The organism is Stenotrophomonas sp. YJH_SMC_65 (assembly GCF_059369475.1).
Genome location: NZ_JCAFSR010000014.1, coordinates 1 through 54,575 on the forward strand (window position 1 = coordinate 1; position 54,575 = coordinate 54,575).

Annotated in this window: 61 protein-coding genes (1 of these 61 running past the window's edge); 49 read left to right on the forward strand and 12 right to left on the reverse strand. The window is 65.9% G+C overall.

From position 1 onward, the window contains the following. The 29 genes from AC5P7A_RS19700 to AC5P7A_RS19840 all read left to right on the forward strand — a co-directional run. Nucleotides 1-141: EF-Tu C-terminal domain-related protein (locus tag AC5P7A_RS19700; protein ID WP_487247787.1), on the forward strand; the 141-nt coding region annotated here is incomplete at its 5' end. Between the two features lie 332 nt (nt 142-473). Next, nucleotides 474-785 (forward strand): 30S ribosomal protein S10, encoded by a 312-nt coding sequence (gene rpsJ / locus AC5P7A_RS19705; protein ID WP_005408208.1) that lies wholly within the window; start codon nt 474-476, stop codon nt 783-785. A gap of 11 nt (nt 786-796) precedes the next feature. Next, nucleotides 797-1,447 (forward strand): 50S ribosomal protein L3, encoded by a 651-nt coding sequence (rplC, locus tag AC5P7A_RS19710; RefSeq protein ID WP_004145336.1) that lies wholly within the window; start codon nt 797-799, stop codon nt 1,445-1,447. Between the two features lie 12 nt (nt 1,448-1,459). Next, a complete protein-coding gene (gene rplD / locus AC5P7A_RS19715; RefSeq protein WP_004145337.1) occupies nt 1,460-2,065 on the forward strand; it encodes a 50S ribosomal protein L4 in 606 nt (201 codons plus the stop codon). Then, entirely contained in the window at nt 2,062-2,361 is a 300-nt protein-coding gene (gene rplW, locus AC5P7A_RS19720) for a 50S ribosomal protein L23 (protein WP_004145338.1), read from the forward strand. Before rplD ends, rplW begins: the two co-directional genes overlap by 4 nt. Before the next feature lie 10 nt (nt 2,362-2,371). After that, nucleotides 2,372-3,199, forward strand: a complete 828-nt coding sequence (gene rplB / locus AC5P7A_RS19725) for a 50S ribosomal protein L2 (RefSeq protein WP_004145339.1) — start codon at nt 2,372-2,374, stop codon at nt 3,197-3,199. A 6-nt stretch (nt 3,200-3,205) separates the two neighbouring features. Further along, complete coding sequence (rpsS, locus tag AC5P7A_RS19730) at nt 3,206-3,475, forward strand: 30S ribosomal protein S19 (protein WP_005415413.1); 270 nt, start codon at nt 3,206-3,208, stop codon at nt 3,473-3,475. A gap of 12 nt (nt 3,476-3,487) precedes the next feature. Then, nucleotides 3,488-3,823 carry a 50S ribosomal protein L22 gene (gene rplV / locus AC5P7A_RS19735; RefSeq protein WP_004145348.1) on the forward strand — a complete coding sequence of 112 codons (336 nt, stop codon included), beginning with the start codon at nt 3,488-3,490 and terminating at the stop codon, nt 3,821-3,823. Nucleotides 3,824-3,841: 18 nt separating this feature from the next. Next, complete coding sequence (gene rpsC / locus AC5P7A_RS19740; RefSeq protein WP_004145350.1) at nt 3,842-4,576, forward strand: 30S ribosomal protein S3; 735 nt, start codon at nt 3,842-3,844, stop codon at nt 4,574-4,576. A gap of 5 nt (nt 4,577-4,581) precedes the next feature. Next, nucleotides 4,582-4,995: a 50S ribosomal protein L16 gene (gene rplP / locus AC5P7A_RS19745; protein ID WP_004154486.1), complete on the forward strand. Its 414-nt coding sequence runs from the start codon at nt 4,582-4,584 to the stop codon at nt 4,993-4,995. Next, nucleotides 4,995-5,180, forward strand: coding sequence for a 50S ribosomal protein L29 (gene rpmC, locus AC5P7A_RS19750; RefSeq protein WP_004154487.1), 186 nt, complete (start codon nt 4,995-4,997; stop codon nt 5,178-5,180). Before rplP ends, rpmC begins: the two co-directional genes overlap by 1 nt. Before the next feature lie 11 nt (nt 5,181-5,191). Continuing rightward, on the forward strand, nt 5,192-5,461 hold the full coding sequence (rpsQ, locus tag AC5P7A_RS19755; RefSeq protein ID WP_004154489.1) for a 30S ribosomal protein S17: 270 nt from the start codon (nt 5,192-5,194) through the stop codon (nt 5,459-5,461). Between the two features lie 12 nt (nt 5,462-5,473). Further along, nucleotides 5,474-5,842 (forward strand): 50S ribosomal protein L14, encoded by a 369-nt coding sequence (gene rplN, locus AC5P7A_RS19760; RefSeq protein ID WP_010483978.1) that lies wholly within the window; start codon nt 5,474-5,476, stop codon nt 5,840-5,842. A gap of 16 nt (nt 5,843-5,858) precedes the next feature. Continuing rightward, entirely contained in the window at nt 5,859-6,176 is a 318-nt protein-coding gene (rplX, locus tag AC5P7A_RS19765) for a 50S ribosomal protein L24 (RefSeq protein WP_004154490.1), read from the forward strand. 11 nt (nt 6,177-6,187) lie between these two features. Continuing rightward, nucleotides 6,188-6,730, forward strand: coding sequence for a 50S ribosomal protein L5 (gene rplE / locus AC5P7A_RS19770; protein WP_005415416.1), 543 nt, complete (start codon nt 6,188-6,190; stop codon nt 6,728-6,730). 18 nt (nt 6,731-6,748) lie between these two features. Continuing rightward, nucleotides 6,749-7,054, forward strand: coding sequence for a 30S ribosomal protein S14 (rpsN, locus tag AC5P7A_RS19775; RefSeq protein ID WP_005408209.1), 306 nt, complete (start codon nt 6,749-6,751; stop codon nt 7,052-7,054). Between the two features lie 257 nt (nt 7,055-7,311). Further along, the gene (gene rpsH, locus AC5P7A_RS19780) at nt 7,312-7,710 is read left to right on the forward strand and encodes a 30S ribosomal protein S8 (RefSeq protein WP_005408210.1); all 399 of its coding nucleotides are present in this window, start codon (nt 7,312-7,314) and stop codon (nt 7,708-7,710) included. An 18-nt stretch (nt 7,711-7,728) separates the two neighbouring features. Further along, a complete protein-coding gene (gene rplF, locus AC5P7A_RS19785; protein ID WP_014646052.1) occupies nt 7,729-8,253 on the forward strand; it encodes a 50S ribosomal protein L6 in 525 nt (174 codons plus the stop codon). Between the two features lie 80 nt (nt 8,254-8,333). Further along, entirely contained in the window at nt 8,334-8,693 is a 360-nt protein-coding gene (gene rplR / locus AC5P7A_RS19790; protein ID WP_169411773.1) for a 50S ribosomal protein L18, read from the forward strand. 161 nt (nt 8,694-8,854) lie between these two features. Continuing rightward, complete coding sequence (gene rpsE, locus AC5P7A_RS19795) at nt 8,855-9,397, forward strand: 30S ribosomal protein S5 (protein WP_005408213.1); 543 nt, start codon at nt 8,855-8,857, stop codon at nt 9,395-9,397. Then, complete coding sequence (gene rpmD, locus AC5P7A_RS19800; protein WP_005408214.1) at nt 9,390-9,581, forward strand: 50S ribosomal protein L30; 192 nt, start codon at nt 9,390-9,392, stop codon at nt 9,579-9,581. Before rpsE ends, rpmD begins: the two co-directional genes overlap by 8 nt. Before the next feature lie 6 nt (nt 9,582-9,587). Continuing rightward, a complete protein-coding gene (gene rplO / locus AC5P7A_RS19805; RefSeq protein WP_004154498.1) occupies nt 9,588-10,031 on the forward strand; it encodes a 50S ribosomal protein L15 in 444 nt (147 codons plus the stop codon). 7 nt (nt 10,032-10,038) lie between these two features. Then, on the forward strand, nt 10,039-11,406 hold the full coding sequence (gene secY / locus AC5P7A_RS19810) for a preprotein translocase subunit SecY (RefSeq protein WP_005415420.1): 1,368 nt from the start codon (nt 10,039-10,041) through the stop codon (nt 11,404-11,406). Nucleotides 11,407-11,753: 347 nt separating this feature from the next. Beyond that, complete coding sequence (gene rpsM / locus AC5P7A_RS19815) at nt 11,754-12,110, forward strand: 30S ribosomal protein S13 (protein WP_004154500.1); 357 nt, start codon at nt 11,754-11,756, stop codon at nt 12,108-12,110. A gap of 11 nt (nt 12,111-12,121) precedes the next feature. Continuing rightward, nucleotides 12,122-12,511 (forward strand): 30S ribosomal protein S11, encoded by a 390-nt coding sequence (rpsK, locus tag AC5P7A_RS19820; protein WP_004145443.1) that lies wholly within the window; start codon nt 12,122-12,124, stop codon nt 12,509-12,511. A gap of 15 nt (nt 12,512-12,526) precedes the next feature. Then, nucleotides 12,527-13,156: a 30S ribosomal protein S4 gene (gene rpsD / locus AC5P7A_RS19825; RefSeq protein ID WP_004145446.1), complete on the forward strand. Its 630-nt coding sequence runs from the start codon at nt 12,527-12,529 to the stop codon at nt 13,154-13,156. Between the two features lie 55 nt (nt 13,157-13,211). Beyond that, the gene (locus tag AC5P7A_RS19830) at nt 13,212-14,210 is read left to right on the forward strand and encodes a DNA-directed RNA polymerase subunit alpha (RefSeq protein WP_005408216.1); all 999 of its coding nucleotides are present in this window, start codon (nt 13,212-13,214) and stop codon (nt 14,208-14,210) included. Between the two features lie 190 nt (nt 14,211-14,400). Then, nucleotides 14,401-14,784 carry a 50S ribosomal protein L17 gene (rplQ, locus tag AC5P7A_RS19835; RefSeq protein WP_005408217.1) on the forward strand — a complete coding sequence of 128 codons (384 nt, stop codon included), beginning with the start codon at nt 14,401-14,403 and terminating at the stop codon, nt 14,782-14,784. 242 nt (nt 14,785-15,026) lie between these two features. Next, nucleotides 15,027-15,533, forward strand: a complete 507-nt coding sequence (locus tag AC5P7A_RS19840) for a disulfide bond formation protein B (RefSeq protein WP_005415421.1) — start codon at nt 15,027-15,029, stop codon at nt 15,531-15,533. Between the two features lie 104 nt (nt 15,534-15,637). Here AC5P7A_RS19840 and AC5P7A_RS19845 read toward each other — a convergent pair whose 3' ends face one another. Beyond that, entirely contained in the window at nt 15,638-17,761 is a 2,124-nt protein-coding gene (locus AC5P7A_RS19845; RefSeq protein ID WP_495220532.1) for a TonB-dependent receptor, read from the reverse strand. 216 nt (nt 17,762-17,977) lie between these two features. Here AC5P7A_RS19845 and AC5P7A_RS19850 point away from each other — a divergent pair, with 216 nt between their 5' ends. Together AC5P7A_RS19850 and AC5P7A_RS19855 are read left to right on the forward strand one after the other, a co-directional pair. Next, nucleotides 17,978-19,369: a class II 3-deoxy-7-phosphoheptulonate synthase gene (locus AC5P7A_RS19850; RefSeq protein ID WP_495220533.1), complete on the forward strand. Its 1,392-nt coding sequence runs from the start codon at nt 17,978-17,980 to the stop codon at nt 19,367-19,369. A gap of 360 nt (nt 19,370-19,729) precedes the next feature. Further along, on the forward strand, nt 19,730-20,917 hold the full coding sequence (locus AC5P7A_RS19855) for a mechanosensitive ion channel family protein (protein ID WP_169411760.1): 1,188 nt from the start codon (nt 19,730-19,732) through the stop codon (nt 20,915-20,917). Between the two features lie 72 nt (nt 20,918-20,989). On the opposite strand, the gene AC5P7A_RS19860 is transcribed toward AC5P7A_RS19855, so the two are convergent. From AC5P7A_RS19860 to typA, 3 genes are read right to left on the reverse strand one after another with little or no spacing between them, the layout of a single operon-like run. Then, nucleotides 20,990-22,612: an amidase gene (locus AC5P7A_RS19860; RefSeq protein ID WP_032955869.1), complete on the reverse strand. Its 1,623-nt coding sequence runs from the start codon at nt 22,610-22,612 to the stop codon at nt 20,990-20,992. A gap of 41 nt (nt 22,613-22,653) precedes the next feature. Then, entirely contained in the window at nt 22,654-23,121 is a 468-nt protein-coding gene (locus AC5P7A_RS19865) for a DUF2127 domain-containing protein (protein ID WP_032955872.1), read from the reverse strand. 10 nt (nt 23,122-23,131) lie between these two features. Further along, complete coding sequence (gene typA / locus AC5P7A_RS19870) at nt 23,132-24,979, reverse strand: translational GTPase TypA (RefSeq protein WP_046429077.1); 1,848 nt, start codon at nt 24,977-24,979, stop codon at nt 23,132-23,134. A 273-nt stretch (nt 24,980-25,252) separates the two neighbouring features. Here typA and AC5P7A_RS19875 point away from each other — a divergent pair, with 273 nt between their 5' ends. The 6 genes from AC5P7A_RS19875 to AC5P7A_RS19900 all read left to right on the forward strand — a co-directional run bounded on the left by AC5P7A_RS19875 (nt 25,253) and on the right by AC5P7A_RS19900 (nt 32,035). Then, a complete protein-coding gene (locus tag AC5P7A_RS19875; protein WP_005408225.1) occupies nt 25,253-25,744 on the forward strand; it encodes a peptidylprolyl isomerase in 492 nt (163 codons plus the stop codon). Between the two features lie 118 nt (nt 25,745-25,862). After that, a complete protein-coding gene (locus tag AC5P7A_RS19880) occupies nt 25,863-26,849 on the forward strand; it encodes a malate dehydrogenase (RefSeq protein ID WP_004153634.1) in 987 nt (328 codons plus the stop codon). Nucleotides 26,850-27,007: 158 nt separating this feature from the next. Continuing rightward, complete coding sequence (locus AC5P7A_RS19885; RefSeq protein WP_032955877.1) at nt 27,008-27,622, forward strand: RluA family pseudouridine synthase; 615 nt, start codon at nt 27,008-27,010, stop codon at nt 27,620-27,622. A 710-nt stretch (nt 27,623-28,332) separates the two neighbouring features. Continuing rightward, complete coding sequence (gene prpE / locus AC5P7A_RS19890; protein WP_014646065.1) at nt 28,333-30,213, forward strand: propionate--CoA ligase; 1,881 nt, start codon at nt 28,333-28,335, stop codon at nt 30,211-30,213. A 216-nt stretch (nt 30,214-30,429) separates the two neighbouring features. After that, nucleotides 30,430-30,933, forward strand: coding sequence for a hypothetical protein (locus AC5P7A_RS19895; RefSeq protein WP_046429081.1), 504 nt, complete (start codon nt 30,430-30,432; stop codon nt 30,931-30,933). A gap of 46 nt (nt 30,934-30,979) precedes the next feature. Further along, a complete protein-coding gene (locus AC5P7A_RS19900; RefSeq protein ID WP_049406569.1) occupies nt 30,980-32,035 on the forward strand; it encodes a suppressor of fused domain protein in 1,056 nt (351 codons plus the stop codon). 119 nt (nt 32,036-32,154) lie between these two features. Here the strand turns inward: AC5P7A_RS19900 and AC5P7A_RS19905 are convergent, their stop codons facing one another. From AC5P7A_RS19905 to AC5P7A_RS19925, 5 genes are all read right to left on the reverse strand, one after another. Beyond that, nucleotides 32,155-32,766 (reverse strand): glutathione S-transferase N-terminal domain-containing protein, encoded by a 612-nt coding sequence (locus AC5P7A_RS19905; protein ID WP_495220534.1) that lies wholly within the window; start codon nt 32,764-32,766, stop codon nt 32,155-32,157. 84 nt (nt 32,767-32,850) lie between these two features. Then, nucleotides 32,851-33,309, reverse strand: a complete 459-nt coding sequence (locus tag AC5P7A_RS19910; protein ID WP_004154513.1) for a cell wall hydrolase — start codon at nt 33,307-33,309, stop codon at nt 32,851-32,853. Nucleotides 33,310-33,606: 297 nt separating this feature from the next. Beyond that, a complete protein-coding gene (locus AC5P7A_RS19915) occupies nt 33,607-35,637 on the reverse strand; it encodes an FAD-dependent oxidoreductase (protein ID WP_495220535.1) in 2,031 nt (676 codons plus the stop codon). A gap of 136 nt (nt 35,638-35,773) precedes the next feature. After that, nucleotides 35,774-36,403: a membrane protein YczE gene (gene yczE, locus AC5P7A_RS19920; protein ID WP_014646070.1), complete on the reverse strand. Its 630-nt coding sequence runs from the start codon at nt 36,401-36,403 to the stop codon at nt 35,774-35,776. 195 nt (nt 36,404-36,598) lie between these two features. Next, nucleotides 36,599-37,618: a zinc-binding alcohol dehydrogenase family protein gene (locus AC5P7A_RS19925; RefSeq protein ID WP_495220536.1), complete on the reverse strand. Its 1,020-nt coding sequence runs from the start codon at nt 37,616-37,618 to the stop codon at nt 36,599-36,601. 357 nt (nt 37,619-37,975) lie between these two features. On the opposite strand from AC5P7A_RS19925, the gene AC5P7A_RS19930 reads away from it, so the two are divergent. From AC5P7A_RS19930 to AC5P7A_RS19945, 4 genes are all read left to right on the forward strand, one after another. Then, complete coding sequence (locus tag AC5P7A_RS19930; RefSeq protein WP_014646072.1) at nt 37,976-39,067, forward strand: OmpA family protein; 1,092 nt, start codon at nt 37,976-37,978, stop codon at nt 39,065-39,067. A 218-nt stretch (nt 39,068-39,285) separates the two neighbouring features. Then, a complete protein-coding gene (locus AC5P7A_RS19935) occupies nt 39,286-39,792 on the forward strand; it encodes a hypothetical protein (protein WP_014646073.1) in 507 nt (168 codons plus the stop codon). A gap of 20 nt (nt 39,793-39,812) precedes the next feature. Further along, nucleotides 39,813-40,619 (forward strand): pseudouridine synthase, encoded by an 807-nt coding sequence (locus tag AC5P7A_RS19940; RefSeq protein ID WP_495220537.1) that lies wholly within the window; start codon nt 39,813-39,815, stop codon nt 40,617-40,619. 85 nt (nt 40,620-40,704) lie between these two features. Further along, complete coding sequence (locus AC5P7A_RS19945; protein ID WP_005415439.1) at nt 40,705-41,040, forward strand: hypothetical protein; 336 nt, start codon at nt 40,705-40,707, stop codon at nt 41,038-41,040. A 197-nt stretch (nt 41,041-41,237) separates the two neighbouring features. Here AC5P7A_RS19945 and kbl read toward each other — a convergent pair whose 3' ends face one another. After that, nucleotides 41,238-42,446, reverse strand: coding sequence for a glycine C-acetyltransferase (kbl, locus tag AC5P7A_RS19950; protein WP_041863091.1), 1,209 nt, complete (start codon nt 42,444-42,446; stop codon nt 41,238-41,240). 200 nt (nt 42,447-42,646) lie between these two features. Between kbl and AC5P7A_RS19955 the strand changes: the two genes are divergently transcribed. Then, entirely contained in the window at nt 42,647-43,342 is a 696-nt protein-coding gene (locus AC5P7A_RS19955) for a TorF family putative porin (RefSeq protein ID WP_014646076.1), read from the forward strand. A gap of 185 nt (nt 43,343-43,527) precedes the next feature. Here the strand turns inward: AC5P7A_RS19955 and tdh are convergent, their stop codons facing one another. Continuing rightward, nucleotides 43,528-44,550 (reverse strand): L-threonine 3-dehydrogenase, encoded by a 1,023-nt coding sequence (gene tdh / locus AC5P7A_RS19960; protein WP_032955954.1) that lies wholly within the window; start codon nt 44,548-44,550, stop codon nt 43,528-43,530. A 478-nt stretch (nt 44,551-45,028) separates the two neighbouring features. On the opposite strand from tdh, the gene AC5P7A_RS19965 reads away from it, so the two are divergent. The 7 genes from AC5P7A_RS19965 to AC5P7A_RS19995 all read left to right on the forward strand — a co-directional run bounded on the left by AC5P7A_RS19965 (nt 45,029) and on the right by AC5P7A_RS19995 (nt 53,617). Continuing rightward, nucleotides 45,029-47,194 (forward strand): S46 family peptidase, encoded by a 2,166-nt coding sequence (locus tag AC5P7A_RS19965; protein WP_046429104.1) that lies wholly within the window; start codon nt 45,029-45,031, stop codon nt 47,192-47,194. Nucleotides 47,195-47,393: 199 nt separating this feature from the next. Beyond that, nucleotides 47,394-48,038 carry a histidine phosphatase family protein gene (locus tag AC5P7A_RS19970; protein ID WP_014646078.1) on the forward strand — a complete coding sequence of 215 codons (645 nt, stop codon included), beginning with the start codon at nt 47,394-47,396 and terminating at the stop codon, nt 48,036-48,038. A 41-nt stretch (nt 48,039-48,079) separates the two neighbouring features. Further along, nucleotides 48,080-49,351 (forward strand): bifunctional tetrahydrofolate synthase/dihydrofolate synthase, encoded by a 1,272-nt coding sequence (folC, locus tag AC5P7A_RS19975; RefSeq protein WP_329768251.1) that lies wholly within the window; start codon nt 48,080-48,082, stop codon nt 49,349-49,351. A gap of 80 nt (nt 49,352-49,431) precedes the next feature. Continuing rightward, nucleotides 49,432-50,460, forward strand: coding sequence for an SPOR domain-containing protein (locus tag AC5P7A_RS19980; protein WP_478409421.1), 1,029 nt, complete (start codon nt 49,432-49,434; stop codon nt 50,458-50,460). 46 nt (nt 50,461-50,506) lie between these two features. After that, nucleotides 50,507-51,286 (forward strand): CvpA family protein, encoded by a 780-nt coding sequence (locus AC5P7A_RS19985; protein ID WP_014036126.1) that lies wholly within the window; start codon nt 50,507-50,509, stop codon nt 51,284-51,286. Nucleotides 51,287-51,316: 30 nt separating this feature from the next. Continuing rightward, nucleotides 51,317-52,783 (forward strand): amidophosphoribosyltransferase, encoded by a 1,467-nt coding sequence (gene purF, locus AC5P7A_RS19990; protein ID WP_005408246.1) that lies wholly within the window; start codon nt 51,317-51,319, stop codon nt 52,781-52,783. 9 nt (nt 52,784-52,792) lie between these two features. Further along, nucleotides 52,793-53,617 carry a ferritin-like domain-containing protein gene (locus AC5P7A_RS19995; protein WP_126411770.1) on the forward strand — a complete coding sequence of 275 codons (825 nt, stop codon included), beginning with the start codon at nt 52,793-52,795 and terminating at the stop codon, nt 53,615-53,617. Nucleotides 53,618-53,684: 67 nt separating this feature from the next. Here the strand turns inward: AC5P7A_RS19995 and AC5P7A_RS20000 are convergent, their stop codons facing one another. After that, nucleotides 53,685-54,575 carry the 3' portion of a T6SS phospholipase effector Tle1-like catalytic domain-containing protein gene (locus AC5P7A_RS20000; RefSeq protein ID WP_495220539.1) on the reverse strand. 567 nt of this gene lie beyond the right edge of the window, so the window shows 891 of its 1,458 coding nt (coding positions 568-1,458); its start codon lies beyond the right edge, outside the window; its stop codon occupies nt 53,685-53,687.

Genomic DNA, 54,575 nt, shown 5'->3' on the forward strand with positions numbered 1-54,575 from the left:
GAAATGGTGATGCCGGGTGACAACGTCAAGATGGTCGTCACCCTGATCAACCCGGTGGCAATGGACGAAGGCCTGCGCTTCGCCATCCGCGAAGGCGGCCGTACCGTCGGCGCCGGCGTGGTCTCGAAGATCATCGAGTAATCTGGTAGTATCTGCGCCCCGATGTTGCCTGGGTAGGGCATCGGGGCGTATCAAATGGGAAAGCAGGCACAGGATGTGCCTTGTGTTCCCCGGACCAGGAAGGGTCAATGCCATTCAGGCGGCGTCAACAGGCGACTGTTGACAGCTGCCTTGCGTGCCATTATGCTTCTACGTCTGGGCAGGCCGGGAAACTGGTCTGCCTACGTTTTTGAGGTCCATGGAGTGACCTTGTCGGCCTGCAGGACTGCGGGCCGTCCGTATTCAGGAATTTCATGGGGCAAAGCAACCCAGAGGCTTTGTCTGTCGCTCTTTTAACGAAGGAACCTACCGCCATGGCGGACCAAAAGATCCGGATCCGGCTGAAAGCGTTCGATCATCGTCTGATCGACCGTTCGGCCAGCGAGATCGTTGAAACGGCAAAGCGGACCGGCGCGCAAGTGCGTGGCCCGATCCCGCTGCCGACCAAGATCGAGCGTTACACCGTTCTCGTCTCCCCGCACGTCGACAAGGACGCGCGTGACCAGTACGAGACCCGCACGCACAAGCGCGTGCTCGATATCGTTGACCCGAATGACAAGACCGTGGACGCGCTGATGAAGCTCGAACTGGCTGCCGGCGTCGACGTTCAGATCAAGCTGACCTGAGGACTACGACCATGACGAAGAAGTATTCGTTGGGCTTCGTGGGCCGCAAGGCCGGCATGAGCCGCGTGTTCACCGAAGATGGCCGTTCCATCCCGGTGACCCTGATCGAAGCAACCCCGAACCGCATCGCGCAGATCAAGACCGTCGAAACCGACGGCTACAGCGCCGTGCAGGTGACCGTCGGCGCGCGTCGCGCTGCCCTGGTCAACAAGCCGGAAGCCGGCCACTTCGCCAAGGCGAAGGTGGAAGCGGGTCGTGGCCTGTGGGAATTCCGCGTTGAAGACGCGCAGCTCGGCGATTTCGCCGTTGGCGGCGAAGTCAAGGCGGACATCTTCGAAGTCGGCCAGATCGTCGACGTCCAGGGTGTCACCAAGGGTAAGGGCTTCCAGGGCACCATCAAGCGCCACAACTTCCGTATGGGCGATGCAACCCACGGTAACTCGCTGTCGCATCGCGCGCCGGGTTCGCTGGGTCAGCGCCAGACCCCGGGTCGCGTTTTCCCGGGCAAGAAGATGTCGGGCCACATGGGCGCGGTGCAGCAGAGCACCCAGAACCTGGAAGTGGTCAAGGTCGACGTCGAGCGCGGTCTGATCGCCGTTCGCGGCGCCGTTCCGGGCGCGGCGGGTGGCGATGTGATCGTCCGTCCGGCGAGCAAGGCATAAGGAGAGATGACGATGGAACTCGTTATCACGGGTAGCAACAACAAGGTCTCGGTCTCCGACGCCGTGTTCGGTCGCGATTTCAGCGAAGATCTGGTCCACCAGGTCGTCGTTGCCTACCGCAACGCCGGTCGCGCCGGCACCAAGGCACAGAAGACTCGCTCCGAAGTGGCTGGTACCACCAAGAAGTCGAAGAAGCAGAAGGGCGGCGGCGCGCGTCATGGCGCACTGACGGCTCCGATCTTCGTCGGCGGCGGTGTCACCTTCGCGGCCAAGCCGCGCAGCTTCGAGCAGAAGGTCAATCGTAAGCAGTACCGTGCCGCCATGTGCGCGATCCTGTCCGAGCTGAACCGTCAGGGCCGTCTGACCATCGTGGAGTCCTTCGATGTCGAAGTGACCAACACGAAGGGTCTGATCGCCAAGCTGGCCGGCCTGGAAGTGGGCAAGCGCCCGCTGATCGTCACCGAAGAAGCGTCCGAGCACCTGTACCTGTCCGCCCGCAATCTGCCGTACGTGCAGGTGCGTGACGTCCAGGGTCTGGATCCGGTCTCGCTGGTGGGTGCCGACACGGTCGTCATCACCGCTGACGCGGTCAAGAAGGTCGAGGAGTGGCTGGCATGAACAGCAACGAAAAAATCTTCAGCGTGCTGCGTGCCCCGCGTGTCTCCGAAAAGACCGCGCGCCTGCAGGAACTCTCCAACCAGTATGTCTTCGAAGTTTCGAACGAAGCCACCAAGGCCGATGTAAAGGCCGCGGTTGAGCAGCTGTTCGACGTCAAGGTCGAAGCCGTCAACGTGGTCAACGTCAAGGGCAAGAACAAGTCCTTCCGTAACCGTGCTGGCCGCCGCGGCGATTGGCGCAAGGCGTACGTTCGCCTGGCCGACGGCCAGTCGATCGATGTAACGGCCAAGGCCTGAGGTACATCCCATGCCATTGATGAAATTCAAGCCCACTTCCCCCGGCCGCCGTTCGGCCGTGCGCGTGGTTACGCCCGACCTGCACAAGGGTGCTCCGCACGCCGCACTGGTCGAGTCGCAGAGCCGCTCGGGTGGCCGCAACCACCACGGCCGCATCACCGTGCGTCACGTCGGTGGTGGTGCCAAGCAGCACTACCGCATCATCGACTTCAAGCGCAACAAGCTGGGCATCCCGGCGCGCGTGGAACGCATCGAATACGATCCGAACCGCACCGCCCACATCGCCCTGCTGTGCTACGTCGATGGTGAGCGTCGCTACATCATCGCCCCGAAGGGCCTGAAGGCCGGTGATCAGGTGATCGCTGGTTCGGACGCCCCGATCAAGGCCGGCAACACCCTGCCGCTGCGCAACATCCCGGTCGGCACCACCATCCACTGCATCGAGCTGAAGCCGGGCAAGGGCGCTCAGATCGCTCGCGCCGCTGGTGCGGCCGTGCAGCTGGTGGCTCGCGAAGGCATCTACGCCACCCTGCGCCTGCGCTCGGGTGAAATGCGCAAGGTTCCGGTCGAGTGCTGCGCCACCATCGGCGAAGTCGGCAACGACGAGCACAGCCTGGAAAAGCTGGGCAAGGCCGGTGCCAAGCGTTGGCGCGGCGTCCGCCCGACCGTTCGTGGTGCTGCCATGAACCCGGTTGACCACCCGCACGGTGGTGGTGAGGCCAAGGCCGGCCAGGGTAACCCGCATCCGGTCACCCCGTGGGGTGTTCCGACCAAGGGTTACAAGACGCGCCATAACAAGCGCACTCAGCAGTTCATCGTCCGCGATCGTAGGGGCTAATCGACCATGGCACGTTCACTCAAGAAGGGCCCGTTCGTCGATCACCACCTCGTCAAGAAGGTGGAGGCCGCTGCGGGCAGCAAGAAGCCGATCAAGACCTGGTCGCGCCGTTCGATGATCCTGCCTGACATGGTAGGCATCACCATTGCCGTGCATAACGGCAAGAACCACATCCCGGTTCTCGTCAACGAGAACATGGTCGGCCACAAGCTCGGCGAATTTGCCATCACCCGGACCTTCAAGGGTCACGGTGGTGACAAGAAGTCGGGCAAGTAAGGAGAGATGACAATGGAAGCGAAAGCCATCCTGCGCACTGCGCGCATCTCCCCGCAGAAGGCTCGTCTGGTCGCTGACCAGGTGCGCGGTCTGCCGGCCGAACGTGCGGTCAACCTGCTGAAGTTCTCGGACAAGAAGGCTGCCCACCTGATCAAGAAGGTGGTGGAGTCGGCAATTGCCAACGCCGAGAACAACCAGGGCGCCGACGTCGACGAGCTGAAGGTTCAGACCATCATGGTTGATGAAGGTCCGACCCTGAAGCGTTTCATGGCGCGGGCGAAAGGCCGCGGTACCCGCATCCTCAAGCGCACCAGCCACATCACTGTGGTTGTGGGCGCCGCCAAGTAAGCGGATAAGGAAAAGACCATGGGTCATAAAGTTCATCCGATTGGTATCCGCCTCGGCATTTCCAAGGACTGGAACTCCAAGTGGTACGCCAACAAGGCCGAGTTCGCCGGTTACCTGGCAGCCGACCTGAAAGTGCGCGAAATGCTGCGCAAGAAGCTGGCCCAGGCCGGCATCAGCAAGATCCTGATCGAGCGTCCGGCCAAGACCGCTCGCGTGACGATCCACACCGCCCGTCCGGGCGTGGTGATCGGCAAGCGCGGTGAGGACATCGAGAAGCTGCGCAAGGAAGTGAGCGAGATGATGGGCGTCCCGGCGCACATCAACGTCACCGAAGTGCGCAAGCCGGAACTGGACGCGCAGCTCGTTGCCGAGTCGATCGCCCAGCAGCTGGAGCGTCGCATCATGTTCCGCCGTGCAATGAAGCGCTCGGTCGGCAACGCGATGCGCCTGGGTGCCCTGGGCATCAAGGTCAACGTTGGTGGCCGCCTCAACGGTGCTGAAATCGCCCGTTCGGAGTGGTACCGCGAAGGCCGCGTGCCGCTGCACACCCTGCGTGCCGACATCGACTATGGCTTCGCTGAAGCCAAGACGACCTACGGCATCATCGGCATCAAGGTCTGGATCTACAAGGGCGAGGTCTTCGATTTCTCCCAGGTTGGCCAGGAAAAGCAGGACGACACCCCGTCGCGCAACGATCGTCACGATCGCGGCGACCGTGGTGACCGTCAGCGCCCGGCCCGTGAAGCGAGGTAACGACAATGTTGCAACCCAAGCGAACCAAGTACCGCAAGGTACACAAGGGCCGTAACGATGGCCTGAGCTGGAGCGCCAACGCTGTCAGCTTCGGCGAATACGGCCTGAAGGCAACCGCACACGGTCAGCTGACCGCGCGTCAGATCGAAGCGGCCCGCCGCTCGATCAGCCGCTACGTCAAGCGCGGCGGCAAGATGTGGATCCGCGTGTTCCCCGACAAGCCCATCACCAAGAAGCCCATCGAAGTTCGAATGGGTTCGGGTAAGGGTAACGTGGAATACTGGGTGGCCCAGATCCAGCCCGGCCGCATGATCTATGAAATCGAGGGTGTTTCCGAGGAAGTGGCTCGCGAGGCGTTCCGCCTGGCCGCCGCCAAGCTCTCGGTCACCACCACTTTCGTGACCCGTACGGTGCGCTGATGGATATCAAAACTCTCCGTGAAAAGTCGGCTGACGAACTCAAGGCCCACCTGATCGACCTGCGTAAGGAACAGTTCTCTGTCCGTATGCAGCAGGTCACCGGCCAGCTGCCGAAGACCCACGACATTCGCCGGGTCCGTCGCGAGATTGCTCGCGTCAAGACCCTGCTCGGCAGCACGAAGTAAGGATGGCCGCTATGAGCGACAATACTGAAAAGAAGACGCTGCGCACGGTCGAAGGCCGTGTCGTCAGCAACAAGATGGACAAGACGGTTACCGTCCTGGTTGAGCGTCAGGTCAAGCACGCGCTGTACGGCAAGTACATCAAGCGCTCGACCAAGCTGCACGCCCACGATGCCGACAACGCCTGCAAGGAAGGCGATGTCGTCCGCGTGACCGAGATTGCTCCGATGTCCAAGACCAAGAACTGGCGCGTGGTGGAAGTCATCACGCGTGCGGCTGAATAAGGAGTCTGAATCATGATCCAGATGCAGAGCTACCTTGACGTCGCGGACAATTCGGGTGCCAAGCAGGTGATGTGCTTCAAGGTGCTGGGTGGTTCCAAGCGCCGTTACGCCGGCATCGGCGACATCATCAAGGTCACCGTGAAGGATGCGATTCCGCGCGGCAAGGTCAAGAAGGGTGAAGTGTATGACGCCGTCGTGGTGCGTACCCGCAAGGGTGTGCGTCGCGCCGACGGTTCGCTGATCCGCTTCGACGGCAACGCTGCCGTCCTGCTGAACAACAAGCAGGAGCCGATCGGTACCCGTATCTTCGGGCCGGTGACCCGTGAACTTCGTTCGGAGAAGTTCATGAAGATCGTCTCGCTCGCTCCCGAAGTGCTGTGAGCGACAGGAGATAATCATGGCTAACCGTATCAAGAAGGGCGACCAGGTTGTCGTCAACGCTGGCAAGGACAAGGGCAAGCAGGGCGAAGTCGTCCGCGTCGACGGTGACCGTGTGGTCGTCGCCAACGTGAACATCGTCAAGCGCCACACCAAGCCGAACCCGCAGGCAGGTGTTGCCGGCGGCGTGGTCGAGCGCGAAGCTTCGATCCATATCTCCAACGTGAACGTGCTGAACCCGGCTTCGGGCAAGGGCGAACGCGTTGGCTTCAAGGTGCTGGAGGATGGACGCAAACTGCGTGTGTTCCGCTCCAGCGGTGAGGCGCTCGACGCCTGAGGAATGTGAAGATGACTTCCCGTCTCGAAAAGATCTACAAGGAAGAAGTGGTGCCGGCGCTGATGAAGCAGTTCGGCTACACCAATCCGATGGAAGTACCGAAGCTCGTCAAGGTCACCCTGAACATGGGTGTCGGCGAGGCTGCCACCAACAAGAAGATCCTGGAAAACGCCGTCGCGGACATGACCAAGATTTCCGGCCAGAAGCCGGTTGTCACCAAGTCGCGTATCTCGGTTGCGTCGTTCAAGATCCGTGATGGTTGGCCGATCGGCTGCAAGACCACGCTGCGTCGCCACAAGATGTACGAGTTCCTGGACCGCCTGATCAACATCTCGCTGCCGCGCGTGCGCGACTTCCGTGGTGTTTCCGGTCGTTCCTTCGACGGCCGCGGCAACTTCAACATGGGTGTGAAGGAACAGATCATCTTCCCGGAAATCGACTTCGACGCCGTCGACGCGATCCGCGGTATGGATATCGCCATCACCACCACTGCGAAGACCGACGCGGAAGCGAAGGCGCTGCTGGCAGCGTTCAAGTTCCCGTTCCGTAACTGATCTGTCGAGGAAACCGAAATGGCAAAGACCTCCATGGTCAACCGCGACATCAAGCGGGAAAAGCTGGCCAAGAAGTACGCTGAGAAGCGTGCGGCTCTGAAGAAGATCGTGTCCTCCGTGGACGCGACCTACGAAGAGAAGATCGACGCCGCAACCAAGCTGGCCAAGCTGCCGCGCGATTCGTCGCCGAGCCGTCAGCGCAACCGTTGCGAGCTGTCGGGTCGTCCGCGTGGCGTGTACAGCAAGTTCGGCCTCGGCCGCAACAAGCTGCGCGAAGCCACCATGCGTGGCGACGTCCCGGGCCTGCGCAAGGCCAGCTGGTAATCCCAGCCGGCCCTGCGTTCAGCACCCCCTTGCGGGGGTGCTGAACCGGGGGAGGGGGCTGTTCAGCTTCCTTTCTGCGAAAAAACCCGAAGAGCCCGACGCAAGTCGGGCTCTTTTGGCGTATACTCCCGCGTCTTGCCCTGTGCAGACGGGGTTGTAGGAGTGGGCCTGGCCCGCTGCATCAAGGGACCTGGCCCGTTTCCAGGAGACAACAGATTTTCGCGAAAGCGGATATCGGTGCACTCAAAGGTACTCATATGAGCATGACTGATCCCATCGCCGACCTGCTGGTCCGCATCAAGAATGCGGCCGCAGTTGGCAAGCAGACGGTGAAAGCCCCGTCGTCCAAGATCAAGGTTGCGATCGCCCAGGTCCTGAAGGACGAGGGTTACATCACCGACCTGCGCGTGACCCAGCTGGAAAACAACAAGTCCGAGCTGGAAATCGTGCTGAAGTATTTCGAAGGCAAGCCGGTCATCGCGACCCTGAAGCGCTTCTCGCGTTCGGGCCTGCGCCAGTACCGCGGCAAGAGCGAGCTGCCGAAGGTCATGAACGGCCTGGGTATCTCCATCATTTCCACCTCCAAGGGCATCATGACTGATGCGCAGGCGCGCCAGCTGGGCGTCGGCGGCGAAGTCCTGTGCTTCGTGGCCTAAGGCGAAAGGAGTAGAACTATGTCCCGCGTAGCCAAGAAGCCGATCACCCTGGGTAAGGTTGAACTGAACGTCCAGTCGGACAGCGTCACCGCCAAGGGCCCGAAGGGCACCCTGTCGCTGGCCAAGCCGGCCGGCATTGCCATCAACGTCGACAATGGCGTTGCCACCCTGAGCACCGAGAACGCCGAGCTGGTCGCACTGACCGGCACCGTGCGTGCGATCCTGTCCAACATGGTCAAGGGCGTGTCCGAAGGCTTCGAGCGCAAGCTGGAGCTGGTTGGCGTGGGTTACCGCGCTGCCATGCAGGGCAAGGACCTGAGCCTGTCGCTGGGCTTCTCGCACCCGGTCGTGTTCGTGGCGCCGGAAGGCATCACCATCACCACCCCGACCCAGACCGAGATCCTGGTCCAGGGCGCTGACAAGCAGGTCGTCGGTGAAGTCGCCGCCAAGATCCGTGCGTTCCGCAAGCCGGAGCCGTACAAGGGCAAGGGCGTGAAGTACTCCGACGAAGTCATCATCCGTAAGGAAGCCAAGAAGGCGTAAGTGCGAGTCCCTCGCAAGAGCCCGCACATCCATGTGCGGACTCCTCAGGGAGAAGCCCATCCTTCAGCTTTCAAGGAATAATCAAAATGAACAAGAACATCGCCCGCCTGCGTCGCGCCAAGTCGACCCGCGCCCACATCCGTGAGCTCGGCGTCGCCCGCCTGTCGGTGCTGCGCACCGGCCAGCACCTGTACGCCCAGGTCTTCACCGCTGACGGTTCGAAGGTGCTGGCTGCCGCCAACACCACCCAGACCGACGTCAAGGAAGGCCTGAAGAACGGCAAGAACGCCGATGCCGCTGCCAAGGTTGGCCGCATCGTCGCCGAGCGCGCCAAGGCCGCCGGCGTCGAGAAGGTTGCCTTCGATCGTTCGGGCTACCGCTACCACGGCCGCATCAAGGCCCTGGCAGAAGCGGCCCGCGAAGCCGGCCTGCAGTTCTAAGGGACAAGGGCAGGGGGCCGATGGCCTCCTGCCTGCCTGCTCGCCAGCCTGAGCGAGGCTGGACGGCGCCGCTCTTCTGCAGTGGCCCACCGGAACAACGCGTCACTCCACAACCATAAGCGGCCTCGAGCCGTACATACCCAAACAACCAAGGAATCAACATGGCAGAAGAGCGTCAGCAGCGGGGTCGCGATCGCGACCGTAACCGCGAAGAGAAGATCGACGACGGCATGATCGAAAAGCTGGTCGCGGTCAACCGCGTCAGCAAGACCGTCAAGGGTGGCCGCCAGTTCACCTTCACCGCCCTGACCGTTGTCGGCGACGGCGAAGGCAAGGTCGGTTTCGGTTATGGCAAGGCCCGCGAAGTGCCGGTCGCCATCCAGAAGTCGATGGAACAGGCCCGCAAGAACCTGGTCAGCGTTGACCTGAACAACGGCACCCTGTGGCACACCATCAAGGATGGTCACGGCGCAGCCCGCGTGTTCATGCAGCCGGCTTCGGAAGGTACCGGCGTGATCGCCGGCGGTGCCATGCGCGCCGTGCTGGAAGCCGTTGGCGTGAAGAACGTGCTGGCCAAGGCCACCGGTTCGCGCAACCCGATCAACCTGGTGCGTGCCACCGTGAAGGGCCTGTCTGCTGCGCAGTCGCCGGCTCGCATCGCGGCCAAGCGCGGCAAGAAGGTGGAGGAACTCAACCATGGCTAATGAGTCCAACAAGACTGTGAAGGTCCGCCTGGTGCGTGGCCTGCGTGGTACCCAGTCGCGTCACCGCCTGTCGGTGCGTGCCCTGGGCCTGAACAAGCTCAACGATGTGCGTGAACTGAAGGACAGCCCGCAGGTACGCGGCCTGATCAACAAGGTTCAGTACCTCGTCCAGGTTGAGGAGTAATCGACCATGACTCTGCGTCTCAATGAACTGAGCCCGGCACCGGGCGCCCGCACCGAGCGCACCCGCGTCGGCCGCGGTATCGGCTCGGGCCTGGGCAAGACTGCCGGCCGCGGCCACAAGGGTTCGTTCGCCCGTAAGGGTGGCGGCAAGATCAAGGCTGGCTTCGAAGGCGGCCAGACCCCCATGCAGCGTCGTCTGCCGAAGATCGGCTTCCGTTCGCCGATCGCCAAGGACACCGCTGAAGTGCTGCTGTACGCGCTGGACAAGCTGCCGGCCGGTGAGATCGATTTCGCCGCCCTGCGTGCTGCCAAGCTGGTCCCGAGCACCGCAAAGAAGGCCAAGGTCGTCGTCAAGGGCGAAGTGACCAAGGCGTTCACCCTGAAGGGTATTGCTGCCACGGCGGGTGCCAAGGCTGCAATCGAAGCTGCCGGCGGCAGCGTAACGGAGTAAGAAAATCATGGCGCAAGCTGGCATCGGTAACCTCGCGGGCGGAATGGGCAAGTTCACTGAACTTCGCCAACGTTTGCTGTTCGTCGTCGGGGCTTTGATCGTCTATCGCATCGGCTGCTACGTGCCGGTGCCGGGCGTCAATCCCGATGCCATGCTTGCCATGATGCAACAGCAGGGCGGCGGCATCGTGGACATGTTCAACATGTTCTCGGGCGGCGCCCTGCACCGTTTCAGCATCTTCGCGCTGAACGTGATGCCGTACATCTCGGCATCGATCGTGATGCAGCTGGCCGTGCACATCTTCCCCGCCCTGAAGGCGATGCAGAAGGAAGGTGAGTCCGGCCGCCGCAAGATCACCCAGTATTCGCGCATCGGCGCCGTGCTGCTGGCAGTGGTGCAGGGCGGCTCGATCGCGCTGGCCCTGCAGGGCCAGGTCTCGCCGTCGGGCGCTCCGGTCGTGTATGCGCCGGGCATGGGCTTCGTGCTCACTGCCGTGGTCGCACTGACCGCCGGCACCATGTTCCTGATGTGGGTCGGTGAGCAGGTCACCGAGCGCGGCATCGGCAACGGCGTGTCGCTGATCATCTTCGCCGGTATCGTGGCGGGCCTGCCGGGTGCGGTCATCCACACCTTCGATGCCTACCGCGACGGCAACATCCAGTTCATCCAGCTGCTGCTGATCGCCATCGTCGTGCTCGCCTTCACCTTCTTCGTGGTGTTCGTCGAGCGTGGCCAGCGCCGGATCACGGTCAATTACGCGCGCCGCCAGGGTGGTCGCAACGCGTACATGAACCAGACCTCGTTCCTGCCGCTGAAGCTCAACATGGCCGGCGTCATCCCGGCGATCTTCGCCTCGAGCCTGCTGGCCTTCCCGGCCACCCTGGCCATGTGGTCCGGCCAGGCCGCCAACCAGAGCAGCTTCGGCCAGGTCCTGCAGAAGGTCGCCAACGCCCTGGGCCCGGGCGAGCCGCTGCACATGATCGTGTTCGCTGCGCTGATCACCGGTTTCGCGTTCTTCTATACCGCGCTGGTGTTCAACTCGCAGGAAACCGCCGACAACCTGAAGAAGTCCGGTGCGCTGATTCCGGGCATCCGTCCGGGCAAGGCGACCGCCGACTACATCGACGGCGTGCTGACCCGCCTGACCGCGGCCGGCTCGGCGTACCTGGTGATCGTCTGCCTGCTGCCGGAACTGATGCGCACGCAGCTGAACGCCTCGTTCTACTTCGGTGGTACTTCGCTGCTGATCGTGGTGGTGGTGGTGATGGACTTCATCGCCCAGGTGCAGGCGCACCTGATGTCCCACCAGTACGAGAGCCTGCTGAAGAAGGCCAACCTGAAGGGTGGCAACCGCGGCGGTTTTGCCCGCGGCTGATAGGCCTGTTATACTTTCGTCTTCCTGACGTGATGGTCCCTCCGCTTCGCGGACTCCGGCCACACAAACGAAGGGCGGCCCCCGCAGCGGTTCCGGGTGGGGGTGTGATGAGGTGGTCCCGCGCTGGAGTAGCGCGGGCGGCCCCGGGGGAAACCCCAGGTCCAACCCCATCCGGCGCCGGAGCCTGGGCACACTCCCCAGGCCGGGTTCATGAAACCAATGGTTTCACGGGCTTCCATGTAAACCGGAACCTTGTTAGTATCGCTAGTTCACTTTTTTGATCCATCCTGCCGGATTGGCGTGCCCGAGGCGCGCTGTCGGCCATCACTCAGCTGGAGAACCGCGTCATGGCGCGTATTGCAGGCGTCAACCTGCCAGCCCAGAAGCATGTCTGGGTCGGGTTGCAAAGCATTTACGGCATCGGCCGTACCCGTTCGAAGAAGGTCTGCGAAGTCGCAGGCGTTGCTTCGACCACCAAGATCCGCGATCTGTCGGAGCCGGAAATCGAGCGCCTGCGCGCCGAAGTCGGCAAGTACATCGTGGAAGGCGATCTGCGCCGTGAAATCGGTATCGCGATCAAGCGCCTGATGGACCTGGGCTGCTACCGCGGCCTGCGTCACCGTCGTGGCCTCCCGCTGCGTGGCCAGCGCACCCGTACCAACGCCCGCACCCGCAAGGGTCCGCGCAAGGCGATCAAGAAGTAAGGGACTGAGAAATGGCTAAGCCCGCTGCTAAGACCAAGAAGAAGATCAAGCGCGTCGTCACCGACGGCGTTGCCCACGTCCATGCTTCGTTCAACAACACCATCGTCACCATCACCGACCGCCAGGGCAATGCTCTGTCGTGGGCGACCTCCGGTGGCGCTGGCTTCCGCGGTTCGCGCAAGTCGACCCCGTTCGCTGCCCAGGTGGCTGCTGAAAAGGCCGGTCGTGCTGCGCTGGACTACGGCGTGAAGTCGCTGGAAGTCCGCATCAAGGGCCCGGGTCCGGGCCGTGAGTCGGCCGTGCGTTCGTTGAACAACGTCGGCTACAAGATCACCAACATCATCGACGTGACGCCTATCCCGCACAACGGGTGCCGTCCGCCGAAGAAGCGTCGCGTCTAAAGGGAGCGATAAGAAATGGCTCGTTATATCGGTCCTACCTGTAAGCTCGCCCGCCGCGAAGGCGCCGACCTGTCCCTGAAGAGCCCGGCGCGTGCGCTGGACTCGAAGTGCAAGCTGGAGCAGAAGCCCGGCCAGCACGGCGCCACTGCCCGCAAGGGCAAGCTGTCCGACTACGCCACCCAGCTGCGTGAAAAGCAGAAGGTCAAGCGTATCTACGGCCTGCTGGAGCGTCAGTTCCGCAACTACTACAAGAAGGCCTCGACCAAGAAGGGCAACACCGGCGAGAACCTGCTGCAGCTGCTGGAAACCCGCCTGGACAACGTCGTCTACCGCATGGGCTTCGCCGTGACCCGTCCGGCTGCCCGTCAGCTGGTGTCGCACCGCGGCGTCACCGTGAATGGCAAGTCGGTCAACCTGGCTTCGTACCAGGTCAAGGCTGGCGACGCCATCGCCCTGTCTGAAAAGGCTGCCAAGCAGCTGCGCGTCCAGGAAGCCCTGACCGTCGCCGCCCAGCATGACCTGAGCCCGTCGTGGGTTGAAGTGGATTCCGGCAAGTTCACCGGCATCTTCAAGGCTGTTCCGGATCGTTCGGATCTGCCTGCGGACATCAACGAAGCGCTGATCGTCGAGCTGTATTCGAAGTAATTCACATTGGAGAGCCCCCGGCGACGGCCGGGGGTTCACTAGGAGAACCCGCAACATGACGGTTACCGCCAACCAGGTTCTGCGTCCTCGCGGTCCGCAGATCGAACGCCTTACCGACACCCGTGCAAAGGTCGTTATCGAACCTTTGGAGCGGGGTTACGGGCATACGCTGGGTAATGCCCTGCGTCGCGTGCTGCTGTCGTCCATCCCGGGCTTCGCCATCACGGAAGTCGAAATCGACGGCGTGTTGCATGAGTACACCACGGTCGAAGGTCTGCAGGAGGACGTGCTCGAAGTCCTGCTGAACCTGAAGGACGTGGCCATCCGTATGCACTCCGGCGACAGCGCCACCCTGTCCCTGTCCAAGCAGGGCCCGGGCGTTGTCACCGCTGCCGACATCAAGGTCGACCACAATGTGGAGATCCTGAACGGAGACCATGTGATCTGCCACCTGACCAAGGATACGGCGATCAACATGCGTCTGAAGATCGAACGTGGTTTCGGCTACCAGCCGGCTGCCGCGCGTCGTCGTCCGGACGAAGAAACCCGTGCCATCGGCCGCCTGGTCCTGGATGCCTCGTTCTCGCCGGTCCGCCGTGTCGCCTACGCCGTGGAAGCGGCGCGTGTCGAACAGCGTACCGACCTGGACAAGCTGGTCATCGATATCGAGACCAACGGCACCATCGATGCCGAGGAAGCCGTGCGCACCGCCGCCGACATCCTCAGCGACCAGCTGTCGGTGTTCGGTGACTTCACCCACCGCGACCGCGGTGCGGCCAAGCCGGCCAACAACGGCGTGGATCCGGTGCTGCTGCGCCCGATCGACGATCTGGAGCTGACCGTGCGTTCGGCCAACTGCCTGAAGGCTGAAAGCATCTACTACATCGGCGATCTGATCCAGAAGACCGAAGTGGAGCTGCTGAAGACCCCGAACCTGGGCAAGAAGTCGCTCACCGAGATCAAGGAAGTGCTGGCTCAGCGCGGCCTGTCCCTCGGCATGAAGCTGGAGAACTGGCCGCCGGCCGGCGTCGCCAGCCACGGCATGCTGGGCTGATATCGGTAATGCCTGGAGGCTCCACCGCTCGCGGTGGAGCCTTCAACGCAACACACCATGCCACGACGAACCGCAGGTTCGCGGGCAGGTCGTCCAGGACGGGCGGCCAGGACCAACCGCAGTCCGCGCAGTAACGCCAGGATGGCGACAACGATCCACACAGCCGCATCATTAACCAAGGAATATCACCATGCGTCACCAGAAGTCTGGCCGTAAGTTCAGCCGCACCAGCGCGCACCGCGAAGCGATGTTCAAGAACATGGCCGCCTCGCTGTTCAAGCACGAGCTGATCAAGACCACCCTGCCGAAGGCCAAGGAACTGCGCCGCGTTGCCGAGCCGCTGATCACTCTGGCCAAGGTCGACTCGGTCGCCAACCGCCGTCTGGCCTTCGCCCGCCTGCGCGACAACGAAGCCGTGGGCAACCTGTTCACCATCCTGGGCCCGCGCTACGCGAACCGTCCGGGCGGCTACCTGCGCCTGCTGAAGTGCGGTTTCCGCGCCGGCGACAACGCACCGATGGCCTACGTCGAGCTGGTTGACCGTCCGGTCGTGGCCGAGGAAGTGGCCGAGTAATCGGACCGCTCCAACGCGACACAGCGAAAGCCCGGCGCCTGCCGGGCTTTTGCGTTTCCCGGGGTCGGAGCCCTTTCCGCAGGAAAGGGCTCTGACCCCAAGCAGGCAGCACCGCAGGTCAGATCCCTTTGCATTCGCAAAGGGATCCGACCCGCACCGTTCCGACAGGCGTCACCTGTGGCGGTTCGAACGGGGCGCGCTCTCGGTTACGCTTGGCGTCTTGATCCATTCGAGCGTTGACGATGAATCCACTGCGCTGGCCCTTCCGCGCCCAGTTCTTCCTGGGCTTCCTGATCTGCGCGGGCCTGCTCGGCTACGCGATCTTCCTGCAGCTGAAGATGGGCCTGGAGCCGTGCCCGCTGTGCATCTTCCAGCGCCTGGCTTTTGCCGCGCTGGGCCTGTTGTTCCTGATCGGTGCGCTGCACGGGCCGTCCAACCGTCCCGGGCGCGCCACCTACGGCGTGCTCGCCTTCATCGCGGCGGCCGTCGGCGTGGGCATCGCTGCGCGCCACGTCTACGTGCAGATGCTGCCGCCGGAGATGGGCGCGACCTGTGGCCCGCCGCTGAGCTTCCTGCGCGAGACCATGGGGCCGCTGGAAGTGTTCCGCACGGTGCTGACCGGTACCGGCAACTGCGGCAACATCGACTGGACGTTCCTGGGCCTGACCATGCCGATGTGGTCGGGCGTGTGGTTCGTGCTGCTGGCGCTGTGGGCACTGGTGGTGTCGCTGCGCAAGGTCAAGCGCTGAAGCAGAATGGGGTCGGATCCCTTTGCATCGCAAAGGGCTCTGACCCCATTCCCGGTGCGGGGTCAGAGCCCTTTCCTGCGGAAAGGGATCCGACCCCTGTCTCGTCAGAAGTCCTGCTGCAGGCTCAGGTAGGCGCCGCGGCGCGGTCCCCATTGCGGGGCGAACACGCCGACACCGCCGCCATCGCGCAGCTGGTAGCTGCGATCCAATGCGTTGATCACGGCCAGCTGCACGTGCAGCGGATGGCCACTGTCGGCATTGAAATCATGCCCGGCGCTGAGGTTCACCTGCAGGTAGGACGGCAGCTCGCCGCCGTTGGGCACGCCCTCGATATCCGAACGCAGGCCGCTGCCGAACACGTAGTTGGCACCGACCCGGTTGTGCCCGGCGAAGGCGTAGCTGAAGCCCCCCGACGACGTCAGCTTCTGGTCGTGGTCCAGGTGGATCCAGTGGTCGGCCACATAGGCCAGCGCGTCCGGATCGAGGTTGTACTGGCTGGTGATGACCTGGGTGCCGATGGCCTTGTTGTACGCCGCGTTGAAGTAGGCGCTGAACGGACCGCTGCTGTAGTCGGCACTGAACTCCAGCCCACGGATATGGCCGCGGCGGTAGTTGAACGTCGAGTAGATGTAGGCGGCGCCGAACTGGCCTTCGTCCTGCAGACGCGCGACGCGGCGGTCGTACGCGTCCAGGCCCAGGGTCAGGTGTTCACCCAGCTGCTGCGAGACGCCGATGTCGTAGTAGTCGCTGCGTTCGGCCAGCGGAATGTTGTTGCCGCCGCCCGGCTGCTGGTTGGTGGTGCCGTCGTACAGGGCGATATCGCTGCTGGCGATCAGCTCACTGGCCGGTGGCGTGAAGTAACGCGAATAGCCGGCATGCACGGTGGTGCTGTCGCTGGCATTCCAGACCGCGCCCAGGCGGGGGCTGAGCTGGCCCTCGGTGCGGCCGAAGGCCTTGTAGCGATCACCACGCAGGCCGTAGTTCACTGTCCAGTCGTCGCCGATCTTCCACTCATCCTGCACGTACACCGCCAGCGTGCTGGCGTGGAAGGCGCTGCGGTCTGGAATCAGCAGTGGCGTGGTGCTGGATTGCTGGCCGGCGCCATCGACCGGGAACACCCAGCTGTTGTTGCTGGCGCGCGCATTCTCGTAGTTGCCGTACAGGCCGTATCGCAGCGTGTGGTCGTTGCCCAGCGGGGTGGAGAGGTCGGCCTGCAGCGTGTTGGCGCGGTTGCTGCGCTGGACCTGGGAGGCGACGCCACTGAATACCAGATCGCCGATGACATCCGGGTTGAACGCCGCGTCGCTGTAGCGCTGCCCGGCGGACAGCTGGTAGGCGGTGCCGCCCAGCGTGCCCTGCAGCACCAGCATGCCGAAGCGGGTGGTCTCGCGCTGGGTTTCATCCAGCTGGCTGGAGTCGAAGGTGGTCGTGTCCAGGTAACCGAACTGCGGGGTCTGCCCGGGATTGACCGGGATCTGGAAGCGATTGTTGGCAAAGCCGGCGAACACGCTCAGGCGGGTGTTCTCGTTGACCAGGTAGGTCAGGTCGGCGAAGGCTTTGCCCTGGTGCGTGTCGTCGTGCAGCGGCTTGCGCGAGCGGGTCGGGTTCTCCAGGCCGACCTCGTTCTGGTCGTAGTTGCCGGTCAGGAACCAGCTCCAGCGCCCTTGATTGCCCCACCACGAGGCATTCGGATTGATCTTGCCGAACGAGCCTGCGGTCAGACCGGCGCTGCCGCCATTGCCGAGCTCGGCGCCGCTGCGGGTGGTGATGTCGACCACCGCAGCGGTGCGCTCGCCGAACTGCGCCGGCAGCGCCCCGTCCATCAGGCGGATGCTCTTGATGGTGCGGGCATCCAGGGTCTGGCCGAAGCCGGAGATCGATTCGGGCAGCAGTACGCCGTTGATGCGGTACTGCAGGTTCGCGTGGTCGCCGCGCACGTGCACGCCACCGTAGGAATCCTGGACCACGCCCGGAGCCTGCAGCAGCACCTGGCTGAGCGGCGCGGAGGCACCCAGCGGCTGCTTCTGGATGTCCTCGGCGGTGATCTGGTACTGGCTGCTGCCGATGTCCGGCGACAGCGCATTGCGGGCCTGGTCGAGCTGGGCGCTGACAGTGACCGTGTCGAGGTCCTTCACGGGAGCGGCGGCATCGGCGGCCATAGCGAGGCTGGGCAGACTGGCCAGGGTCAGGGCGAAGGTAATGCCGGTAGCGAGCAGGGAGGGCTTCATGGCAGATAGGCTGTGGAAGGGGCCGACGGGGATGCAGTGTTACTTCGTAACAGTGCGTGGCGAATCATGCGCCTGTCCGGGCGGCCGTGGCCATGCGGTTTCTGGCCGATCGCGATGCCCTTTCCCCGGCGTTCAGTCATGTGCAGGGCGTGCCCAGCCCTTTGCGCCAGCGGCTGGCTCTGCGACCATGACCGCCCCCCTCCCCGGAAGTCTGCAATGAGCCTGTCCGCCGTTCCGCCCGTCCTCGATCCTGCCGCGACCGCCGCTGGCGCTGCCTGGTCGCCGGAGAGCTGGCGCGGCAAGACCGCGCTGCAGATGCCGACCTACCCGGACCCGGTGGCGCTGGACGCTGCACTGCATGAGCTGAAGCGCCTGCCGCCGCTGGTCACTTCGTGGGAGATCCTGGCGCTGAAGCAACAGTTGGCCGAGGCCCAGGAAGGCAAGCGTTTCCTCCTGCAGGGCGGCGACTGCGCCGAGAACTTCAGCGACTGCGAATCGGGCACGATTTCCAACCGGTTGAAAGTGCTGCTGCAGATGAGCCTGGTGCTGGTGCATGGCCTTCGCCAGCCGGTGATCCGCGTCGGGCGCTTTGCCGGCCAGTACGCCAAGCCGCGTTCGGCCGATACCGAGACCCGCGGCGGCGTGACCCTGCCCAGCTACCGCGGCGATGTGATCAATGCGCCGGCGTTCACCGAGGCGGCGCGCCTGCCGGATCCGAAGCGGATGCTGCAGGCGCATGCGCATTCGGCGATGACCATGAACTTCGTGCGTGCGCTGATCGATGGCGGCTTCGCCGACCTGCATCATCCGGAGTACTGGAACCTGGAGTGGGTGCGGCATTCGCCGCTGGCCGCCGAGTACCAGAAGATGGTGGCGTCGATCGGTGACGCGGTGCACTTCATGGAAACCCTGGCCGGGGCCCGCGTGCACAACCTCAACCGCATCGACTTCTACACCTCGCATGAAGCGCTGCTGCTGCCCTACGAGCAGGCGCTGACCCGGCAGGTGCCGCGCCAGCAGGGCTGGTTGAACCTGAGCACGCATTACCCGTGGATCGGCATGCGCACCGCCGCGCTTGACGGCGCGCACGTGGAATACCTGCGTGGCGTGCGCAATCCGATTGCGATCAAGGTCGGCCCGTCGGTGACGCCGGACCAGCTGCTGCGCCTGATCGATGTGCTCAACCCGCATGACGAGCCGGGTCGACTGAGCTTCATCCACCGCATGGGTGCAGCGCAGATTGCCGATAAGCTGCCGCCGCTGCTGGATGCGGTCAAGCGCGATGGCCGTCGCGTGCTGTGGGTGTGTGACGCGATGCATGGCAATACCGAGAGCACCGCCAATGGCTTCAAGACGCGCCGCTTCGACAACGTGCGTGGCGAAGTGGAGATGTCGTTCGATCTGCATGCGGCCGCAGGCACGCGACTGGGCGGTGTGCACCTGGAACTGACCGGCGAAGACGTGACCGAATGCACCGGTGGCGCGCGCGAACTGACCGAGCGCGACCTGGAACGCGCGTATCGTTCGACGGTGGACCCGCGGTTGAACTACGAGCAGTCGCTGGAGATCGCGATGGCGATCGTGCGCAAGCAGGAGCAGGTGCGGTAAGGGCGTTGCGGCAGGGCTTGCAGCCCTGCACCTGCTGACGCAACGGCAACGGCAACGGCAACGGCCTAAGCAACGGCAACAGCATGCATTCCGTGGGATGGCGGGGCGATGTGGGCAGGCAGGACACGCCGTGAACCCCCCTCCGGGGTCCGGCCCAGCCGCCAGCGGCTGGGCCGGACCCCGGAGGGGGGTTCACGGCGTCTCCCGCAACCGGACCGACCCCGCCATCCCTCGGAATGCACGCTGTTGCTGTTGCTGTTGAGGTTGCCGGCCAGCGGCCGGCACTACCGCAGGTGCAGGGCTGCAAGCCCTGCCGACCAACACGCTGCTTACGAACGACTGACGTGGCGCTCATGCGCCATGCGCGAGTCTGTCCACTTGGCTGTTCGAGTGGAGGTGGCAACGGTGCACTGGCAAAGCGCACAGGCATACGCATGGCCGTTGGGATTGGCCGTAGTGGTGGGCGGCATCGGCGCGTGGCTGATCCTGTGGATCTACCATCGGCTGAAGGGGCGCGATCGTCGGCGCGCGCGTATCGGGCGTGTGCTCGGGCTGCCGATGGCCACCGCATGGCCGCTGCTGCTGTTGATCCCTGCATTGCAGGCCACGCCGCTGCAGGATCCCGTTCTGGGCAACCTGCAACGGGTGCTGCATATCGCGCTGACCGCGTGCTTCATCTGGCTGCTGGTGCGGGCGGTGGCGGCGGGCGAACGTGCCATCCTGCGCAGCCATCCCATCGATGTCTCCGACAACCTGGAGGCGCGCCGCATCCAGACCCAGACGCGGGTGCTCAGCCGCGTGCTGATGGGCGGCATCATCGTGCTGGGCGCGTCGCTGGTGCTGCTGACCTTCCCCATGGTGCAGAAGATCGGCACCGCGCTGCTGGCCTCGGCGGGCCTGATCGGCCTGGTGGCCGGTATCGCTGCAAAGCCCGTGTTCGGCAATCTGATCGCCGGCCTGCAGATCGCAGTGACGCAGCCGATCCGGCTGGATGATGTGGTGATCGTCGAAGGCGAGTGGGGGCGCATCGAGGAGATCGGCAGCAGCTATGTGGTGGTGCGCATCTGGGATGAGCGGCGAATGGTGGTGCCGCTGACCTGGTTCATCGAGAACCCCTTCCAGAACTGGACGCGGCGCAGCGCCGACCTGCTCGGCACCGCGTTCCTGTGGCTGGACTATCGTGCCCCGGTGGCAGCGATCCGTGCCGAGCTGGAACGCATCTGCCGCGGTGAAGCGCTGTGGGATGGCCGGGTCTGCGTGACCCAGGTGACCGAGACCAGCGAGCGCGCGATCCAGGTGCGCCTGCTGGTCAGTGCGCGCAGCTCCGGTGATGCCTTCGATCTGCGCTGCCTGGTGCGCGAACGCATGCTCGATTTCCTCGCGCGCGAGCATCCGCAGTCGCTGCCGCAGGTGCGTGCGCGGCTGCAGCATGCAGACGAACTGGACATGCCGCGCGGTCCACGTGCGCGCACTGCGGATGTGCGTTCGCCGGGGGCTGAAGACGGTGAGGCGGCGATCGTGCCGGTAGAGCCCGACCAGCCGCTGTAGAGCCGAGCCATGCTCGGCTGCTTTCGATTTTCCGTTGAAGCCGAGCGTGGGCTCGGCTCTACAGAAACACGATCACGGCTCGCCGGCGTCGATCAGGGTGTCGGTGTCGAAGTGCGGCGGGCGTCGCGCGCGGGTGCGCTGTTCGTAGGCGTAGGCCATTTCGATCAGCTTCGGTTCGCTCCAGGCGGTGCCCATGAACAGCAGGCCGACCGGCAGGCCATTGATCTGGCCCATCGGCACGCTGAGGCTGGGATAGCCGGCGACGGCGGCGGCGCTGTAGCTCTCGCCGGGGAAGTCGTCGCCTTCGCTGCGGATCGGCCACGCCACACCGGTGGTCGGCGCCACCAGGGCATCGAGCTGGTGGGCGGCGAGGGCGGCGTCGATGCCTTCCGCGCCGGCCAGCCGGCGCGCATCGCTGCGTGCACGGATATAGGCGGGGTCGGCCAGGCCGGCGGTAGCGTCGGCCGCCACCAGCAGTTCCTGGCCGAACAGGCCCAGCTCCTGCTTGCTGTGCGCCTGGTTGAAGGCGATCAGGTCGGCCAGGCTGCGTAGTGGCGCGCGATGGGTGCTGAAGTAGCGCTCCAGCCCGGCCTTGAATTCGTACAGCAGCACCGTGCGTTCCGCCTCGGCCCAGGCGCCCTGGTTGGGCAGCTCCACCGGCACCACGAAGGCACCCGCCCGGCGCAGCTCGGTGGCCGCCTGTTCGATCAGCGGTGGCATGCCGCGGTATTTCAGCAGCGGTGTCTGCAGCAGGCCGATGCGCTTGCCACGCAGGCCCTGCGGGTCCAGGCGCGCGGTGTAGTCGTACACCGCGCGGCCAGGCATGGTCGCCGTGGCCGGGTCGGCATCGTCGCGGCCGGCGATAGCGGTCAGCACGGCTGCAGCGTCGGCGACGCTGCGGGTCATCGGTCCTGCGGTGTCCTGGCTGAAGGAAATCGGGATGATGCCCTCGCGGCTGACCAGGCCGACGGTCGGCTTGAGGCCGACGATGCCATTGACCGCCGCAGGGCAGACGATGCTGCCGTCGGTTTCGGTGCCGATCGCCACGCTGGCCAGGTTGGCGGCGACCGCCACCGCGCTGCCGCTGCTGGAGCCGCAGGGCGAGTGGCTGAGGCGATAGGGATTGCGGGTCTGGCCGCCGCGTGCGCTCCAGCCGGACACCGAATCGTTGCCGCGGAAATTGGCCCACTCGCTGAGATTGGTCTTGCCCAGCACCACCGCGCCGGCGTCGCGCAGCCGGCGCACCAGGTAGGCGTCGTCCGGGCGGAACCCCTGCAGGGCCAGCGAGCCGGCGCTGGTGGCCATCGGGGCGGCGTTGATGTTGTCCTTCAGCAGTACCGGAATGCCGTGCAGCGGGCCGCGCAGGCGTCCATCACGGCGCTCGCGGTCGCGCGCAGCGGCTTCCTTCAGTGCATCCGGGTTGAGCTCGATCACCGCGCGCAGGCGCGGCCCGGTGCGGTCCAGGGTGGCGATGCGCTGCAGGTAGGCCTGGGTCAGGGTGGTGCTGTCCAGCTCACCGGCGCTCATCCGCGCCTGCAGGTCGGTGACATCGGTTTCGGCGTACGGGAACGGCACGTTGCGGCTCGCGGGTTCGGCCGCATGCGCGCTGGACGCGGCCGGGCTGCAGCCAGCCGAAAGCAGCGCAGGCAGCGCGGCAAGCAGGCAGGTCAGCAGAGGCGGCAAGGACGGGCGCATGGGGCGGCTTGGTCGGCTCCAATCCCCAGTGTAGCCGGTGCTCAGCGGTGGCGCTTGCGCAGGTCGCGGGCGAGGACGTAGACCACGATCAGGTTGATCGCCAGGATCGTCCACGATGGCCAGCCGGGATGGCGGATGATCGCGAAGATGTCGAAAGGCAGGTACAGGGAGGCGGTCAGGCAGCCCAGCCAGGAGGCCCAGGCCTTGGCCCGCCACAGGCCCCAGGCTTCGACCAGGTGCAGCAGGCCGTAGCCGATCATCCCCGCCGCGGCCAGGTGGACCGCGTCGGGGCTGATCATGTGCAGCAGCGAGGGCAGGGTGCCATGGTCCGGATCCAGGCTGAAACGCCGGATCAGGACCATGATGCCGTGCCGCAGCGGCTGCGGTCCGAGCACTTCCAGCCCGGTGGCGGCCAACAGCGCCAGCATCGCCTTGCTCGCTTCGAGCAGGGCGATGACGTGGAGGCCCGGATGCCGGTGCGGATCCGGGTTGTAGCCGCTCTGGTCCACGGGTGCTGGCTCAGCCGCCGCGCGAAGCCTTCTTGCGGTCGCTTTCGGTCAGGAACTTCTTGCGCAGACGGATCTCCTTGGGGGTGATCTCGACCAGCTCGTCGTCTTCGATGAAGTCCAGGGCCTGTTCCAGCGAGTACTTGATCGCCGGGGTCAGCTGGATCGCGTCGTCCTTGCCCGAAGCGCGCATGTTGGTCAGCGGCTTGGTCTTGATCGCGTTGACGGTCAGATCGTTGTCCTTGGAGTGGATGCCGACCAGCTGGCCTTCATACACGTTGTCGCCTTCGGCAGCGAAGAGCTTGCCGCGCTCCTGCAGCGGACCCAGCGAGTAGGCGGGAGTGACGCCTGGCGCATTGGCGATCATCACGCCGTTGATGCGCTTGGCGATCGCGCCCTGTTCCTTCGGACCGTAATGGTCGAACACGTGGAACAGCAGGCCCGAACCCTGGGTCAGGGTCTTGAACTCGTTCTGGAAACCGATCAGGCCACGGGCCGGGATCTGGTATTCCAGGCGCACACGGCCCTTGCCGTCCGGTTCCATGTTCTTCAGCTGGCCCTTGCGGGTACCCAGCTTTTCCATCACGCCGCCCTGGTGGATTTCTTCGATGTCCACCACCAGCTGCTCGATCGGCTCCATCATCTGGCCGTCGATTTCCTTGATGATCACTTCCGGGCGCGACACCGCCAGCTCGTAGCCTTCACGGCGCATGTTCTCGATCAGCACCGACAGGTGCAGTTCGCCGCGGCCGGAGACCAGGAACTTGTCGGCGTCTTCCAGCTGTTCGACCTTCAGTGCCACGTTGTGGACCTGCTCGCGGTCCAGGCGGTCCTTGATCTGGCGGCTGGTCAGGAACTTGCCACCGGACAGGTCCTTGTTGCCGGCGAACGGCGAGTTGTTGACCTGGAAGGTCATCGAGATGGTCGGCTCGTCGACGGTCAGCGCCGGCAGGGCTTCGGGGGTATCCGGGTGGCACAGGGTGTCGGAGATGGTCAGCTCCGGAATGCCGGAGATGGCCACGATGTCACCGGCCTCGGCCGTCTCCTGCTCGATGCGCTCCAGGCCCAGGAAGCCCAGCACCTGGGCGACCTTGCCGTTGCGCTTCTTGCCTTCACGGTCGATGACGGCGACCTGCATGTTCTTCTTCAGGGTGCCGCGCTGGATGCGGCCGATGCCGATCACGCCCACGAAGTTGTTGTAGTCCAGCTGGCTGATGCGCATCTGGAACGGGCCTTCCGGGTCCACTTCCGGACGCGGGGCGTGCTGCATGATCGCTTCGTACAGCGGGGTCATGTCGCCGTCGCGCACGGTGTCTTCCAGGCCGGCGTAGCCGTTCAGGGCCGAGGCGTAGACGATCGGGAAGTCCAGCTGCTCATTGGTGGCGCCGAGCTTGTCGAACAGGTCGAAGACCTGGTCGATCACCCATTCCGGGCGCGCGCCCGGACGGTCGATCTTGTTGACCACGACGATCGGCTTGAAGCCCATCGCGAAGGCCTTCTGGGTGACGAAGCGGGTCTGCGGCATCGGGCCGTCCATCGCATCGACCAGGATCAGCACGGTGTCGACCATCGACAGCACGCGCTCGACCTCACCACCGAAGTCGGCGTGGCCGGGGGTGTCGACGATGTTGATCCGGTTCTTGATGCCGGTCTTCTTGTCTTCCCAGGTGATGGCGGTGTTCTTGGCCAGGATGGTGATGCCGCGTTCCTTTTCCTGGTCGTTGCTGTCCATCACGCGCTCGGCGAGGACGGTACGCTCGGACAGGGTGCCGGACTGCTTCAGCAGCTGGTCGACCAGGGTGGTCTTGCCATGGTCGACGTGGGCGACGATGGCGATGTTGCGAAGATTTTCGATGGACATACGAAAGGGGGCCAGTCGGCGCCGGATTTGGAAAAAGAAGTCCAACATTATACGTCGAACTTGACGATTCGCGAAAAGGTGGATTTCACGCCTGTCACGGGGCCCATTCAGCTGGGCATCCGCCGCCCCGGCCGGGGCCGCCAGGACCCGGCTGCGCGGCTCCCCGTCCGGGGGCTGAAGCGGGGCGCTTCACCAATGGTCGAAGCCGCCGCCGACACGAGGCGGGTGTAAACTAGGTGGCTAGACGCATTCCCCTTTGCATCAAGGATCTTCATGTCCCTCATCGCCACTTTCGACACCACCCAGGGCCCGATCAAGGTCGAGCTGTTCGCCGACAAGGCACCGCTGACCGTGGCCAACTTCGTGAACCTGGTCAAGCACGGCTTCTATGACGGCCTGATCTTCCACCGCGTTATCGCCGACTTCATGATCCAGGGCGGCTGCCCGCAGGGTCGTGGCACCGGCGGCCCGGGCTACAAGTTCGAAGACGAGAAGAATGGCGTGAAGCACGAGGTCGGCTCGCTGTCGATGGCCAACGCCGGCCCGAACACCAACGGCAGCCAGTTCTTCATCACCCACATCAAGACCGATTGGCTGGACGGCCGCCACACCGTCTTCGGCAAGGTCCTGGAAGGCCAGGCGATCGTCGATTCGGTCAAGCAGGGCGACGTGATCCATTCGATTACCCTGGAAGGCGACGTCGACGCCGTGCTGGCCGCCCAGGCCGACCGCGTCGCGGAGTGGAACAAGCACCTCGCCGCCTGATCCCCCTTCGAAACGGCCACCCACGGGTGGCCGTTTCCCTGTTCCCCGCCGCCCGCCAGGCCTGCGTGGCTCTGCCCGCGGCGTCCCATCAAACGCTTGCAAGCAAGAGGAAACCCCCATGAAAGCACCCGTTCGTGTTGCCGTGACCGGCGCCGCCGGCCAGATCGGTTATGCCCTGCTGTTCCGCATCGCCTCCGGCGAAATGCTGGGCAAGGACCAGCCGGTCATCCTGCAGCTGCTGGAACTGCCGGTCGACAAGGCCCAGGCCGCCCTGAAGGGCGTGATGATGGAGCTGGAAGACTGCGCCTTCCCGCTGCTGGCCGGCATGGTCGGCACCGATGATGCCGAAGTCGCGTTCAAGGACGCCGACATCGCCCTGCTGGTTGGCGCACGTCCGCGTGGCCCGGGCATGGAGCGCAAGGACCTGCTGCTGGAAAACGCCAAGATCTTCACCGCCCAGGGCGCGGCGCTGAACAAGGTCGCCAGCCGTGACGTGAAGGTGCTGGTGGTCGGCAACCCGGCCAACACCAATGCCTACATCGCCATGAAGTCGGCCCCGGACCTGAAGCCGGAAAACTTCACCGCCATGCTGCGCCTGGACCACAACCGCGCGCTGAGCCAGCTGTCGACCAAGCTCGGCAAGCCGGTCGGTGGCATGGAGAAGCTGGTCGTGTGGGGCAACCACAGCCCGACCATGTACCCGGACTACCGTTTCGCCACCGCCGATGGCGCGTCGATTGCCGATGCGATCAACGACCAGGAATGGAACGCCAACACCTTCATCCCGACCGTGGGCAAGCGCGGCGCGGCGATCATCGAAGCCCGTGGCTCGTCTTCGGCCGCTTCGGCCGCCAACGCTGCCATCGACCACGTGCGTGACTGGGTGCTGGGCAGCAACGGCAAGTGGGTCACCATGGGCGTGCCGTCCGACGGTTCCTACGGCATTCCGGAAGGCGTGATCTTCGGCTTCGCAGTGACCACCGAGAACGGCAAGTACACCCTGGTGAAGGATCTGCCGATCGACGACTTCAGCCAGAAGTACATCGACAAGACCCTGGCCGAGCTGGAAGAAGAGCGCGCCGGCGTTGCCCACCTGCTGGGCTGATGCAGGCGGTACCGGCTCGAGGCGGTACCTCTTTCATCAAGGTAGGTGTCGACCGCTGGTCGGTACATTCCCATCGAGGTAGGTACCGACCGTTGGTCGGTACGCAGAACGGGGAAGCTTCGGCTTCCCCGTTTCTGTTTGGACGGATACGGAGCCGCATGATCCACCTGCATTACATCGACGACGCGCTGCTGGTGGCCGAGAAGCCGGCCGGCCTGCTGTCCGTGCCCGGCCGCGGCGCCGAGAACCAGGATTGCGTGGTCGCGCGCCTGCAGGCGCTGTACCCGGATGCGTTGACCGTGCACCGCCTGGACCAGGTGACCTCCGGCCTGCTGCTGCATGCGCGCGGCAAGGACATGCAGGTGGCGTTGTCGATGCAGTTCGAGCAGCGCCAGGTCGGCAAGCGTTATGAAGCGATCGTGGAGGGGCTGCTTGAAGGCGATGCCGGCGATGTGGACCTGCCACTGATCGTGGACTGGCCAAACCGGCCGAAGCAGATGATCGATCACGAACGCGGCAAGCCGGCGCTGACGCGCTGGCGCGTAATGGCGCGTGATGCCGAAGCGCAGCGCACGCGCGTGGCGCTGGAGCCGGTTACTGGCCGCAGCCATCAACTGCGCCTGCACATGGCCAGTCTCGGCCATCCCATCGTTGGCGATGTGCTGTATGACGCCGCGCCTGCGCAGCGCGTGCATCTGCATGCGCGCAGCCTGCGGTTCACCCACCCGGTGACGGGCGAGGCGCTCGCGTTCGAGTCCGCCACTCCGTTCTAGGGGTTCGGCAGGGCTTGCAGCCCTGCACCTGCTACGAACCGGAGCAACGTCAAAGGCCAAGGCGGCTCTGGTCTTCTGCTTGCTGGGCGGGGCGGTGTGGGTTGGCAGGACACGCCGTAAATCCGCCTCCGGGGGCCGGCCCAGCCGCTGGCGGCTGTGCGTTCGGGCGCTTGCAAAGCAGTGCTTCGCAAGCAAAGCGCCCTCACCCATGGGGGCTCGATGGCGCCATCCATGGCGCCAACGGTCCTGCCAACCCACACCGCCCCACCCCCGACAGATTTGTGCGGCGGTTGGTAACGGCTGTCGCTGTTGGTCTTGGTAGGTGTCGACCTTGGTCGACACGATTTTTCTGTCAGATATCGAATTGAATATTGAATCTGGGGATCCGACCCCGTGCTCCGACAGATCGCGGAAGTCTGTCGAAGGCGGGGTGGGTCCGGTTGCGGGGGCGTGAGCCGCATGGATGCGGCGACCGAGCCTCCATGGACGGATTCACGGCGTCCCCCGCAACCGGACCCACCTCGCCATCCCACGGGAAACCCGCTGTTGCTTCGGCTGTTGCTTCTGAGGTTGCCGGCCAGCGGCCGGCACTACCGCGGGTGCAGGGCGCAGCCCTGCATGAAAACCCCACCCCCTACCAAGGTAGGGCGGCCCGCGCGGCAGCGCCGGACTATCCTCGAACCCATGACTTTGTCTGGGAGGGCTGCGTCATGAACTACGAGGAAACCTACCGTCGCTCGATCGACGAGCCGGAGGCCTTCTGGGGCGAGGAAGCCAAGCGCATCCATTGGCACAAACCGCCGCAGCAGGTACTCGACTACAGCAACCCGCCGTTCCGGCGCTGGTTTGTCGGCGGTGAAACCAATCTCTGCTACAACGCCGTCGACCGCCATCTGGCCGAGCGCGCCGACCAGCTCGCGCTGGTTGCCATTTCCACCGAGACCAGCAGCACCCGCGAGATCACCTATCGCCAGCTGTATCGGGAAGTGAACGACTTCGCTGCCGTGCTCAAGCACCTCGGCGTCGGTCACGGTGACCGTGTGGTGATCTACATGCCGAACATGGCCGAAGCCGTGTTCGCGATGCTGGCCTGCGCGCGCATCGGTGCGGTGCATTCGGTGGTGTTCGGTGGCTTCGCCGCGCACAACCTGGCGCTGCGCATCGACGATGCCAAGCCGAAGCTGCTGATCGCCGCCGATGCCGGCATGCGCGGTGGCAAGCTGATTCCGTACAAGCCGATGGTCGATGCAGCCTGCGCCGAAGCCACGTCGCCACCGCCGCACGTGCTGATCGTGTCGCGCGGACTGGATGCCGCCGAACCACGCGTGCCGGGCCGCGATGTGGAGTACGCCGCGCTGCGTGCGCAGATCGGTGAGGTCGACGTGCCGGTGCAGTGGCTGGAATCGAGCGAGCCGAGCTACCTGTTGTATACCTCGGGCACCACCGGCAAGCCGAAGGGCGTGCAGCGCGATGTCGGCGGCTACGCGGTGGCGATGGCACAGTCGATGGAAACCGTGTTCGACTGCAGGCCGGGGCAGGTGATGTTCTCCACTTCCGATGTCGGCTGGGCGGTAGGCCATTCCTACAATGTGTACGGCCCGCTGATCGGCGGCTGCACCTCGCTGCTGTACGAAGGGCTGCCGACCAACCCGGACCCGGGCATCTGGTGGGCGCTGTGCGAGCAGTACAACGTGCGCACGATGTTCTCGTCCCCCACTGCCATCCGCGTGCTGAAGAAGCACGATGCGGACTTCATCCATCGCCACGACCTGCGCGCGCTGAAATACCTGTTCCTGGCCGGCGAGCCGCTGGACGAACCGACCGCGCACTGGATCAGCGAAGCGCTCGGCAAGCCGATCATCGACAACTACTGGCAGACCGAGACCGGCTGGCCGGCGCTGACCCTGCTGCCGGGCCTGGAGATGAAGCCGGTGCGCTTCGGTTCGCCGGGCTTCCCCAACCTCGGCTACCGGATGAAGGTGATCGACGAGAACACCGGCGAGGAAGTCGCACCGGGGCAGAAGGGGGTGCTGGTGGTGTCGCCACCGTTGCCGCCGGGCTGCATGAGCACGGTGTGGAACGACGACAACCGTTTCCTGCAGAGCTACTTCAGCCACTTCAAGGAACTGCTGTACAGCTCGCTGGACTGGGCAATCCGCGACGACGATGGCTACACCTTCATCCTCGGCCGTACCGATGATGTGATCAACGTGGCCGGGCACCGGCTGGGCACGCGCGAGATCGAAGAGGCCATTTCGAGCCACCCGCGCGTGGCCGAGGCTGCCGTGATCGGGGTCAAGGACGAATTGAAGGGGCAGGTGCCGCTGGTGTTCGTCACCCTCAAGCAGGGCCTGGATGGCGAGGATCCGGCGCAAGTGGTGGCCGAGATGATGGCCACGGTGACCACCTCGCTCGGCGCAGTGGCCCGCCCGGCGCACGTGCACGTGGTCAACGCGCTGCCCAAGACCCGTTCGGGCAAGCTGCTGCGGCGCTCGTTGCAGGCGCTGGCCGAGCAGCGCGACCCGGGTGACCTGTCGACGCTGGACGACCCCGGCGCGCTGGAGGAGATCCGCCGGGCGCTGGGCCGTTGATCCGGTCGTGCCGGCCACTGGCCGGCACCCCCATCCACCCCGAGGTTGCCGGCCAGCGGCCGGCACTACCCGCAGTACTTGCGCTAAGCTCGGCCTGTCATCGACCTGCAATACGCGGCTCGCGCCGGGGAACGCGCGTGCCGTCCGGAGATGGCAACACAGGGGGGCGTGCCCGCGAGGGCGCGCCGGCATTGCGCATCGAGCGAGGGGGAGGCAATGGCATTGCTGCACGCCAAGACGGCTGCTGGCCGTCAGGAAATCGAAGACCGTAGCCGGCGCCTGCCGGCGGCACTGCGTTCGATCCTGCTGATGGTCGATGGCCATCGCAACGACACCGAACTGCGTGGCCTGTTCGAAGGCCTGCGGGCACCACCGGACGCACTGGAGCAATTGTCAGCACAGGGCCTGATCGAAGTGATCGGCGGAAGCGCAGAGGTGGCGCCGGCGCGCGGCATCAGCACCGGGCGCGAACAGGACCCGGCGCTGTACCAGCAGTTGTACGACGCGATGAGCGAGGCGGTGCGCCGCCACCTGGGCCTGAAGGGCTACTTCATGCAGTTGAAGATCGAACGCTGCACCGATGCGCTGGCGCTGGAGCGCTTGTGCCCGGAGTTGCTGGCGGCGGTGGGCAAGGCGCGCAGCCCGGCATTGGCGCAGCGCTGGTGGCAGGAAACCCAGTCGGCGGTGCTGAACGCTGGCAGTGAGGTCGTGCAGGCCTGAGCCACCGCGTAAAGTGATCGGTTCACTTCCCTACAAGGAGTCCCGCGTGCAGGACGACCACGACGACACCGACACCCCAGGCTGGGACGCGATCAATGCGGCGCTGGCGCCGCTGTATGCCGGCCAGGAGCCGCGCCACTTCGGCACCGCGCTTCCGTACACGCTCGGTGGCCAGGATCCACTGGATGGCATCAGCGTGTACTGGGCGGATGCGCCGGTACCGCACTGGCATTACATCACCTACGGCTTCTCCGAGCTGTACGCCAAGGAGAGCAGTGATGCAGATGCCAGCGGTTATGGCTTCGAGCTGACCTTCCGTCTGGCTGCCGAGGCCGGTGAGAACGCCGGCAGCACCCCGCCGGTGTGGCCGATGAACCTGCTGCAGAACCTGGCGCGCTACGTGTTCGGCAGTGGCAACGTGTTCGAGGATGGCCATCACCTCAACGCCAACGGTCCGATCGCGCTGGAGACCGGCACGCGGCTGTGCCATCTGGCCTTCATTGCGGACCCGCAGTTGCCGGCGCGGGACACGGCCAACGGCCATCTGCAGTTCCTGCAGTTGGTCGGATTGACCGATGAGGAGATGGAGGCGGTCAAGCGCTGGTCGACGCGTGGCGTGCTGCAGGCGCTGCTGCCGGCGATGCCGCTGTGGATCAGCGATCTGCATCGCGACAACCTGCTGGAGGACCCTGCGCTGGCACAGCGGGTGCAGGCCGGCAGCGAACGCGAGGGTTCCAGCACCGGCATGCTGTTCATCGAGACCCTGGACTGGCGGCAGGAGGCGGGCGTCACCACGCTGGTGCTCGGCGCCGGTCAGGTCGCCAGCGTGTGCGAACTGTTGCCGCTGCGCCTGCGCCACGGCAAATCGCTGGAACTGGCCAGCCGCGAGCGGCAGTGGGAGTTCATCGCGCATGGGGGCGGTGAAGCGGCGGACGTATCCGCCGACAGCGCGCGCTGGTCACTGGACGAGGCGGGCCTGCAGGCCCTGGCAGGGGTGCGCGCCGAGCGCGGGGTTTACCCGGTGGCGGGGGCGCTGCGCATCGAAGTGGTGCCGACCTACCTGCGCGATGCCAAGGGGGAAGTGATCCGCCAGATCGGCTGATCGCGCGAATGATATCGAGGGGTCGGAGCCGCCTGCTGCGCAGGCGGATCCGACCCCGTCTGGTGGCCGGTGGGGTCAGATCCGTCCGCCACGCGAACGGCTCTGACCCCTGACCAAGGTCAGGCCAGGCCTTCGGCCTTCAGCGCGGCCTGCACGCCGGCATCGGCATCCATGCGTGCCTTGTAGGCGGCCAGATTGTCCAGGCCCGACAGGTCGACCTTGGTGCCGGCGGCCCAGCGCAGGGTGATGTAGAAGTACGGGTCGGCGAAGCTGCGGAAGCCGGCCAGCCAGGGCTTGTCGGTCAGCTGCCTGTCGGCGGTCTCGAACAGGCCACGCAGGCGCTTGTGCGCGGCGGCGCGGATCGCGTCGTACTGGCCTTCGTCGGCAATGAACTTGCCCGGCGCGAACAGCGGCGAGAAGGCCGGGTGCACGTCGGAATTGACGAACGCCAGCCAGCGGGTGGCTTCGGCGCGCTGGCGCGGGCTGCCGTCACCGCCGAGGCCGGCCTGCGGGAAGCTGTCGGCGATATAGCCCATGATCGCGGCGTTCTGCAGCAGCACGAAGTCGCCGTCGACCAGCGCGGGCACCGCACCGGCCGGATTGATCTTGAGGAATTCCGGACCCTTCAGGGTGTCCTTGTTCAGCAGTTCAACCTCGAACGGCTGGCCGGTCCACTGCAGGGCGATGTGGTCGGCGGTGGAACAGGCACCGGGCTTGCTGTACAGCTTCATGGGAACTCCAGGTGATGCGGGCGGGAAACGCCCACTATCCCAGAGCCTGCCGGCAGGCGGCAACGCTGCCGCCGGCACGGATCGTTACGACTGCCGCGGCTTGAGGTTCTGCACCTTATAGAAGGTGTGATCGCCGATGGTGGCCACCTGGTAGGCATTGCGCCAGTTCGGGCTGGCGATGGACAGCGCGGCGAAGTGGCTGGCACCGGGCACGATCTCGCGGCGCTCGCCGGCCGGCAGCGCCCAGTTGCGCTCGGCGTCGAAGGCCACGTTCATTGCCTCGCTCCAGGCCGCGTCGTTGCCCAACTGGGTGCCGGGGGAGACGATGGTCGGTGCGAACTGCTTGCGCGCGGTGACCACCTGGCACATCGAGTCGCCCCACAGGCCACTGTCGAGACGGCGCAGTGCGACCTCGGCGACGGCCTGCTGGCCGCGCAGGGTCTGGTCGCGGGCTTCCAGGTAAACGGTGGTGCTCAAACACAGTGAATCAGCGGCCGGCTGCGGCAACAACTGCGACAGCCAGAGAATCCAGGCCAGTTTCATATAACTCCTTGCTCCGTATGGGTCGCACCCTCCGGTTCCGGCCGCAGGGCGACAGGAGGCGGGGTACGACTTGGCGTCATGGGGAGGCGGCCATCGGGGCCGCCCCGTTGGGCAGCCCCAAAAGAAACGACCAGTACCGATCGCGGGGCTGCGCCGGCTCACCGGAAACTGGCTGGTGAGCGGAAAGATGGCGCAAGGTAGGGGGGCGTAGCCGAACGCATCGTGAACCGCTCGGCTTGACATTCAGGTTCAATGAGGGTGACGGAAATCACATTCCGCCCCCCATTCAGGCGCTCATCAGAGCCCGGCGGCAACCCGGCTGCCCTGGTCGATGGCGCGCTTGGCGTCGAGTTCTGCGGCCACGTCGGCACCGCCGATCAGCTGCGCGTTGATGCCGGCCGCCTGCAGTTCGGCCTGCAGCGCGCGGTTGGGTTCCTGCCCGGCGCAGATCACCACATGGTCGACCGGCAGCAGCTGTTCGCTGCCGTCCACGCGGATGCGCAGGCCCGCGTCGTCCACGCCGAGGTACTCGACGCCACCGAGCATGCGCACGCCCTTGGCCTTCAGCGTGGCGCGATGGATCCAGCCGGTGGTCTTGCCCAGGCGCGCGCCGGGCTTGCCCGGGCTGCGCTGCAGCAGCCACAGCCGGCGCGGCGAGGTTTCAACCTCCGGCCTGGCCAGTGAGCCGCGGGCCTCGAAGGTGCTGTCCACGCCCCATTCGGCCATCCAGCGCTGCGGGTCGAGGGAGGGGGACTCGCCGGCGTGACTGAGGAATTCGCCGACATCGAAGCCGATGCCGCCGGCGCCGATGATCGCCGCACTGGCGCCCACTTCGACCCGGCCCAGCAGCACGTCCAGGTAGCTGACCACCCTGGCGTGGTCGGCACCGGGGAAATCGACCTTGCGCGGGGTGATGCCGGTGGCCAGCACCACCTCGTCGAAGCCGGTCAGCTGGGCGGCATCGGCGCGAGTGCCGAGGCGCAGCTGCACACCGGTTTCGGCCAGTTTGTGGCGGAAGTAGCGCAGGGTCTCGTGGAACTCTTCCTTGCCGGGGATGCGCTTGGCCACGTTGAACTGGCCGCCGATCTCATCATTGGCGTCGAACAGGGTGACCTGGTGGCCACGCTGGGCAGCGACGGTGGCACAGGCCAGGCCGGCGGGGCCGGCACCGACCACGGCTACCTTCTTCGGCGTGGCGGTGGGGTGATAGACCAGCTCGGTCTCGTGCGCGGCGCGCGGATTGACCAGGCAGCTGGCCAGCTTGTTCTCGAACACGTGGTCCAGGCAGGCCTGGTTGCAGGCGATGCAGGTGTTGATCGCCTCCGCGCGGCCGGCACGGGCCTTGTTCGGCCACTGCGGGTCGGCCAGCAGCGGGCGTGCCAGCGACACCATGTCGGCGCCGCCAGCGGCGAGGATGCGCTCGGCGACGTCGGGCATGTTGATGCGGTTGGTCGCCACCAGCGGCACCTTCACATGCGGCTTGAGCTTAGCGGTGACCCCGGCGAAGGCAGCACGCGGCACCGAGGTGGCGATGGTCGGAATGCGCGCTTCGTGCCAGCCGATGCCGGAATTGATGATCGTTGCGCCGGCCGCCTCGATGGCCTGCGCCTGCTGCACGATTTCTTCCCAGCTGCTGCCGTCGTCGACCAGATCCACCAGCGACAGGCGATAGATGATGATGAAGTCCGGGCCGCAGGCCTCGCGGATGCGGCGTACGATCTCGACCGCGAAGCGCATGCGTTGGCGCGCGTCGCCGCCCCAGGCATCGGTGCGCTTGTTGGTGCGCGGGGCGATGAATTCGTTGATGAGGTAGCCCTCCGAACCCATCACTTCCACGCCGTCGTAGCCGGCCTCGCGGGCCAGCTTGGCGCTGCGTGCGTAATCGGCGATATGCCGGTCGACGCCGCTGGCCGACAACGCGCGCGGGGTGAACGGGTTGATCGGTGCCTTCAGCTTCGACGGTGCCACCGACAACGGGTGATAGGCGTAACGGCCTGCATGCAGCAGCTGCAGGCAGATCTTCGCGCCGTGCTGGTGCGCGGCGGCGGTGAGCTGGCGGTGCGGCCGCACTTCCCAGGGCCAGGACAGCTTGCCGCCGAACGGCTTCAGCCAGCCGACCACATTCGGTGCGAAGCCGCCGGTGACGATCAGGCCGACGCCGCCCTCGGCGCGCTCGGCGAAGTACGCCGCCAGCCGCGGGAAGTCGCGGGCGCGATCCTCCAGGCCGGTGTGCATCGAGCCCATCAATACGCGGTTGCGCAGTTGGGTGAAGCCCAGGTCCAGCGGGGCGAACAGATGGGGATAGGCGCTTTCGTTGGCTGGCGACATGGTCGATACGCTTGCGTACGGAAGCGCGAAGCGTGCCGCGAAACGGCGGCCGGGGCAAGGGCCGCTGGATGGCGCCGGCGCTGCCCCCGAACTCCGGGGGCGGTAGTGCCGGCCGCTGGCCGGCATACGGGGAAGCTCAGGGCGATTGCGGCTGCCGGGCAGCGGCGGGTACGACCGGGGGGCGGCCGATCCCGAACCAGCCCAGCGTGACGCCGCACAGCGGGCCGATCAGCAGGGCGAAGGCAAGGGTGCCGAGGCCGACATTGCCGCCCAGCCACCAGCCCAGCAGCAATACGCTGCCTTCGATCAGGCTGCGCACCTTCCAGATCGGCCAACCGGTGCGGGCATGCAGGCCAGTCATCAAGCCATCGCGCGGTCCCGGGCCGAGGCGGGCGCCGATGTACAGGCCGGTGGCCAGCGCGACCAGCAGCATGCCTGCACAGAACATCGCCAGCTGCCAGCCCACGCCGATGGCCGGTGGCAGCAGCCACAACCCGAACTGTGCGGAGGGACCGATCAGCATCACGTTGAGCACCGTGCCGACGCCCGGCTTCTGGCGCAGTGGCCACCACAGCAACAGCACCAGTGCGCCGATGACATTGGTCGCCAGCCCGAAGGACAGCGGCGTCTGTGCGGCGATGCCCTGCGACAGCACGTCCCAGGGCGCCACGCCGATGGCGGCACGGATCATCAGCGAGGCACCGAAGCCATACAGGAACAGGCCGGTGATCAGTTGCAGCAGGCGCAGGGGCAGGGCGGTAGGCATGGTGGGCTCGGGGGAGGGGAGATCTGTTTCCACCGTATCCCTGATTTCCTTGAGCCCATAGATACAGATCCCAGCCAATCCGCTGGTACAGGCAGCGCCGATCCTGCAGGCGGGCGGTTGAGCAGGGCCGCGCCCGTGCTCTGCTGGTGGCGGCAGGCGTAGCAGCCTGGCGTGGGCTCGGCCTACATCACGGCGTCAGTTGTCCCAGCCCACCAGCGCCAGCTTGCCCACCGTGTGCCCGCTGGCCAGGCGCTGATGCGCGATGTCCAGGTTGGCCGCATTGATCGTGCCCAGCGTTTCACGGAGCGTGCCACGCAGCTGGCCGGCATCGATCATGCTGGCGGCGCGGCTGAGGATGCGATGCTGTTCGATGCAGTCGGCGGTGGCGAAGCGCGAGCGCGCGAACATGAACTCCCAATGGATGCCGATGCATTTGGCCTTGTACGGATCGCCGATGCGCAGTGCGCCACGCGGCTCCACGATCAGGCCGACATGGCCCTGTGGTGCCAGCAGCTGGCCCAGTTCGTCCCAGTAGTGATCGGTGTCGGCCAGGTTGAGCGCCACCTGCACTGCGTCGATGCCCAGTGCCTGCAGCTGGGGCTGCAGCGGCTGCCGATGGTCGATCACATGCGTGGCCCCCATCTGCCGGCACCAGTCGATCGAGGCCTCGCGCGAGGCGGTGGCGATCACCTCGAAGCCGGCATGGCGGGCCAGCTGGATCGCCATCGAGCCCACGCCTCCCGCACCGCCGATCACCAGCAGGTGCTGGCCGCCATGGCGGCGATCATCCAGGTGCAGCGGCATGCGCTGGAACAACAGCTCCCAGGCGGTCAGCGTGGTCAGGGGTAGTGCGGCGGCTTCGGCGAAATCGAGCGTGCTCGGCTTGCGGGCGACCAGGCGCTCGTCCACCCACTGGTACTGGGCGTTGCAGCCCGGCCGGGTAACGTCACCGGCGAAGTAGACCTCGTCACCGGAGGCGAACAGGCTGGCCTCGTCACCGATGGCTTCGACCACACCGGCGGCGTCCCAGCCGAGCACCCGGGGAACCTCAAGGGTGGCCGGATCGGTAGCGGCCCGCTGCTTGCCATCGACGGGGTTGACCGATACCGCTTCGATCCGCACCAGCAGATCGCGGCCGCGAGGAGGCAGCGGCGGCGGCAGCAGGACATCACGCAGGGCAGGTGCGTATTCACGACTCAGGGCGACGGCTTTCATCACGGCTCCGGCTGGGTTCGTGATCCCATCATAAGGTTCCTCACGTTTCCGCAAACCTGCTGAACCGTGCGATGCAATGTGCTGCGCAGTATGTCGGTTTTCGCGCTTAAACCCCGTCAAACCCTTGCAGCGTGTGGGTCTTGCGGATTTTCATCATCCTGTATAGGGTTTCAACGTCGGACCGGTCGACGGTCGGGCGCAACACTTCACATGTTACGGGACTGTTAACATGGCCTTCACCCGCCTGAGCATAATGTTCGCGGCGGTGGCGTGCTGAATCGGCTGTCGTACATCGACGCACTAGTGCTGGCCCATGCCTCTACCGGTTTCATACCCCCGAAATAGGAGCTGTACTCAATGAACAAGAAGATCCTTACTGCCGCGCTGCTGGGCGGCCTGGCTTTCGCCCAGGCAGCTTCGGCGCAGGAGTTCGATGACCGCTGGTACCTGACCGGTTCGGCCGGCTTCAACTTCCAGGACAGCGACCGTCTGACCAATGACGCTCCGTTCGTGACCCTGGGCCTGGGTAAGTTCATCAGCCCGAACTGGTCGCTGGACGGTGAACTGAACTACCAGAACCCGAACTTCGACAGCAACCAGGACCTGAACTGGTCGCAGTACGGCGTCTCGCTGGACCTGCGTCGCCACTTCATCAAGGAAGGCCGCGGCTGGAACCCGTACATCGTCGGTGGCCTGGGCTACCAGAAGTCGGAAGAAGAGTACGCTGCAATCGACAACAACGGTCCGCGCCAGCGTAAGGACGGCAACGTTGCCGCCAAGCTGGGCGTCGGCCTGCAGACCACCTTCGAGAAGCGTGTTGCTGTCCGCGCCGAAGTGGCCTACCGCGCTGACTTCGACGACCAGAGCATCGCCGCCAAGGACGAGAGCTGGTTCGGCGACGTGCTGGCTTCGGTCGGCGTCGTGATCCCGCTGGGCCCGGCTCCGGTCGCGGCTGCTCCGGCTCCGGCTCCGGTTGCCCCGAGCTGCGCCGACCTGGATGACGACGGTGACGGCGTCAACAACTGCGACGACAAGTGCCCGAACTCGCAGCCGGGTCAGACCATCGGTCCGGACGGTTGCCCGGTTCCGGTCTCCATCGACCTGAAGGGCGTCAACTTCGACTTCGACAAGTCGAACCTGCGTCCGGACGCCGTGGCGATCCTGAGCGAAGCCACCGAGATCCTGAAGCGTTACCCGGATCTGCGCGTTGAAGTTGCCGGTCACACCGACTCGAAGGGTACCGACGCTTACAACCAGAAGCTGTCGGAGCGTCGCGCCACCGCCGTGTACAACTACCTGACCAAGAACGGCGTCGACGCCGGTCGCCTGGTCGGCCCGATCGGCTACGGCGAGAGCCGTCCGATTGCTCCGAACACCAACCCGGATGGTTCGGACAACCCGGAAGGTCGCGCCAAGAACCGTCGTACCGAGCTGAACGTCCAGAACTAAGTTCTGACGCTCTGCCAGTAGGACACAGCAGGACCCGGCTTCGGCCGGGTCTTGTTGTTTCTGCGGTCCGGAACCCGGCGTTTCAGGCGCGGGAGTAACCGTTCGTCGGGATTTTGCCCATAAAACCAATGAGTTGCCGTATTCATTGAAAGTGGCGCTTGAAAGCTGTCGCGGCATTGCTAAACTCGCCGCGTCACTTCCTTTCCTGGATGCCCTTCATGCTGCGCTCTGCATCGGCCGCCTTCCTGGCGCTGGCCCTGGTTCCCGCCGCCCACGCTGCGGTCGATTGCTCGGTCAACACCAGCGCCTCGCCGCTGCCGTTGCCGGCCACGACCATCGCGCCGGTGGCCGACGAGCTCTACATCCGTGGCAACCAGCTGGGCATGCCGGCCGGCGTGCTGAGCAGCAACTACGATCCGTCGCAGTCGCTGGACCAGGTGCTGCAGCGCCTGCGCATCGATGGGTGCCAGAACATCGCCAAGGCCATTCCGAGCGCACCGGCGGTGAAGCCGAACGATCCGGCGGCCTACAAGCCGCAGACCGAATTCGACAACACGCCCTGGCGCTTCGACATGAGCCAGAACGGCAAGCGCATGACCGCCGAAGAGTTCGACGCCTGGATGAAGGCGCGTGGCGTGCGTGTGGTCAAGGCGCGTCCGGCTCCGGCCGCCACTCCGGCTGCGGCCGAAGCACCGGCTGAGACCAAGCCGGTCGACAAGAAGTAAGCGCGGCGGGGAGCAGAGGCTTGCGCACGCGCCGCCCACCTGCTGCCCCCGCTGCCCGCTCCCACGCATCGCGTGGGCGTGCGGTTCCGGATGTCTCCAATGGCGTGCGCCATGGCCTGGCGCGCGTGCTGTCCAAGGCCGGCGTGTGCTCACGCAGCGAGGCCGCGCGCTGGATTGCCGAGGGCCGCGTGCGCGTGTCCGGCCGCATCATCCGTGATCCCGAGTTCCCGATTGCCAGTCCGCACCCGCCGATCGAAGTCGATGGCCGGCCGATGGATGCGCCGCAGCGGCTGTACCTGGTGCTCAACAAGCCGCGCGGCGTGGTGACCACGGCGCAGGACGAGCGTGGTCGCGACACGGTGTATCGCTGCTTCGATGGTGCCGGCCTGCCGTGGATCGCGCCGGTCGGGCGCCTGGACAAGGCCAGCGAAGGGCTGTTGTTGTTCAGCAATGATCCGCAGTGGGCGGCGCGCCTGACCGATCCGGAGACCGGCCCGCAGAAGACCTATCACGTGCAGGTGGATCGTCTTCCCGATGAGGACACCCTGGCCGCGCTGCGCGCCGGTGTCGAGGACGAGGGCGAGTTCCTCGTCGCCCAGGCCGTGCGCGTACTGCGCAGTGGCGACAAGACCGCATGGCTGGAGGTGGTCCTCGACGAGGGACGCAACCGCCATATCCGCCGCCTGTTGGCGGCCTTCGACCTGCAGGTGCTGCGCCTGGTCCGGGTCGCGATCGGTGGGCTGCTGCTCGGCGATCTCGGCAAGGGGCAATGGCGGGTGCTGGAGGTCAGCGACCAGCAGCGGCTGGGGGCCGATGCACCGGGCTGATCATCGCCCGCGGCCGGCAGTCGCCGGCCACCGTTCCAGGCGTAGGGGGCGCCTGGTTGCTGAATTTCCCGAACGGAGCCTGCCCATGTACCACCCGACCCTCAACCAAACCCTGCGCTGCGCAGGCCTGCTGCTGCCGATGGTGCTGCTGGCCGCCTGTGGCGGCCACAAGAAGGTGGCCAAGGCGGAAACGCCTGCCGAGACCCCGGTGGTGGAAGTGAAGACCCCGGAGCTGGATGGTCGCGGCAGTTACCGCTTCCTGATGAGCAACGGCGACAAGAAGATGACCGCCGATGAGTTCGATGCCTGGATGAAGGCCAACGGCATCCGCGTTGCCAAGGGCAACGGCCAGGACGCCGCCGCCAAGCCGGTAGTGGTGGCCAGCAAGGAAGAGCCGAAGGGCAAGAAGAAAAAGAAGTGACGCCTGGCGGTGCCGACCCTGGCCGGCACGCCCTCAGGCCACGGCGGGTGCCGACCGTGGTCGGCAGCCATCCAGCCCGGTAGGTGCCGACCGTGGTCGGCAGCCATCCAGCCCGGTAGGTGCCGACCTTGGTCGGCACGCTTTGACCAGCGGGGTCAGGGCCTTTTCCGCAGGAAAGGGATCCGACCCCGGCATGATCAGCCCTTGACCACGCCCAGTTCGACACCAATGCGGGTGAACGCATCGATCGCGCGATCCAGGTGCTCGCGGCTGTGCGCGGCGCTGATCTGGGTCCGGATGCGGGCCTGGCCCTTGGGCACCACCGGGAAGAAGAAGCCGATCGCGTAGATGCCTTCTTCCAGCAGGCGCTCGGCGAATTTCTGCGCCAACGGTGCGTCATACAGCATTACCGGGCTGATCGGATGCACGCCCGGCTTCACGTCGAAACCGGCGGCGGTCATCTTCTCGCGGAAGTAGGCGGTGTTCTCGGCCAGCGTGCTGCGAAGGTCGTCAGCGGCAGCCAGCATTTCGAACGCCTTGATGCCGGCGGCCACCACATGCGGCGGCAGCGAGTTGGAGAACAGGTACGGGCGCGAGCGCTGGCGCAGCAGTTCGATCACCTCGGCGCTGGCGCAGGTGAAGCCGCCCAGCGCGCCGCCCATGGCCTTGCCCAGAGTGCCGGTGATGATGTCGATCTTCTCCAGCACGCCCTTGACCTCGGCCGAACCACGGCCGGTAGCGCCAAGGAAGCCGGTGGCGTGGCATTCGTCGATGTGTACCAGCGCGTTGTACTTCTTCGCCAGCGCGGTGATCTCGTCCAGCGGCGCGATGAAGCCGTCCATCGAGAATACGCCATCGGTGGTGATCAGCTTGGTCTTGCAGCCTGCGGCATCGGCGGCCTGCAGCTGCGCTTCCAGATCGGCCATGTCGCAGTTGGCGTAGCGGAAGCGCTTGGCCTTGCACAGGCGCACGCCGTCGATGATCGAAGCATGGTTCAGCGCGTCGGAAATGATCGCGTCGTTCTCGCCGAGCAGCGGCTCGAACAGGCCACCGTTGGCATCGAAGCAGGCCGCGTACAGGATGGTGTCCTGCTTGCCGAAGAAATCGGCGATCTGCTTCTCCAGCTGCTTGTGCAGGTCCTGGGTGCCGCAGATGAAGCGCACCGAGGCCATGCCGAAGCCGTGGGTATCCAGTGCGTCCTTGGCGGCCTGGATCAGGTCCGGATGGTCGGCCAGGCCCAGGTAGTTGTTGGCACAGAAGTTCAGCACCTTGCGGCCGTCGTCGAGGGTGATCTCGGCCGATTGCGGGCTGGTGATGATCCGCTCGGACTTGAACAGGCCCTGGGCGCGGATGGCGTCCAGTTCCTCGGCGTAGTGGCGGGTCAGGGCGGAGGAGACGTCGGTCATGGCGTGGGCACGGCTCTGAACGGGAAACCGCTGATTCTACCGGGCATCGCCGGTCATCAACCGGGCTGGATGGGGCATCGCCATGGGCAGCGCATGTTGCATCGCAATAGCAAAGTGGTTAAGAATTCGTGAACCGGAGCTGTCGCGCTCCGGCCGCTCCCGCCTTCCACGCCACGCCACCGCCCCCACCGGAGACGCTCATGAAGCACGCCCGTGCCTGCCTCGCCATTGCCGCTGCCCTGACCCTGGCCGCCCCGTTCGCCGCCAGCGCGCAGGAGAACGAATCGCCGTACAGCTGGAATGTCACCGCCGTTTCCGACTACCTGTTCCGTGGCGTGTCGCAGACCGACGAGAAGCCGACCCTGCAGGCGGGCTTCACCTACACCTCGCCGGTGGGCCTGTATGCCGGTGTCTGGGGTTCGGGCGTGGACTTCGGCCCGGGCGATCCGAACACCGAGATCGACTACCAGATCGGCTACGGCGTGGACGTCACTTCGCGCGTCAACTTCGACGTGCTGCTGAACCGCTACACCTACCTCGGTGCCAGCCACCAGAACTACAACGAGCTGGTGACCACCACCACGCTTGACGACACCTACAAGCTGACCGTGGCCTACACCAACGACCAGTGGAACAGCGGCACCGATGGCTGGTACTACGGCTTGGGCGGCAGCTGGGGCCTGCCGAAGGACTTCACGCTGAATGCCAACGTCGGTCGCAGCACCTTCGAGGACGGCATCGCCAAAGACTATACCGACTGGAACGTCGGCGTCAGCCGCCAGTTCGGCCTGTTCAACGTCGGCCTGGGCTACTACGGCACCGACGGCAATGGACGCGAGAACTCGGGCAAGCTGGCCCACAGCCGGGTGCTGCTGACCGTGGCCGTGGGCAAGTAACGCCGCAGGCGTTACGGTAGGTGCCAAGCTTGCCTGGCACGCATTGCGAAAAAGGCGCCCATCGGGCGCCTTTTTCAGTTCCGCTGTGTTCTTGATCCCATCTGGGGAAGAGCCCCCTTGTTGTTCAAGGGGGCGCGCCAAAGGCGCGGGGATAAGGAAACATGCGGGGGAATTGACCCTTCGGGTCAGTTCCAGCTGAGCACGACCTTGCCGGCCTTGCCTTCTTCCATCAGGTCGAAGCCCTTCTGGAACTCGTCGATCGGCAGCTGGTGGGTCATCACCTTGCCGAGCGGGAAGCCGGACAGCACCAGCTGGGTCATCTTGTACCAGGTCTCGTACATCTTGCGGCCGTAGATGCCCTGCACGGTCAGGCCCTTGAAGATGATCTTGTCCCAGTCGCAGCCGGCGCCCTTGGGCATGATGCCGAGCATGGCGATCTTGCCGCCGTGGTACATGCAGTCGAGCATGTCGTTGAACGCGCGCGGGTTGCCGCTCATTTCCAGGCCCACGTCGAAGCCCTCCATGTGCAGCTCCTTCATCACGTCCTTCAGCGACTGGTTGGCGACGTTGACCACGCGGGTGGCGCCCATGTCGGCGGCCAGCTTCAGGCGGAAGTCGTTGACGTCGGTCACCACCACGTTGCGCGCACCGATGTGCTTGCAGATGCCGGCGGCGATGATGCCGATCGGACCGGCGCCGGTGATCAGCACGTCTTCGCCGATCACGTCGAATTCCAGCGCGCAGTGTGCGGCGTTGCCGTACGGGTCGAAGAACGCGGCCAGTTCCGACGGGATCTGGTCCGGAATCGGCCACAGGTTGCTGGCCGGCATCACCATGTATTCGGCGAAGGCGCCGTTGACGTTGACGCCGATGCCGACGGTGTTCGGGCACAGGTGCGGGCGGCCGCCACGGCAGTTGCGGCAATGGCCGCAGACGATGTGACCTTCGGCCGAGACGCGCTGGCCGATCTCATAGCCGGTCACCGCCGAACCGAGCGCGGCAATGCGGCCGACGAACTCATGGCCGATGGTCAGGCCCGGCTTGATGGTGCGCTGGCTCCACTCGTCCCACAGGTAGATGTGCAGGTCGGTGCCGCAGATCGCGGTCTTTTCCAGCTTGATCAGGACCTCGTTCGGGCCTGGGGTCGGCACCGGAACTTCTTCCAGCCAGATGCCCTTGGCCGCTTCGCGCTTGACCAGGGCCTTCATCGTTTGCTGCGCCATCGGGGTGGAACTCATCAGGGGGAAAGCGCGGATTATAGGGTGCCGCGCGGATTTCCCATGTTGCGCTGCGGGTGCAATGGCGGAACGAAAGGCGTGCGCCGACGGGCGTTTCGAACGTGCTGCAAACAGCAGCGCCTCCTTGATTCCTGGGGAGGGGGCGTGGTCACCCTGGCCGGGACACGCAAAAGCCCATCCATGGTGCTCGATGGCGCCTTGCTCGTGCGCGCTATCCTGCGCACACGGCAAGACCGGGGTTGGGCGTCCTGCCCAACCCGCCAGTCGCATGCGCCCGGCCCATGGCGCCAACGGTCCCGGCCAGGGTGACCACGCCTCCTCTGGACGATTCCATGTGCGCGGCCGATGTGCGCATGGCAGAGCAAGAAGTAGGCCCATGACTTCCGGGGTTCGGGCCGGGGCAGGGCGGCGGGCTACAATCGAGGGTTCCACTACCAGGGGCTGCTCCATGCGCTCGAACCTGCTTGCATTCTCCATCGTCGCCAGCCTCGGGCTGGCCCAGGTCGCCCATGCCGCTGAAGGCATGTGGGTGCCGCAGCAGCTGCCGGAAATCGCCGGTCCGTTGCAGAAGGCCGGCCTGAAGCTGTCCCCGGAGCAGCTGTCCAACCTCACCGGCGACCCGATGGGCGCGGTCGTCGCCCTCGGCGGCTGCACCGCCAGCTTCGTGTCGCCGCAGGGCCTGGTGGTTACCAACCACCACTGCGCCTACGGTGCGATCCAGCTGAATTCGACCGCCGAGAAGAACCTGATCAAGGACGGCTTCAACGCGCCGAAGCACAGCGATGAACTGAGCGCCGGCCCGAACGCCCGCGTCTACGTGCTCGACCAGATCACCGACGTCACCGCCCAGGCCAAGGCCGCCATTGCCGCCGCCGGCAACGACCCGCTGGCCCGCAGCCGTGCGCTGGACGCCTTCGACAAGGCCCAGGTCGCCGCGTGTGAAGCCGAGGACGGCTTCCGCTGCCGCCTGTACACCTTCTCCGGCGGCAACACCTACCGACTGTTCCGCAACATGGAAATCAAGGACGTGCGCCTGGTCTACGCGCCCCCGGGCAGCGTCGGCAAGTACGGCGGCGACGTCGACAACTGGATGTGGCCGCGCCACACCGGCGACTTCTCGTTCTACCGCGCCTACGTCGGCAAGGACGGCAAGCCGGCCGCATTCTCGGCCGACAACGTGCCGTACCAGCCCAAGCACTTCCTGAAGTTCACCGACCAGCCGCTGGGCGCCGGTGACTTCGTGATGGTGGCAGGCTATCCGGGCCGCACCAACCGCTACGCGCTGGCCGGTGAGTTCAACGAAACCGCCAGCTGGACCTACCCGACCATCGCCAGGCACTACAACGCAGTGTTGAAGATGATCGATGAGGCGGGCAAGGCCGACGCCGACGTCAAGGTGAAGTACGCCGCCACCGCGGCCAGCATGAACAACGTGGCCAAGAACTACGCCGGCCAGCTGGAAGGCTTCAAGCGCATCGACGCTGCTGGCCAGAAGCAGGCTGAAGAAGCCGCCGTGCTGGCCTGGCTGAAGAAGCAGGGCGCCGCCGGCAAGCCGGCCCTGGCAGCGCACGCGCAGCTGGTCAAGCACCTGGATACCAGCAAGGCGACCCGCGAGCGCGATCTGTTCGTCGGCCAGTTCAACAACACCTCGGCGGTCAACGCCGCCATCGGCCTGTACCGCCTGTCGATCGAGCGCACCAAGCCGGACGCCGAGCGCGAGGTCGGCTACCAGCAGCGCGACCTGCCGACCCTGGAAGGCGGCCTGAAGCAGATGGATCGCCGCTATGTGGCGAAGATGGACCAGCAGCTGCAGACCTACTGGCTGGACCAGTACGTCGCCCTGCCGGCCGCGCAGCGCAACAACGACGTGCTGAACACCTGGCTGGGCGGCAGCGATGCCAGCGCGGTCAAGGCACTGGTGAGCAAGCTGTCGGGCACTGAGCTGGGCAGCCTGGATGCACGCCTGAAGTGGTTCAAGGCCGACCGCGCCGCGTTCGAAGCCAGCACCGATCCGGCCATCCAGTACGCGGTGGCGATCATGCCGTCGCTGCTGAAGCAGGAAGAGCAGAAGAAGATCCGCGAAGGCGAGTCGCTGACCGCACGTCCGCTGTACCTGCAGGCACTGGCTGACTACAAGAAGAGCCAGGGCGAGTTCGTGTACCCGGATGCCAACCTGTCGCTGCGCATCACTTTCGGCAACGTGATGGGCTATGAGCCCAGGGACGGCGTGGCCTACACCCCGTTCACCACGCTGGAGGGCATCGTCGCCAAGGACACCGGCGTCGATCCGTTCGATGCGCCCAAGGCCCTGCTCGACGCGGTCAAGGCCAAGCGCTACGGCGGCCTGGAAGACAAGCGCGTGGGCTCGGTGCCGGTGAACTTCCTGTCCAACCTGGACATCACCGGTGGCAACTCGGGTTCGCCGGTGCTGGACGCCAACGGCAAGCTGGTCGGCCTGGCCTTCGACGGCAACTGGGAATCGGTCAGCTCCAACTGGGTGTTCGACCCGGTGATGACCCGCATGATCGCGGTCGACAGCCGCTACATGCAGTGGATCATGCAGGAAGTGGCGCCGGCGCCGGCGCTGCTGAAGGAACTGAACCTGGCGAAATAAACCCGTTGCGGTAGTGCCGGCCGCTGGCCGGCAACCCCGACCAGATAGCCGGAGTTTCCAAAACCCCGCGATCCACGTCGCGGGGTTTTTTCATGCCCGGCACGGCCCGGTGCGCCGAACGGGTATCATCCCTGTTCCGCGCACTTCACAGGATGTGAACGAAACGCGGAACCTCCTCCCCCCAGGACCCCTTGCACGCATGCGCATCCTGCTTGCCCGCCACGGCGAAACGCCGTGGAACGCCGAAGGCCGCTACCAGGGCCAGATCGACATCCCGCTTTCGCCGATCGGTGAAGCCCAGGCCCAGGCCCTGGGCGCCCGCTTGGCCTCGGTGGACATCACCCGTGCCGTCGCCTCGCCGCTGTCACGCGCGCAGCGCACCGCGCAGCTGGCACTCGGTGCCGCCCGTGCCGACATGTTGCTGACCGAGCCGGAGCTGCAGGAAATCGCCCACGGCGAGTGGGAAGGCCTGCTGGCCAGCGAAATCAACGAAAAGGACCCGTCGCGCCTGAAGGCGTGGCGCGAGGAGCCGGACACCGTACTGATGCCCGGCGGTGAATCGCTGCGCCTGGTGCTGGAGCGCAGTTGGCGCGGCCTGGCCCGCGCCACCGAAGGCCTCGGCGAGCACGACACCCTGCTGGTGGTCGCCCATGACGCGGTCAACCGCGTGATCCTGTGCAAGGTGCTGGGCCTGCCGATCTCCCGCCTGTGGACCTTCCGCCAGGCGCCGACCACGCTCAACCTGCTCGAAGGCGCCGACCTGGACAGCCTGGAAGTGGTGCGTCTGAACGACTGTGCCCACCACACGCCGTTCTTCGGCGAAGCCAAGCACCGCGCACTCTGATCCATCCCCTCGCATCAACTGCTTCTGCTGGAACCGCTGCCGTGACGAACACCCCGACCACCCTGGCCGACTGGCTGGACTACATTGAACGCCAGCACCCGGCGACCATCGACATGGGCCTGGAGCGCGTGCGCGCCGTGGCCACGGCGATGGGCCTGGGGGCGCCGGCCCAGCGCACCATCGTGGTCGGTGGCACCAACGGCAAGGGCTCCACCGTGGCCTTCATCGAAGCCATCGCGCGTGCTGCCGGCTGGAAGGTCGGCGCGTACACCTCGCCGCACCTGCTGCGCTACAACGAGCGCGTGCGCATCGACGGCCACGATGTGGAGGATGCGGCGCTGGTCGCCGCCTTCAACACCATCGAGGCCGCGCGTGGCGATATCACGCTGACCTATTTCGAGTACGGCACGCTGGCCGCGCTGCAGCTGTTCGCCGACGCCGGGCTGGACCTGGCGGTGCTGGAAGTGGGCCTGGGCGGTCGCCTGGATGCGGTCAACATCGTCGACGCTGACGTGGCGGTGATCACCACCGTGGACATCGACCATGCCGAATGGCTGGGCGGGGACCGCGAAGCGATCGGCACCGAGAAGGCCGGCATCATCCGTGGCTGGAAGCCGGTGATCCTGGGCGAGACCGACCCGCCGTCGAGCGTGCTCGCACGTGCCTACCTGGTCGGCGCCAACGCGATCCGCGGCGGCAGCGATTATTTCTACGAACCAATCGATGCCCAGCGCTGGCGCTGGCGCGATGTCGGCCTGCGCATGGAACTGCCGACCCCGGCGCTGGCCGGCCCGATCCAGCTGGCCAACGCGGGTGCCGCCATCGCTGCGCTGCGCGCGCTGGACAAGCCGGTGCCGCGTGCGGCGTGGGCTGCTGGTGTCGCGGCGGCGCGCATCTCTGGCCGCCTGCAGGCGTTCGAGCGTGACGGCGTGCAGGTCCGTGTCGATGTCGGGCACAACCCGCAGGCGGCGGGCCAGCTGGCGCGCGCGCTGAAGGCCGAAGCGTCGGCCGGGCGCACCCTGGCGGTGTACGCCGCGCTGCAGGACAAGGACGCGGCGGGCGTTGTGCAGGCGCTGCAGGACGTGGTCGGCGAGTGGACCCTGGCCGGACTGGACGGCCCGCGCGGGCAGAGTGCTGCCCAGTTGCAGGCCCGCCTGGCCGGTACGGCGGCGGCCAAGGCCCAGCGCGCTGATACTGTCGAGCAGGCGCTGGCACAGGTACTGGCCCAGGCCGGGCGCGGTGACCGCGTACTGGTGTTCGGCTCCTTCCATACCGCCGCTGCCGCGCTGCAATGGTTGCAGGGCGCCGCCTGATCCGCGTTCAGCCAATGCCGACGCCGTCCGGTCCGGCACCCGTATAATCGACCGCAACCTCCGGACAGTTGCCGCCTCACGTGGATACGCCTCTGAAACAGCGTCTGATTGGTGCCATCGTGCTGGTGGCGCTGGCCGTGATTTTCCTGCCGATGCTGGTCAAGGGACCGGCGCCGGACAGCGGTGTGGCCTCGGTGCCGATCGCCGCGCCGGACGCACCGGCCGATGGCCAGTTCGAAACCCGTGAGCTGCCGCTGGTTGCTCCGGCCGGTGGAGCCACCGGCCTGCAGACCGGGCAGGCCAAGCCGCTGCAGGAGACGGCCGCGCCGGCTACGCCGCCGACCGTGGACACGTCTCCGGCGGTTGCCGCCGGCAACTTCGCCGTCACGTTTGGCGCCTACGGCAGCAAGGCCGACGCCGATGCGGTGATCGCCTACCTGCAGCGCTCGCAGCTGCCAGGCTTCGCCGAAACCACCACCATCAGCGGGCGCCAGGCGTGGCGTGTGCGTGTCGGGCCGTATGCCGACCGTGCCCAGGCCGAAGCCGCGCGCCTGCAGGCGGTCAAGATCCGCGCCGATGTGAAGGCAGAAGTCATCACCCTGGATGCGGCGGCAGGCAGCAGTGCGGCGGTTGCCGCCACGCCGGCGCCGACCACCAGCACCCCGGCCGCGGCCACCACGCCGTCGGCCACCAGCAACCCGGTGCGCAGCGAAAGCCTGCCGCCAAGCCCGCCGACGGCGACCACCAAACCAGAGCCGCCCAAGCCGGCACCGAAGCCCGAGGCTCCGAAGCCGGACGCCAAGCCCGAGCCGAAGCCGGAGGCCGCCGCCAGCAAGCCGGCCCCTGCCACGCCGACAGCACCGGCGGCCAGTGGCGTCGGCTTCGCCGTGCAGTTGGGCGCGTTCGGCCAGGCCAACGATGCCAACGCGCTGCGCGACAAGGTCCGCGCCGCCGGCTTCAGTGCTTTCGTCGAGCAGGTACGCACTGAAAAGGGCACGCTGCATCGCGTCCGCGTCGGACCGGTGGCCAACCGCGCTGACGCCGAGCAGCTGAAGGCGCAGGTCGCCGCCAAGGTCGGCGTGGCCGGCATGGTCCGACCGCACCCATGATCCACGCGCAGGCCCGTTGCCAGCGCCGCCGAAGGAGCGGGGCGCCATGATCGACGTGGTGCTGCTGATCGTGATCGCCGCCTCGACCCTGCTCGGGATGCTGCGTGGCTTTGTTGGAATCGTCATCGGCACGCTGTCGTGGCTGCTGGCCGCGTGGGCGGCCTTCGCCTTCGGCAACGATGCGGCACGCTGGTGGGCGGCCCCGGCCGCACCCGGCGGCGAGCATTTCGTTGGCGGCTACCTGGGCGTGGGCATTGGCGTGATGATCGTGGTCGCGGTGATCGGCATGGTCATCAAGGCGATGATCCATCGCAGCATGCTGACCAGCCTGGACCGGTTGCTGGGCGGCGTGCTGGGCGCCGTGCGTGGCGGCCTGATCGCGGCGATCCTGGTGCTGCTGGCCGGCTTCACCCCGCTGACCGCCGAACCGTCCTGGAAGCGCTCGGCGGTCCGCCCGGTGCTGAACCCGGCCGTGGCCTGGATGAACGGGAAGCTGCCGCACTGGCAGGTGCCCGGCGCCGATCTGCTGCCCAAGACCTTGCCGACCGACATGCTGTCCCCATCTGCATTGATGGAGCTGGGGAAGAGCGCAGGCGCCGATCTGGGAAAGCCGGGCGCGGCAGGCGATAATGGCATCCTCAACCAGGTAGTGGCGGGCAGCGGATGGCTGCGGCCCGCGAAAGCGGAACAGGGCGACGCATACGATCCGGCCGAAGTGCGCCCGGACGCCCCAGCACTGCCAGACAGTATCGAGCCGGGCGATCCGGCCAATGTCGACCGCAGGCGCGGCGACCACCGCGGCCAGGTACGGCCACCTTCCTTGTAACTGGGCACAGCCCAGCGGAGACTTCGCACCATGTGTGGCATCGTCGGAATCGTCGGCAACCAGAACGTCGCCGGGCAGTTGTATGACGGCTTGACCGTTCTCCAGCATCGCGGCCAGGATGCCGCGGGCATCGCCACGGCCAATGGCAGCCGCCTGCGGGTGCAGAAGGCCACCGGCCTGGTCCGCGATGTGTTCGATGCACGTACCATGTCCACCCTGGAAGGCAGCGTCGGCATCGCCCATGTGCGCTACCCGACGGCCGGCTCGGAAGGCATGGACGAGGCGCAGCCGTTCTACGTCAACTCGCCGTACGGCATCGCGCTGGCCCACAACGGCAACCTGATCAACACCGAGGCGCTGCGCCAGCAGGTGTTCGAGCAGGACCGCCGCAACGTCAACACCGATTCGGACAGCGAAGTGCTGTTGAACGTGTTCGCCTATGAGCTGGAGCAGCAGCGCCAGCTGAGCCCGGAAGCCGCGATCCGCGCGGTGGCTGGCGTGCACCGCCGCTGCAAGGGCGGCTACGCGGTGGTCAGCGTGGTGCTGGGCCTGGGCCTGGTGGCCTTCCGCGACCCGCACGGCATCCGTCCGTTGGTGCTGGGCAAGCGCAGCCATGCCGAGGGCGACGAGTACATCGTGGCCTCCGAGTCGGCCGCGCTGGACGTGCTGGGCTTCCAGCGGGTGCGCGATGTGCAGCCGGGCGAAGCCCTGGTGATCACCGCCCGCGGCGAGCTGTTCTCGGAAATCTGCGCCGAGCCTGCCGAGCACACCCCGTGCATCTTCGAGTACGTGTACTTCGCGCGTCCGGATTCGATGATCGACAACGTCTCGGTGCACAAGGCGCGCATGCGCATGGGCATCAAGCTGGGCGAGAAGATCCTGCGCCTGCGCCCGGACCACGATATCGACACCATCATCCCGATCCCGGATACCTCGCGTGATGCCGCGCTGGAGATCTCCAACGTGCTTGGGGTGAAGTATCGCGAAGGCTTCATCAAGAACCGCTACATCGGCCGCACCTTCATCATGCCGGGCCAGGGCGAACGCGTGAAGTCGGTGCGCCGCAAGCTCAACCCGATCCACCTGGAGTTCCGCAACCGCGTGGTGCTGCTGGTGGACGACTCGATCGTGCGTGGCACCACCAGCCAGCAGATCGTGCAGATGGCCCGTGATGCGGGCGCGCGCAAGGTCTACCTGGCCAGCGCGGCACCGCCGGTGCGCTACCCGAACATCTACGGCATCGACATGCCGGCGGCCGAAGAGCTGGTCGCGCACAACCGCACCGTCGAAGAGATCGAGGCCCACCTGGGCTGCGACTGGCTGATCTACCAGGATCTGGAGGACATGGAAGCGGCGGTGAGCGAGGGCAACCCGGCGCTGCGCAACTTCGATTCGTCCTGCTTCAACGGCCACTACCCGACGGGTATCGAGCCGGGCTACTTCGAGCGCATCCAGCAGCTGCGTTCGGACGACGCCAAGCACAAGCGCCGCGCCTGAGGTCCAGGCGTGGTCGATGTACCCGACGTTGGTGGCGACCTGCTGCGCGCGGCGCAGCAGTGCCTGGCCGAAGCCGACCCGCTGCGCAAGGTCGCGTTGACCCAGGCGTATGCCGCCGCGTTCCGTGCCGGTCGCCTGAAGGTGGCTGCCGATGCGCCGCCGCCGGAACCGATCCGCATGCCTGGCCGGCCGGCACGGCTGGTGCTGGTGCATCCGCGCGAAGTGCCCCGGCGCGGGCTGGGCGGCGTGGAAGGACGCGCCGCCTTCATCCACGCCATCGCCCACATCGAACTCAACGCGATCGACCTGGCCTGGGATGCGGTGTACCGCTTCCGCGGCCTGCCGCCAGCGTTCCATGCCGACTGGGTCAGCTGTGCCGACGACGAATCGCGGCACTTCATGCTGCTGCGCGAGCGCCTGCAGGCGCATGGCCACGACTACGCCGATTTCCCCGCGCACAACGGCCTGTGGGAAATGTGCGAAAAGACCGCGCATGACGGCCTGGCGCGCATGGCCCTGGTACCGCGCGTGCTGGAAGCGCGCGGCCTGGACGTGACACCGGGCATGATCGAGAAGCTGCGCAATGTCGGTGATGGTGAAACCGCCGACGTACTGGAAGTGATCCTGCGCGAGGAAGTGGCGCACGTTGCCGCCGGTTCGCGCTGGTACCGCTGGTACTGCGATCGCGCCGGCGTCGAGCCGCGTGCGCGCTTCAAGGCGCTGCTGGTGGAATACGCCGGCGGCTACCTGCACGGGCCGTTCAACATCGAAGCGCGCCTGCTGGCCGGCTTCGACGCCGACGAGCTCGCCAACCTGGTCGAACAGGCCGGTTGAACAAAAGGGGACGGAGGGGATTAAGTCGTTTGTGCCACAAACGACTTAATCCCCTCCGTCCCCTTTTTCATGCGTTGGGCAGCACCACGCGCTTGCCATCCACGGTGGGCCGGTTGATGTAGAACAGGCCGGGACCGGGCCGGTAGGGCAGTTCGCTGACGCCGGCATCGGCGGCATAGGTCAGGGCGGTGTCGCCCAGCGCGTCGAAATTCCAGTGCGCCGACTGCATCAGGTAGCGTCGGCGCAGCAGCGCCTCCTGGGTCTGGGTCAACGCCTGCCCTGCCACCAGCCGCCGTGCGATCGGTTGCAGGGCCGACGGCAGTTCCCAGCCGGGAACCTCGGCAGCGCTGGCGCGCCAGGTCACGCCGGCATCGATGGCATGCTGCTGCATCACCTGCAGCGCGATCAACTGGTAGCGCCAGTCGATGCGCCGCCGCAGTACCACGGCGGCAGTCACGTACAGCACCGGGGACAGCAGCACGCTGCGGCTGCCGGCGCGGCGCTGCTGCTGCCACTGGTGCCAGACATCCACCCACACTTCCTTTTCGTCCACGCCCAGCTGCTGCCGCCAGCGTTCGGCATCGGCCTGCGTTTCAGCGTAAGCCGTGGTGGCCTGCAGCATCGCCAGCGGGGGAATCTGGTAGTCGGCAACGGCGGGGCGGCGCAGCTGCTGGCGACGTGGGCGGCTGAGCAGCTTGGGGCCTTCCTCCAGCTGGTTGTAGCCTCCGCCGATGTTGGCGTGCACGCCGGGCAAAGCGATCTCGGTGAACGGCGGTGCCACCGTGGTCAGCGGATAGTGCTGGCGATGCTCGTCGCGCGCGGTCAACTGCACCACGCGTGCAGCGATGCCACTGGACAGGGCAAGCTGCGGTTGTTCGTCGGCGCGGCCACCACTGACCGCAGCCACGGTATCGAACAGGCCGATGAATCGCAGCACCGGAAGGGCAGGGGCGAAGTC

Bases quoted from the DNA above. Each gene is read 5' to 3' on its own strand.
- rpsJ (WP_005408208.1), top strand. From the start codon at position 474: ATGGCGGACCAAAAGATCCGGATCCGGCTGAAAGCGTTCGATCATCGT.
- rplC (WP_004145336.1), top strand. From the start codon at position 797: ATGACGAAGAAGTATTCGTTGGGCTTCGTGGGCCGCAAGGCCGGCATG.
- rplD (WP_004145337.1), top strand. From the start codon at position 1,460: ATGGAACTCGTTATCACGGGTAGCAACAACAAGGTCTCGGTCTCCGAC.
- rplW (WP_004145338.1), top strand. From the start codon at position 2,062: ATGAACAGCAACGAAAAAATCTTCAGCGTGCTGCGTGCCCCGCGTGTC.
- rplB (WP_004145339.1), top strand. From the start codon at position 2,372: ATGCCATTGATGAAATTCAAGCCCACTTCCCCCGGCCGCCGTTCGGCC.
- rpsS (WP_005415413.1), top strand. From the start codon at position 3,206: ATGGCACGTTCACTCAAGAAGGGCCCGTTCGTCGATCACCACCTCGTC.
- rplV (WP_004145348.1), top strand. From the start codon at position 3,488: ATGGAAGCGAAAGCCATCCTGCGCACTGCGCGCATCTCCCCGCAGAAG.
- rpsC (WP_004145350.1), top strand. From the start codon at position 3,842: ATGGGTCATAAAGTTCATCCGATTGGTATCCGCCTCGGCATTTCCAAG.
- rplP (WP_004154486.1), top strand. From the start codon at position 4,582: ATGTTGCAACCCAAGCGAACCAAGTACCGCAAGGTACACAAGGGCCGT.
- rpmC (WP_004154487.1), top strand. From the start codon at position 4,995: ATGGATATCAAAACTCTCCGTGAAAAGTCGGCTGACGAACTCAAGGCC.
- rpsQ (WP_004154489.1), top strand. From the start codon at position 5,192: ATGAGCGACAATACTGAAAAGAAGACGCTGCGCACGGTCGAAGGCCGT.
- rplN (WP_010483978.1), top strand. From the start codon at position 5,474: ATGATCCAGATGCAGAGCTACCTTGACGTCGCGGACAATTCGGGTGCC.
- rplX (WP_004154490.1), top strand. From the start codon at position 5,859: ATGGCTAACCGTATCAAGAAGGGCGACCAGGTTGTCGTCAACGCTGGC.
- rplE (WP_005415416.1), top strand. From the start codon at position 6,188: ATGACTTCCCGTCTCGAAAAGATCTACAAGGAAGAAGTGGTGCCGGCG.
- rpsN (WP_005408209.1), top strand. From the start codon at position 6,749: ATGGCAAAGACCTCCATGGTCAACCGCGACATCAAGCGGGAAAAGCTG.
- rpsH (WP_005408210.1), top strand. From the start codon at position 7,312: ATGAGCATGACTGATCCCATCGCCGACCTGCTGGTCCGCATCAAGAAT.
- rplF (WP_014646052.1), top strand. From the start codon at position 7,729: ATGTCCCGCGTAGCCAAGAAGCCGATCACCCTGGGTAAGGTTGAACTG.
- rpsE (WP_005408213.1), top strand. From the start codon at position 8,855: ATGGCAGAAGAGCGTCAGCAGCGGGGTCGCGATCGCGACCGTAACCGC.
- rpmD (WP_005408214.1), top strand. From the start codon at position 9,390: ATGGCTAATGAGTCCAACAAGACTGTGAAGGTCCGCCTGGTGCGTGGC.
- rplO (WP_004154498.1), top strand. From the start codon at position 9,588: ATGACTCTGCGTCTCAATGAACTGAGCCCGGCACCGGGCGCCCGCACC.
- secY (WP_005415420.1), top strand. From the start codon at position 10,039: ATGGCGCAAGCTGGCATCGGTAACCTCGCGGGCGGAATGGGCAAGTTC.
- rpsM (WP_004154500.1), top strand. From the start codon at position 11,754: ATGGCGCGTATTGCAGGCGTCAACCTGCCAGCCCAGAAGCATGTCTGG.
- rpsK (WP_004145443.1), top strand. From the start codon at position 12,122: ATGGCTAAGCCCGCTGCTAAGACCAAGAAGAAGATCAAGCGCGTCGTC.
- rpsD (WP_004145446.1), top strand. From the start codon at position 12,527: ATGGCTCGTTATATCGGTCCTACCTGTAAGCTCGCCCGCCGCGAAGGC.
- AC5P7A_RS19830 (WP_005408216.1), top strand. From the start codon at position 13,212: ATGACGGTTACCGCCAACCAGGTTCTGCGTCCTCGCGGTCCGCAGATC.
- rplQ (WP_005408217.1), top strand. From the start codon at position 14,401: ATGCGTCACCAGAAGTCTGGCCGTAAGTTCAGCCGCACCAGCGCGCAC.
- AC5P7A_RS19840 (WP_005415421.1), top strand. From the start codon at position 15,027: ATGAATCCACTGCGCTGGCCCTTCCGCGCCCAGTTCTTCCTGGGCTTC.
- AC5P7A_RS19845 (WP_495220532.1), bottom strand. From the start codon at position 17,761: ATGAAGCCCTCCCTGCTCGCTACCGGCATTACCTTCGCCCTGACCCTG.
- AC5P7A_RS19850 (WP_495220533.1), top strand. From the start codon at position 17,978: ATGAGCCTGTCCGCCGTTCCGCCCGTCCTCGATCCTGCCGCGACCGCC.
- AC5P7A_RS19855 (WP_169411760.1), top strand. From the start codon at position 19,730: ATGCGCGAGTCTGTCCACTTGGCTGTTCGAGTGGAGGTGGCAACGGTG.
- AC5P7A_RS19860 (WP_032955869.1), bottom strand. From the start codon at position 22,612: ATGCGCCCGTCCTTGCCGCCTCTGCTGACCTGCCTGCTTGCCGCGCTG.
- typA (WP_046429077.1), bottom strand. From the start codon at position 24,979: ATGTCCATCGAAAATCTTCGCAACATCGCCATCGTCGCCCACGTCGAC.
- AC5P7A_RS19875 (WP_005408225.1), top strand. From the start codon at position 25,253: ATGTCCCTCATCGCCACTTTCGACACCACCCAGGGCCCGATCAAGGTC.
- AC5P7A_RS19880 (WP_004153634.1), top strand. From the start codon at position 25,863: ATGAAAGCACCCGTTCGTGTTGCCGTGACCGGCGCCGCCGGCCAGATC.
- AC5P7A_RS19885 (WP_032955877.1), top strand. From the start codon at position 27,008: ATGATCCACCTGCATTACATCGACGACGCGCTGCTGGTGGCCGAGAAG.
- prpE (WP_014646065.1), top strand. From the start codon at position 28,333: ATGAACTACGAGGAAACCTACCGTCGCTCGATCGACGAGCCGGAGGCC.
- AC5P7A_RS19895 (WP_046429081.1), top strand. From the start codon at position 30,430: ATGGCATTGCTGCACGCCAAGACGGCTGCTGGCCGTCAGGAAATCGAA.
- AC5P7A_RS19905 (WP_495220534.1), bottom strand. From the start codon at position 32,766: ATGAAGCTGTACAGCAAGCCCGGTGCCTGTTCCACCGCCGACCACATC.
- AC5P7A_RS19910 (WP_004154513.1), bottom strand. From the start codon at position 33,309: ATGAAACTGGCCTGGATTCTCTGGCTGTCGCAGTTGTTGCCGCAGCCG.
- AC5P7A_RS19915 (WP_495220535.1), bottom strand. From the start codon at position 35,637: ATGTCGCCAGCCAACGAAAGCGCCTATCCCCATCTGTTCGCCCCGCTG.
- yczE (WP_014646070.1), bottom strand. From the start codon at position 36,403: ATGCCTACCGCCCTGCCCCTGCGCCTGCTGCAACTGATCACCGGCCTG.
- AC5P7A_RS19925 (WP_495220536.1), bottom strand. From the start codon at position 37,618: ATGAAAGCCGTCGCCCTGAGTCGTGAATACGCACCTGCCCTGCGTGAT.
- AC5P7A_RS19930 (WP_014646072.1), top strand. From the start codon at position 37,976: ATGAACAAGAAGATCCTTACTGCCGCGCTGCTGGGCGGCCTGGCTTTC.
- AC5P7A_RS19935 (WP_014646073.1), top strand. From the start codon at position 39,286: ATGCTGCGCTCTGCATCGGCCGCCTTCCTGGCGCTGGCCCTGGTTCCC.
- AC5P7A_RS19945 (WP_005415439.1), top strand. From the start codon at position 40,705: ATGTACCACCCGACCCTCAACCAAACCCTGCGCTGCGCAGGCCTGCTG.
- kbl (WP_041863091.1), bottom strand. From the start codon at position 42,446: ATGACCGACGTCTCCTCCGCCCTGACCCGCCACTACGCCGAGGAACTG.
- AC5P7A_RS19955 (WP_014646076.1), top strand. From the start codon at position 42,647: ATGAAGCACGCCCGTGCCTGCCTCGCCATTGCCGCTGCCCTGACCCTG.
- tdh (WP_032955954.1), bottom strand. From the start codon at position 44,550: ATGAAGGCCCTGGTCAAGCGCGAAGCGGCCAAGGGCATCTGGCTGGAA.
- AC5P7A_RS19965 (WP_046429104.1), top strand. From the start codon at position 45,029: ATGCGCTCGAACCTGCTTGCATTCTCCATCGTCGCCAGCCTCGGGCTG.
- AC5P7A_RS19970 (WP_014646078.1), top strand. From the start codon at position 47,394: ATGCGCATCCTGCTTGCCCGCCACGGCGAAACGCCGTGGAACGCCGAA.
- AC5P7A_RS19985 (WP_014036126.1), top strand. From the start codon at position 50,507: ATGATCGACGTGGTGCTGCTGATCGTGATCGCCGCCTCGACCCTGCTC.
- purF (WP_005408246.1), top strand. From the start codon at position 51,317: ATGTGTGGCATCGTCGGAATCGTCGGCAACCAGAACGTCGCCGGGCAG.